Genomic DNA, 57,671 nt, shown 5'->3' with positions numbered 1-57,671 from the left:
AATATATTATAGCAAAAAAGTATAATCTATGTTGCAAATTGTTGAATTATGTGAAAATTCATAAATAGTTTAGCAAAAGGATCTATACTATATTAGGAAATGTTATTTATTTTCATACTCTTAACCTAGATTATTACTGTTGTTTATGAAAGAATATGAATGGAACATGAACAGAAATGAATGAAATTGATTGAAAATAAAAGAATTATAATTTATAATAGTATTATAAAGTGATTAATTAATGTAAATACTTAGATAGAAATTATTATAGTTAAAAATAAGGATGGTGGAAGAAATGATATATACATTAACATTAAATCCTTCAATCGATTACATAGTGAATGTTGAAAAATTTACTATTGGTTCTGTAAATAGAACTAATTTTGAAGAAAAATACCCTGGTGGAAAGGGAATAAATGTTTCAAGAGTATTATTCAATCAAGGAATTGCAAACAGAGCTTTAGGTTTTGTTGGTGGGTTTACTGGAGATTTTATTGAAAGTAGTTTGAAAAAGATAGGTTTAGAAACTGATTTTATTCATGTAAACGGTGACTCAAGAATAAATATAAAGTTAAAATCAGATGATGAAAGTGAAATTAATGGTCTTGGACCAGAGATATCACAAGAAAATATTAAAGCTTTTTATAGTAAGTTAGATGAATTAAATGATGGAGATATTTTGGTTTTGGCAGGAAGTATACCAAGTACTCTTGATAAAGAAATATATTCTCAAATTTTTGAATATTTAAAAGGTAAGGGTGTTAAGATTGTAGTAGATACTACAGGTAAGGCATTCATTGATACTTTAAAGTATGGTCCGTTTTTGGTTAAGCCGAACAATCACGAATTAGAAGAAATGTTTAATGTAAAGATAAATTCTCAAGAAGAATTGATTCAGTATGGAAAGAAAGTTCTAGATATGGGAGCGCAAAATGTAATAATATCATTAGCAGGTGAAGGCGCATTAATGATTAATAAAGATGGAGTATATAGAGCTACAGCTCCAAAGGGAACAGTTAAGAATTCAGTAGGAGCAGGAGATTCACTTATTGGTGGTTTCTTAGCAGAGTATTCAAGAAGTGGAGATTTGCAACAAGCATTTAAATCAGGAATTGCTTCTGGAAGTGCTACAGCATTTTCTTTAGACATTGCAACTAAAGAAGAATCAGAAAACTTATATCCACAAATTACAATAACAGAAGTTAAATAGATTAAAACTAAGTGTATATTGGATACCTAAAAATAAAAAATATTTTTAGGTATCTTTTCATTTGTATTATCAAGTGAAACTTGATTCAGGTGGGGTTTGATCCCCATCTGAATCTTAGTTGAACTTATCCAGGAGCGTGCAGCCGTTATCTCCAACTTAAGGAGAGAACCTAAATCTATGATTTAGTGTGAATCGGTTAAGCAGACATCTCAAATCTATGATTTGATGATGGTCGCTTACTCTGTGAGCACTCATCTGACTTTAGGAAGAGGAGTTTCATATAAGATTGGAGTGTTACGGATGCTAGCTATCGGATAAAAAATAGATATTCTTTGACAATACTAAGGAATACTGATAAAATTCAGAAATGGTACAATACTAATATAAACTAAATTTATTATTGAAAATAATGAGGTAAATTTTATGATAGAAGATTTTAAAAAATTAGGACTTAATGAAGAATTATTAGAAGCTGTTGAAAGTTTGAAAATTGCAGAACCTACTGAAATTCAGGAAAAGGCTATTCCTGTAGCTTTAGATGGAAAGAGTATAATTGGGCAATCTGAAACAGGCACAGGTAAAACATTAGCATACTTATTGCCAATACTTCAAAGAATAGATTCATCAAAACAAGAAATGCAATGTATAATCTTAGCACCTACTCATGAATTAGTAGCGCAGATTAATAATACGGTAAAAGAATTAATAGTAAGTAGTGGTTTAAGTATTAAATCAACTTCACTAATTGGCAGTGCTAATATAAAGAGACAAATGGATAAGTTAAAGGAAAAGCCACAAATATTAGTTGGTTCGTCTGGAAGAGTTTTAGAGCTTATAGGAAAGAAGAAGATTACTACACATACTATAAAAGTGTTAGTTATGGATGAAGGAGATAAGTTATTAGATAAAAATAATATAGATAATGTAAAGAAAATAGTAAAATTAACGCCTAATAATAAGCAAACTATGTTGTTTTCAGCTACATTAGCTAATGACACTTTATCTAAATGTAAGGAGCTTGTTGGGGAAGCAGAAGTAATTAGGGTTAAAGCAAGTAACAAAGTAAATGAAAACATATCACATGTTTATTTTTTAGTGGAGCATAGAGATAAGATAGAAGCACTTAGAAAATTAATAAATGCTGCAAAGCCGGAAAAAGCTTTAGTGTTTATAAATAGTAGTTATGATGTAAATATGACTTTATCAAAGCTTCAATTTAATAAAATTAAGGCAGAAGCTCTGCATGGTGTGAATTTTAAAGAAAATAGACAAAAAGCCTTGGAGGATTTTAGAAAAGGGAATATACAGGTTTTAGTTGCATCTGATATAGCTGCAAGAGGACTTGATATTAAAGGGATAACTCATGTTATAAACTTAGATATACCTGAAGATCCTAAAGATTATCTTCATAGAGTAGGTAGAGTAGGAAGAGCTGGAGAAAAGGGTGTAGCGTACTCTATTGTAACAGAAAGAGAAGAATCATTTATAAAACAATTTGAAAAGAACTTTAACATTATTATTGAGAAGAAACAAATTTATATGGCAGAAATAGTTGATCAGGCACCAAAATATAAGGCAAAGAAAGATAAGTATGCTAATAAGAGTAAGATTTCATCAACTAAAAAAGCAGTTTTAAATAAGAAGACTCCTGTTGAAGAGGAAGTTAAAGAAAAGGATTTTAGAAGAGATAGGGTTAAAGATAAGGATTTTTCTAAAGATAGCTATAAAACAGAAAAATTGAACAAAAAGCCTAAAAAGGGTGCAAATGAATACGGAAAGTCTAATTTCTTTAGTTCAAGAAAGAGTTCAAAATAGTTAACTTAATATAATAAATATTTTATATAAATAAAACATATAAAAATAAATAGCAAATGAAAATATCAATCACATATTGGCTTGTTTATTTTTTGAATATGTCTAATATTGAAGAGCTAGATTTAATAAATGAGTATTAAATCTAGCTTTTTTTAATTAGATAAATATGGTAAGATTATATTATTACATTTATAGATATAATAATATAAAGATACATAATTAAAAATAAACAGATAGTTTAATTTTATATAGTAACTTCTATTTTGTTATGTAGTTATATTATGAAAAATGAGGGAGTGAATAAATTGGATTTAAAAGTAGGAAATTCTTATAATGGCTTTACTCTAAAAGAAGAAAGGACAGTTAAAGAAGTTGCAGCTGTAGCTTATATCTTTGAACATGATAAGACAAAAGCAAAGTTAATAAAACTTAGTTCAAAAGATGACAATAAGGTGTTTGCTATAGGATTTAGAACACCTCCAAATAATAGTACAGGAGTTGCTCATATTTTGGAGCATTCAGTTTTATGTGGTTCTAGAAAGTTTAATACTAAAGAGCCTTTCGTGGAATTGATTAAGGGTTCATTGAACACATTCTTAAATGCATTAACTTATCCAGATAAAACTATATACCCTATAGCTTCTAGGAATGAAAAAGATTTCTTTAATTTGATGGATGTTTATTTGGATGCAGTACTATATCCAAACATATATAAACAAGAAGAAATTTTTATGCAAGAAGGATGGAATTATAAGTTAGAAACTAAGGAAGATGAGTTAAAGTACAATGGTGTGGTATACAGTGAAATGAAGGGAGCGTATTCTTCTCCTGATGGTTCTATTTATAGATATATACCAAATGTTACTTTGCCAGATACACAATATGCAAATGATTCAGGCGGAGATCCTGAATGTATTCCAGATTTAACTTATGATGAATTCTTGGATTTCCATAAAAAATATTATCATCCATCAAATAGCTATATATACTTATATGGTAATGGGGACTTAGAAAAAGAGTTAAAGTTTATCAATGATAATTATTTGAAGGATTTTGATTATAGAAAAGTTGATTCTCAAATTTTAGAACAAAAAAGTTTTACAGAGCTTCATGAAGCTGAATTTACTTATGGTATAGCAAAAGATGAAGATGAAAAAGAAAAAACTTATTTAAATTTAAATTTTCTTGTGGATAAGGCAACTAATACAGAATTAAGTTATGCAATGGAGATTTTAACACATATGCTACTTAAAACTTCAGGAGCACCTCTTAAGAAAGCTTTATTAGATAAGGGTATTGCCAAGGCAGTTTCAGGTGAATTTGATAGTTCAATTCAGCAAACTATGCTTTCTATAATTGCTAAGAATTCAGATCCAGATAAAAAGGATGAATTCAAGAGCACAATCTATGAGGTACTTAATGAATTAGCAACTAAAGGTATAGATAAGGAAGCTATAGAGGCTTCAGTTAATAAGGTTGAATTCACATTAAGAGAAGCAGATTATTATGGATTTCCAAAAGGTCTTGTATATTATACTAATATACTTGAAAGTTATTTATATGGTGGAGATCCACTAGCTCATTTACAATATGATGCAGTGTTAGATAAGATAAAATCAGAGATGTTTAATGGGTATTTTGAAAATATAATAAAAGAACATCTTTTGAATAATGATCATGTAAGCCTTATAACTATGAAACCTAATAAGGGTTTAGTAGAAGAGAAGGAAGCAGTCTTAAAGGAAAAATTAAATAAGATAAAGCAAAGTTTTAAGGATGAGGAATTAAATAATATTATAGAAAAAGGGAAGAGGCTATTAGAAAGACAAAATACTCCTGATAGCAAAGAGCAGTTAGCAAGTATTCCTAAATTATCTTTGGAGGATATTAATCCTAAGGGAGAAACTATACCAACTGAGGTTAGGAATATAGAAGACACTAAGGTTATATATCATGAATTTAATACAAATAAAATAGTTTATTCTAACTTGTATTTTAATTCAAAGGTTATAGCAAAGGAAAAAGTAAGCTATTTAAGACTATTAGGCGATGTTTTAGGAAAAATAGATACAGAAAGATATGACTATGTAAAGTTATCTAATATAGTTAATATTAATATTGGAGAAGTGAGTTATCTACCAGTAGCATATAATGATTACGCAAAAGGTGAGGAGTTTAAAGCATTTTTTGCAGTGAAGTTCAAATCATTACTTAGCAATACTGACAAGGCATTAGAAATTATAAGTGAGATATTAAACCATACTAAATTCAGTGATGTAAAGAGACTAAAGCAAGTTGTAGATGAAGTTAAATCAAGAACAGAAACTATGATAATGCAGAGTGGTCATATGGTTGCTTACAGAAGATTGCTTTCATATATGTCAGCTAGGGGTTTATATGATGAAAAACTATACGGTTTATCTTATTATAAATTCATTTGCGAATTGAGCAATAAGTTAAGTGAAAATCCAGAAGCTGTGGTCAAGGAATTGGAAGAGATAGTTTCAAAACTTTTCTTAAGTGATAATTTATTGATTAGCTTTGCTGGAGAATCAGAGGATTATGAAACTTTCAAAAATGATATAAATAAATTCAAACTTACATTGAAAAAAGGTAAGGGAGAAGAAAATAAATATGATTTTGAAGTAACCCCATTAAATGAAGGATTGTTAACTCAAGCTGAAGTAAACTATGTAGGTAAAGGCGGAATGTTTAGCAGGGATAAATATAATGGAAGCTTAAATGTATTAGATACAATTTTAAGTTATGATTACCTATGGAACAACGTAAGAGTAAAAGGTGGTGCTTACGGGGTATTTAGCTTATTTAGAAGAGATGGATCAGGAGCATTTTTATCCTACAGAGATCCTAATGTTGAAAAGACCTTAGGAGTTTATGATAATATACCAGCTTATTTAGATGAATTTAAGGCTGAGAGAGAAGATATCATTAGATATATCATAGGAACCATAAGAAAGGTAGATCATCCATATAGCAATGATGATAAACTTAATGTAGGAGATGCCAATTATTTATCAGGTATTACAGATGAAATGATACAAAAAGAAAGAGAAGAAATAATTGCTACTGATGAAAATGCAATAAAACAATTAAAAGTATTAATGCAAGATATTCTAGATGAAAATTATATTTGTGCTATAGGAAACGAAAATAAAATTAAATCAGAAGGAAACTTCAAGCAATTAGTTAGAGTAAAAGAATAGAAAGATTTAGAGGGGATTTTCTTAGGAAAGTTCCCTTTAATTCTTTACAAGATATTTATATGTGATATAATTTCTGTAAATATTTTTATATTAGGAGTGAAGCTAGTGCAAGAAAGTTGGCAAAGGCTTTGGAAATTAATAACTCAATTATTTGCGAGATTTAAGAATAAAACTGAGAAATATTATTTAGAAAAAATAAAGCCTAAATTAAATTTTAAAACTGTGACTATAGGATTAATTATTACATTTTTTATTTTAGGAGGGATAGGTTTTTTTATAGGAAAGACTGTTTCTTCAAAAAGTTATGTTTTGGCTCAAATCGAAAAAGGATTTAAGGAAAATAACTGTAAATTGATATTGAAGAATTCTAAGATTCAAGGAATGAGACTAAATAAAGATAATATTAAGCCACTAATGAAATATTACAGCAATAATAGTTCTGTAGATAGTTTAATAAAAGATTTAAAGGGCAAATCTAAAAGTAATGAAGTACTACTTTTCAGAGAAGAAAAAGGAATTCTTTTTAACAAATACTATTTAGATATATCTCCAGTATATTTAAAAGTAAGAATAAATTATGGTGGCAGCAAAATATTTTTAGATGACAAAGATTATGGAACCATAATGTCAGATAATGAAGAAAAGACTTTTGGCCCCTTGGTACCAGGAATATATAATGTACAAGCCGAAAATAAAAATAAATTTGATGCACTTACATATAGACAGGATCTTCCAATAATGACTAAGCAGCAGGAAAAAGAAATTGAGTTAAATGGAATAAAAATAAGCATTGATAGTGAATATAAGGAAGCAAAAGTATTTGTTAATGGAAAAGATACTAATCTTGATGTAAGTCAATTTGATAAAATAGGTCCATTTAAAAATGATGGAAGTTCTTCTTTACATATTGAAGAACAATTGCCTTGGGGACTTATAAAGAGTGAAGAAATGCCCATTGAAAGAAGTAATAATATACATGTGAATTTAAGTTTGAAAAATGAAAAATTAAATCAGGATATTGATTCTAAGGTTAAGGATTTTTTTACTTCTGTATTCAATGCGTTAAATAATGAAAATGAAAATATTATTAGCAGTAATAATAAAAAGAAAATATATGATGAATTTAAAACTGAAAAGTTTTTGTTGAAAAATGATTATAAGCTATTGAACTATAACTTAGAAATTGAAAAAAGTGATATAAAAAGGGAGAATAGTAGGTTTGCAGGTAATGTATTTTTGACTTTAAATTATACTGTAAGTAAATCTTTATTTGGAATAGACTTTTCAGAAGATCAGGTTAAAACTAAATTCTTTTTAAAGATGATTTATGATTCTGACCAATGGAATGTAGATGACATGCAAATATTAAAATAAGATCTCTTAACCTATGTACCTTCGGATGTATAAAGTATATGAAAAAAAGAGAAGTCATAAAGTATGAAAATACCTTATGGCTTCTTCAATTTGAAAAATAGTTTTTAATGATCCTATAACGATCTAAAAACTTAAAACAATATAAAAGTTTCTTACAAATTAATTATAATTGTTAATTAAGTTAATGTGTTATAGCTAACTTAAGATTAAGTAAAGATTTTGTTAACTCTTAAAGAATCCAGTAAAAAAAAATAAAAAATTTTTCTATAGTTCTTTGATTATTAAACTATGTGTTATATAATAAAATTGAAGATAATTAAATATTTCATTTAAAGTGGGGAATGATAATGAGAAAAAGAAGAACAATATCGATTATTTTAGTAGCAAGTGTCTTTTTTTCAGGGGTTGCGCATAGTACAGTAGTACAAGCTACTTCTAGTCAGGATTTTCAAAATAAAATTAATAATAATAATGCGCAAAAGCAGCAACTAGAAAAGGAAAAAGATAGTATACAAGATCAAAAAGATGCAGAAAAAAGCAAATTAGATAAAATTCAAGATGAATTAGAAGAAAAATCTAAGCTATTAGACGCTTCAAAAGCTAAAGTGGATTCATCTCAAAATGATATAGATGCTTTAAAGCAAAAACTTATTGATATTCAGAATGATATAGACAAGTTAGATGTAGATATTAAAAAAAGTAATGACGAGATAGAAAAGAAAGAGAAAGAAGTTAAACAACAAGAAGATTTGTTAGGTATCAGAATAAGAAGCATGTATAAAAATAATTATATGGACAAGTTCTTAGCAATGATTTTGAGTTCTGAAAATCTTTCTGATTTTATCTCTAGGGTAGAAAATTTTGCTACAATAGTTCAAAATGACAAGCAATTAATAAAAGAAGTTAATGAAGATAAAGAAGAATTACAAAGAAGTAAAAAAGAATTAGATTCTAAAAAATCTAAGCTTGCTTCACAAAAAAATGACATAAATAATAAAAAAGTAGAATTAGAAAGCGTTCAACAAAAACTAATAGATGAAAAAAATCAATATGCAAATCAATATAATGATATTCAACAAACAGAAAATCAAAAGGCAGCTTTGATTGAAGGTCTTTCACAAAAAGAAAAAGCTCTTCAAGATGAAATCGGAGATTTAGCATCATACAATCAACAGCTTCAAGATCAGCTTGATCAAATTTTTGCTCAAAGTCAAGCTAACAGCAATAGTAATAGCAACAATAGTAATAGCAACAATAGTAATGGAAATAGTAACAATAGTAACAACATTCCACCGTCATCTGATGGATTTATGAGACCAGTAGATGGTGGTTACATAAGCTGCCCATATGGACCTAGAATTCATCCTGTTACAGGTAAACCTGGGTTTCATACAGGAGTTGATATAGCAGTACCAAGTGGTACCCCAATTTATGCTGCTCAAAATGGAGTTGTAGGCGTGGCACAATGGAATTCAGTTTATGGCAATATGGTAATTTTAAATCATGCTGATGGAATACAAACCTTATATGGACATACTGAAAAATACATTGTATCTGTAGGACAACAAGTAAAAAAAGGACAAGTTATTGCTTATGTTGGAACAACAGGATTGAGCACAGGACCACATTTACATTATGAAGTTAGAAAAAATGGCTCACATATTAATCCAAGTGGATATATGTAAACAAATAATCTAATAGTTAGGCATATAAAAACAAATAGGATTAAATGCTAGTCCATTTGTACATGCTATTTATTTTTAGATAATTTAGTATAAATAAAGAAATGACACCTTTAAAAATTTAAAGGTGTCATTTTTGTGCGATTAAGGTTATTTAGCTTAGTTTTAATGCTGTTTCAAGAGCAATTTCCATCATATCAGTAAATGTAGTTTGTCTCTCAGCTGCTGTAGTTTCTTCTCCAGTAACCATTGAGTCACTGATTGTTAAAAGTGTTAAAGCGTTTACTTTATATTTAGCAGCAATAGTATATAATGCACTAGTTTCCATTTCTATAGCTATGCAACCAAACTTAGCATATTGCTTCCAAACTTCAGGATCTTCATTGTAAAAGCTATCAGCAGTAAATACATTACCAACCTTAGGGGTAATACCTTTTCCAACTGCTGTATCATAAGCTGCTTTTAATAGCTCAAAAGAAGCAGTTGGTGCATAATCTTTTCCGTTAAATATGTTTTTGTTAATAGATGAATCTGTAGAAGAACTCATAGCTAGAACGATATCTCTAACATTTACTTCTTTTTGCATAGAACCAGCAGTTCCAACTCTCATTAGAGTTTTAACTCCATATTCTCTAATTAACTCATTTGTATATATTGATATAGAAGGAACTCCCATACCTGTTCCCTGTACTGAAATTCTTTTTCCTTTATATGTTCCAGTGAAGCCGTACATGCCTCTAACTTCGTTGTAGCAAACCACATCTTGTAAGAAAGTTTCAGCGATAAACTTAGCTCTTAATGGGTCTCCTGGCAATAAAACAATTTCTGCAATTTGGCCTTTTTCGGCATTTATATGTGTACTCATATAAAAATCTCCTTTCAAAAAAATAAATTTAAAATTGAACAACAAATATATATTATATCATTTTACTTAAATTTCATAGTTAAAAAGTAAAAAATAAGTATAATATATTTATAAGAAGAATTAAGGAGGGATTTAATAGTGAAGTTTTATGATGTATTAAGTGAATACTATGATGATATATTTAAACTAAATCAAAATACAGTAGATATGATTCTTGAAAATATAAAAGGTAAAAAGGTGTTAGATTTAGCCTGTGGTACAGGAAATTATTCTATAGCTTTAGATGCTGCTGGTAAGAAGGTAACTGGTATTGATTTGGATTCTATTATGATAGAAAAAGCAAAGAAGAAGAATCATAATATTTTGTTTAAGCAAGGAAATATGTTGAGTTTAGCAGAAAGTATAGGTGAAGAAAAATTTGATGGTGTTTTCTGCATAGGAAATTCAATTGTTCATCTGAATAATTTATATGAAATTGGTAAAGTATTTCAAGATGTATATAATCATCTTAATGTTGGAGGAAAGTTCATAGTACAGATTATAAATTATGATAGAATCTTGGGGGAAAACATAAAAGGATTACCATCAATAAAGACAGATGATGTTATATTTAATAGGCATTATATACTAAAAGAAAATAAAATAATTTTTAGAGGTGAAATTGAAACAAAAGAAGAAAAATTTATAAATGAGGTAGAACTATTTCCGCTGCTAAGAAAGGATACGGAAATAATCTTGGAGAAGGTTGGGTTTAAAGATTTTGAATTATATGGGGCTTTTAATGGAGAAGAATATAACAAAGGTTCATTTAATTTAATTGTTTGTGCAACAAAGTAGAGAAAGGTGTGACTGAATCATGATAAAAATAGCGAAAAAAACATTACTTAAGGAGTCAGTAGATTATGATGAACCTACAAAAAATGTAGTTAATCTTACTGAAGAACAAATGAATGAGTTTGGAATGAAAAGTTGTCAATATACAGGAAAATGTAATTGCAAGTGCAAGAATAAAAATAAGTAAAAAGTATGAAAGTAGAAATGAAAATTCACTTTGATTCTAGATGAACAAATAAGGATATCTAGGCAATTTATAGATTAGATCATATATATGTTAGGAACTATGAATTAAACATATAATTATTTAATTCATAGTTCCAGTATGTAGAAAAGTATGAAATTATTCATCTAAGTCTATGATTTCTAAATCATTTGGAACTATAACATTGCATACACAAAAATAATTAGCTTCAGCAGTATAATATTCTTTTCTATGTTTTATATTTTTATCTTCTGTGTGAATCAGTATTAAATTTTTAGAGTTTAGTGCTACAGAATGTTCACAAGCTTCTTTTACTGTAGAGTGATGCTTTTCGTAAGGATTGAACAGATTTCTTTCTTCATATAAGCAGAATGCTTCATGCATAAGGAAGTCAACACCTTTAGCATAATCCTTAAGAGAATCTTTGTATGGTTCATCGCCAAGAAAGCATAAACTTGTGCCAGATTGTGTAACAACCTTAAAGCCAAATTGTTTCAATTTAGTACTGTTGATATCAAAAAAAGTAAAACTATTATTTAATATATTAATAGAACTATTATTAGAAACAGGTATAAACTTAATTCTATCATCAAAATATTTTGTGAATTTTTTACCCAGAGTTAGGTTACATATAGTTCTACAAGCATCTAAAACAGAATCTTCTCCATATATAGAAAAAGAATCTACATAGGTACCTTTATTCATTTGTAAGGCAATAATTCTTACAATCCAACTGATACCAGTTATGTGGTCGTTATGAGTGTGAGAAATAAAAAGTGCTTTTATTTTGGATGTGGATATATTCAATTTTTCTAATTGAGATAAGATGGTATTTCCACCGCCTGTATCAATTAAAATATGATCTCCATTTTCATTTGTTATGGTAAAACAAGTATTAAAACATTTTGTTACCATTGCATTGCCCGTTCCAAGTATATAAAGCTTACTCATAAGAGCCTCCTTAATTTAAATAAAATTCATAAATATTATATAACATTGCAAATTAGATGTCATCAAATTAAAAAAAATGTCAAAAAATATTTTTGGATTGTTTGTTAATTTAGTAAAAAAGTAATTTGTTTATGATGCAAATAATGTATAATATAGATTGTAATAATGTTACCTAGAAGTAGGAGGAGATAAAATTGGCTAAAACAAGTATTTTTAGTAAGGAATATGAAAAACGAAGAAGAAGAAAACGAAGAAGAATTGTGTTAGCAGTTGTTTTGATTGTGTTAATTATGGGATGTGGAGTTTTGTATTCTCAGGGTAACATATCTCTGGATAAAATAAAGAATATTTTTGTTAATAAAAATGAACCTAAAAACAAAATCAATGAACAATCCCCAAATAATACTGTAGATAATTCTAAGAAAAATTCACAGGAAAATAAAAATGAGCAGAAATCAGAAGAAAAGAAGTTTATTGAAATAAAATTAGCTTCAGGAAGTTCTGCTAAAGCTCTTTATGATGAGGATAGTACTGGAAAGAAGTTTGTTTTAGTTGAACCATTACAGGATGGCAGTACTTTTGATATAAGTAAATCTGCAAAGAATATTTTAATTAATGATGCAACAACTCAAGAAATTAAAATTTATGATACTAATGGGACTGAAAAAAATGTAACAAAACCTAATTATACTACTCAATCTGGTCAAGTATTTACTAAAGATAATATATTAAAACAATATCAAGGGTATGCGTGGAGCAAAAATGCTAAATTTATTGATGATGATCATATAGTATATTTAAGCCAATTACCTTGGTTTAAAACTGGTGATGCAGAGACATTTATGTGGCTTATTGATGTAAAAACTGGGGAGCATAAAACTCTTTGGAATGTAAAAGGAAAGCAAATACAAATTGGAACATTAAATGACAGAGGAATAACTGTGGTTATTGATGGTAATAATAAGACTGTAACAGCAGATGGAAATCTTATTTAAGTATTGTAAACATGATGGTAATTGAATAGAAGTTATTTATTTCTAGGAAAATTAATAAATAATTGAAATAAACTTTTATTATGTGGTATAATAAGTTGGTTATTACACGAATTTCATTACCATTTTAGGAGGAAGAATACAATGGACGTAAAAGTACAAAAAATAGAAACTAATGTTGTAGAATTTGAAATTAAGGTTGAAGCTAAGAAATTTGGCGAGGCTTTAAATAAGTCTTATAAGAAGAACCTTTCAAAATTCAATGTGCCAGGATTCAGAAAAGGAAAGGTTCCTATGCATATAGTTAAAAAATATTATGGTATAGGTGTTCTTTTAGAGGATGCTATAAACTTTGCAATAGATGAAAGTTACCCAGTAGCATTAAAAGAAAATAACATAAAACCAGTTGATTACCCAAAGATAGACATTAAAGAAGTAGAAGAGGGTAAAGATTTAGTTTATACAGCAAAGGTTGTTACTTATCCAGAAGTCGAACTTGGTGAATACAAAGGATTAGAAGTTAAAAAACCTGTATATGATGTAAGCGAAGAAGATTTAGAAAAACAATTAACTGAAATGCAAGAAAAGAATTCAAGAGTTGAAACAAAAGAATCTGGAGTAGTTGAAAATGGCAATATAGCTGTTATTGACTTTAAAGGTTATGTAGATGGAGTTGCTTTTGAAGGTGGAGAAGGAAAGGATTTCTCATTAGAAATTGGTTCAAAGACATTTATAGATACATTTGAAGAACAACTGATTGGTGCTAAAGTTGGAGAAAATAAAGAAGTTAATGTTAATTTCCCAGAAAACTATGGAAAAGAAGAATTAAATGGTAAACCAGCTTTATTTGAAGTATCAGTTAAAGAAGTAAAGGTGAAAGAATTACCAGCTTTAGATGATGAATTTGCTAAGGAAGTTTCAGAATTCGATACAATTGCTGAAGTTAAAGAAGATTTAAAGAAGAAAATGACAGAAAGCAATGAATTAAAAGCTGAAAGAGAATTTGAAGAAGAAGTTGTAAACTTAGCTGTAGAAAATGCAAAAGTTGAAATTCCAGAAGTTATGGTAGATCAAGAAATCGATGCTATGATGAATGATTTTGAACAAAGATTAAAATATCAAGGTTTAAGTTTAGAACAATATTATCAATTCACTGGAAGTTCAGCAGATAAGATGAAAGAATATATGAAAGAAAATGCTGAAAAGAAAGTTAAGACAGATTTAGTTCTTGAAAAAATTACAGAAACAGAAAATGTTGAAGTAACTGATGAAGAAGTAAAAGAAAAGGCAAAAGAAATTGCTAAAATGTATTCAGCTAAGGAAGATGACAAGATGATTGATTTAATTGTTAAATCACAAGGTGAATTAATAAGAAATCAAGTAAAGGTTGAGAAAACTGTAAAATTATTAGTAGAATCTGTAAAGTAGTTTCATTGAAAAAATAATATATTAGTGTTAAAATAATTGTCAGAAGAAATTCTGGCAATTATTTTAATAAATAGATTAACAAAAGAAAAAAAGTTATATATAATTTAAGTATATTTAATTTAAAGGTGATAAGATATAATAATATAAATAAGCAATAATAGAAGGAGGAATTTGAGAAATGAGTTTAGTTCCAATGGTAGTTGAGCAAACTAATAGAGGAGAAAGATCCTATGATATATTTTCAAGATTATTAAAGGATAGAATTATAATGCTAAGTGGAGAAGTTAATGATGATTCTGCAAACTTAATTGTTGCACAATTATTATTCTTAGAAAGTGAGGATCCAGATAAGGATATTTATTTATATATAAACAGTCCAGGAGGATCTATAACTGCAGGTATGGCTATCTATGATACTATGCAATATATAAAACCAGATGTTTGTACAATATGTACTGGTCTTGCTGCATCAATGGGAGCATTTTTACTATGTTCAGGTGCAAAAGGAAAAAGATTTGGTCTTCCAAATAGCGAGATTATGATTCATCAACCTCTAGGAGGGTTCCAAGGTCAAGCCACAGATATAGATATACATGCCAAGAGAATTTTAAAGATAAAATCTACATTAAATAAAATATTAAGTGAAAATACAGGAAAGCCACTAGAAAAAATTCAAGTGGATGTTGAAAGAGACTATTTTATGGATGCTGAAGAAGCAAAAGAATATGGTTTAATTGATAGAGTTATGGTTAAAAATGAATTAAGCAAAAAATAACTATTTCATATTGAACCCATTGTGAGGTGAATTTAATGGCAAAAAGTGATGATAAAAAACAATTAAAATGTTCATTCTGCGGAAAAAGTCAGGAACAAGTAAAGAGACTTATTGCAGGGCCAGGGGTATATATATGTGATGAATGTATTGATTTATGTTCAGAGATAATAGCAGATGAATTTGAACAGACAGTTCAATTTGAATCAACTAGTTTACCAAAACCTGAAGAAATAAAAGAATATCTTGACCAATATGTTATAGGGCAAGATAAAGCTAAAAGATCTTTAGCAGTGGCAGTTTATAATCATTATAAGAGAATAAACTTAAATGTAGAAGATGATGATATTGAATTACAGAAAAGTAATATAATGCTTTTAGGACCAACAGGATCAGGTAAAACATTATTGGCTCAAACATTAGCAAAACTTTTAAATGTACCTTTTGCAATTGCAGATGCCACTACACTTACTGAAGCGGGTTATGTAGGAGAAGATGTGGAAAATATCCTTTTAAAGCTTATCCAAAATGCTGATTATGATGTTGAAAGAGCTGAAAAAGGAATTATATATATCGATGAAGTGGATAAGATTGCAAGAAAATCTGAAAATCCATCAATAACAAGAGATGTATCAGGAGAAGGTGTTCAACAAGCACTTCTAAAGATTTTAGAAGGAACTGTAGCTTCTGTACCACCCCAAGGTGGCAGAAAGCATCCTCATCAAGAATTTATACAAATAAATACTTCAAATATTCTATTTATTTGTGGTGGAGCTTTTGATGGCATTGATAGCATAATTGAAAAAAGAACGAGAAAGAGTTCTATTGGATTTGGTGCTGATATTGAATCCAAAGAAAAGAAGGATATTGGAAGTTTATTGAAACAAATAATGCCAGGAGATCTTTTGAAGTTTGGATTAATTCCTGAGTTTGTAGGAAGATTACCAATAGTAGTGACTTTAGAATCACTTGATAAAAATGCATTAGTAAATATACTTCAAAAGCCAAAGAATGCTCTTGTTAAACAATATAAAAAGTTATTTGAATTAGATAACGTAACTTTAGAATTTGATGAAGATGCATTAATTGCAGTGGCTGAAGAAGCAATAAAGAGAAGTACTGGAGCTAGAGGATTAAGAGCTATTTTAGAAGAAGTTATGACTGAAATAATGTTCGATATCCCATCTAACGAAAGTATAGTTAAAGTGAATATAACAAGGGATGTTATTGTAGATAAAAAACAACCTGTAATAGAATATTTACCTGAAGGTGAACAAAGACCTGTTTTGAGAAAAGCAAAGGTAAAGAATAAGAAAGGTATAGAAACTGCATAACAATTATAGAAAAGCTTGCTTTTTAGCAAGCTTTTTTTAGTATATTAATTTCCACTACAGGTAATAATATGAGTAGTTACTAGTGGAGGTGGGTATATGAATAGTGAAGTTATAAATATAATCAATCTATTACAATTAATAATGACTGGAATTATAGTGTTTCTATTATTAAGTAGTTCAAAAAATACAGTCAATAATAAAAAGGTTATTGAGAAAGAAAGTACTAAGCAATTAGAAAAACTTAACAGGATGAAGAGTATAAGTCTTACAAAACCTCTTACAGAGAAAAGTAGACCTGAGAATTTTGAGGAAGTAATAGGTCAATCTCAAGGAATTTTAGCTTTAAAGGCTGCATTATGCGGACCCAATCCCCAACACGTAATAATATATGGCCCACCAGGGGTAGGAAAAACTGCGGCAGCTAGGCTGGTGTTGAGTGAAGCAAAAAAGAAATCGATGTCACCTTTTAAGTATGATGCTAAGTTTATAGAAATAGATGCAACTACCTTGAGGTACGATGATAGAGGTATAGCTGATCCTTTGATAGGAAGTGTTCATGACCCGATTTATCAAGGCGCAGGAGCGCTAGGTGTTGCTGGTATCCCCCAACCAAAAGCAGGAGCTGTGACTAAAGCACATGGAGGAATATTGTTTATAGATGAGATAGGAGAGTTACAGCCAATACAAATGAATAAACTTTTGAAAGTTTTAGAGGATAGAAAGGTATTTTTAGATAGTGCTTATTATAGCTCTGAAGATCCCGAAATACCGATATATATTAAGGATATCTTTGAGAATGGTTTTCCGGCAGATTTTAGACTTATAGGGGCAACTACAAGGAGTCCAGAAGAAATACCTCCAGCAATAAGGTCACGATGCGTAGAAATATTTTTTAAGGCTTTAGAAGAAGATGAAATAAAGCAAATTGCTGAAAATGCAATTAAGAAGGTAGGATATAAAATTAGTGAAGACGGATTAAGCACAATAGCAAAATTTTGTAGCAACGGAAGAGAAGTTGTTAATCTAGTACAACTTTGTGCAGGTCTTGCAATTAATGATCATCGGGATACAATAAAGGAAAAAGATATAGAATGGATAATAGAGAATGGTCAATATACAATGAGACCAGAAAAGAGAATAAATAAAGAACCTTTAGTAGGAATTGTAAATGCATTAGGTGTTTATGGGGCTAATATGGGAATGTTAATGGAGATAGAAGCATCTGCAAGAAAGATAGGTAATAGAAAAGGTGTAATAAAAATTACTGGTTTAGTGGAAGAAGAAGAAATTTCAAATTATAATAAGAAAATAAGAAGAAAATCTACTGCTTTTTGTTCAGTAGAGAATGTATTGACAGTATTAGATAATTTATTTGAATTGGATTGTAAAGATTACAATATTCATGTAAACTTTTCAGGGGGAATACCTATGGATGGCCCTTCTGCAGGAATAAGCATAGCTACTGCAATATATAGTGCTATTATGGATATAAAAGTAAGTAATAAGGTAGCAATGACTGGTGAGATATCATTAAGAGGAGAAGTGAAACCTATAGGTGGAGTGAATGCAAAGATTTCGGCTGCTATTAAAGCTGGGTGCAATACAGTTATAATTCCTAAAGATAATTGGGTTGAAAGTTATAAAGAAATTAAAGGGATTAGGGTGTTAGCTGTTACAAATATTAAACAGGTTTTAGACTTGGCTTTAGTTAATTTCTATGATAAAATAGGTAATATCAACAAAGAAAGTGTTGATATTTTATCAGCTAAATCCATGAATTAATATAAAGGTTGCTGTTGACAGCAACCTTTGTTTTACTATTAAGTGTTTATATAAGGAGGAAGGCAACATGGGGAAAAAATTAGAAAATCTTCCTTTGATACCATTGCGAGGAATAACTGTTTTTCCTAATATGGTGTTACATTTTGATGTTGGAAGAGAGAAATCAATAGCAGCTGTAGAAAAAGCCATGTTAGATAATCAAAGAATTTTTCTTTTGACGCAAAAACAGGCCAAGGTAGAACTACCTGAAAGAGATGATTTATTTGAAGTGGGTACTATATGTACCATAAAACAGATGGTGAAAATGCCTAAAAATAATATTAGAGTATTAGTAGAAGGTATAGATAGAGCTACTTTGGTATCAATTAAAGAAAATGAAGATTATACTGAAGTTGAAGTTGAAAAGTTTATAGAGGAACAAGAGGCTGATACAGAAACTGAAGCTCTTATTAGAATGTTACAAGATGAATTTGAAAAATATGCTGAGCTTACAGGGGTAGAAACAGAAGAATTTTTTACAGAAACAGAGGACTCTAAGTCAGGAAGTTTAGTTGATTCAATAGCTTCATATATAATTTTGAAGCAAGAGGATAGACAAAGAGTATTGGAGATTTTTGATGTAAAGAAAAGAATAGAAGAAGTGATTATATTCATCAAAAATGAAATTGAATTGGTTAAGCTAGAAAAGAAGATAGGCTATAATGTAAAGAAGAAGTTAGATAAAAATCAAAAAGAATATTATCTAAGAGAGCAGCTAAAAATTATTCAAGAAGAACTTGGTGAGGAAAATCAAGAAAAGAAAGAAATTGAGGAATATGAAGTCAAGATTAAAAAGGCTAAATTGCCTAAGAAAGTTAAGGATGTAGCTGATTATGAACTAAAAAGATTAAAATCTAGTGAAATGCATTCTTCAGAATCTTCTGTTATAAAAACATATCTTGATTGGGTGCTTTCCATTCCATGGAATAAGTCTACTAAAGACAACTTAGATATGAAAGTTGTAAGTGATGTTTTGGATAAGGAACATTATGCATTAGAGGATGTAAAGGATAGAATAATAGAATATTTAGCAGTTAAGAAAAAGGTAAATAGCTTAAAAGGACCTATCTTATGTTTAGTGGGACCTCCTGGAGTAGGAAAAACTTCTATAGCTAAATCAGTAGCGAAGGCCCTAAATAGAAACTTTGTGAGAATTTCCTTAGGTGGACTTAGAGATGAAGCTGAGATAAGAGGGCATAGAAGGACTTATGTGGGAGCAATTCCAGGTAGATTAGCCTATGGACTTAAGGAAGCTAAATCTAATAATCCTGTATTTTTGTTAGATGAAATAGATAAAATGTCTCAAGACTTTAAAGGAAATCCGGCAGATGCTCTTTTAGAAATATTGGATAGCGAGCAAAATAAAGATTTCAGAGATAACTATATGGAATTAAACTTGGATTTGTCCAATATATTGTTTATCACTACTGCGAATACATTAGATACAATACCTGAACCATTAAGAGACAGAATGGAAATAATAGAAGTGTCAGGTTATACTTATGAAGAAAAGTTTCATATAGCTAAAAAATATTTAATACCAAGACAACTACAAGAAAATGGTGCTACTTCAGATGAAGTAGTAATTAATGATTCTGCATTAAAGGTTATAATAGAAAACTATACAAGAGAATCAGGTGTAAGAAGTCTTGAAAGAACTATTGGAAGACTTATAAGAAAATGCATAAAAGATATGATGATAAATAATAAAAGTAAAATTAGCATAAATGCTAGTTCACTTGAAAAATATTTAGGTCAAAAGAAGGTTACTTACGATAAGATTAACCAACAAAATAGGATTGGTGTGGTTAGAGGATTAGCATGGACTGCATATGGTGGAGATACTTTAGATGTTGAAGCTATTATAATGCAGGGCACAGGAAAACTTGAGCTGACTGGTAAATTAGGAGATGTAATGAAGGAGTCAGCTAAAGCAGCATATACTTATGTAAGAGCTAATGCTAAAGAATATGGAATAGATGAAAACTTCTATAAGGATAAGGATATTCACATACATGTACCAGAAGGTGCAGTTCCTAAAGATGGCCCTTCTGCAGGTGTAACCATGGTAACAGCGTTAGTATCTGCATTGTCAAATAAGCCAGTTAAGTTTAATGTGGCAATGACAGGCGAAGTAACATTAACAGGAAGAGTATTACCTATAGGTGGTTTAAAAGAAAAATCATTAGCAGCTTTTAGAGCTGGAGTAGATACAATAATTGTTCCAAAGGAAAATGAGAGGGATGCTAAAAAACTTCCTCAAAGTATTAAAAATAAGCTAAAGATAATATTTGCAGAGAAGATCGATGATGTTCTAAAAAATGCATTATGTGGAGTGGATAACAATGAAAATTAATACATCTGAATTTATAATTTCAGCAGTAAAAAGAGAACAATATCCTGTAGACAATAGAGTGGAATTAGCGTTTGTTGGGAGATCTAATGTTGGAAAATCTTCAATTATAAATGCGATAACTAATAGAAGAAAATTAGTAAAGGTGTCTCAAACTCCAGGAAAAACAAGATTAATTAATTTTTTCTTAATTAACAATGATTTTTATATGGTGGACTTACCTGGTTATGGATATGCTAAAGTTTCTAAAAAAGAAAAAGCAAGTTGGGGAAATACAGTTGAAACTTATTTAACAGGTAGAGAACAACTAAAGAGAGTTGTTTTATTGGTTGACTGTAGACATAAGCCTACTGGAGATGACATTTTAATGTATAACTGGATTAAACATTTTGGTTATGATGTTATTGTAATAGGTACAAAGAGTGATAAACTTTCAAGAATGAACCTAATGAAAAGCCAGAAAGTAATTAAAGATACTCTTAAATTAACATCAGAAGATAAGTTGTACTTTTTCTCTTCATTGAACAAAGAAGGTAGAGATGAATTAATTGATTTAATTTTTGATGATGTTGTAGAAAGTAAAGTAGAAGAAAATAAGTAATTAGAATATAAAATATATAAGCAGATGGAAAAGATAGTTCCATCTGCTTTTTTACGCATAAAATGTAGTAATGCAAATTGAAAAAAATATTTATTTTTTTTATAAAAGATGCAGTGTCAAAAGTATAGGCATGGAATAGTATATACTATAAAACAAATCAAAATTAAATATTTAGGAGGAATTTTATCATGGAAATTAATGAAATCCTTAATGGTCTTGGAGATGGAACTTGCAGAACTCAAGGAATAAACCCAGCATTTATTCCACAACAACGTGGATGCAATGGTATCTGGTGGGTAATCATATTATTATTCTTCTTCTGTGGTGGTGGATTTGGAAATAATAATATGAACAATAATAACTGCTGCTGCTGCTGCAAACACAATAAAAATGCTAATGCTAATATGAATAACAACTGTTGTGGACAAGAATTCTTATGGTTTATAGTAATTATTATATTAATTTGCGGCTGTGGAAATAACGGATTTGGAAATGGCTGCGGAACTGGCTTCGGCTTCTAAGATTATACCTTTTTGTTATCCTAGTTGGAAATAAATGAAGAGATTAGGGTAGTTGTTGGAGGGCTATATGCCCTCCATAAAAACAAAATATTTTATATAGTTTAATTACATATTGATATTTAAGTATACATAAGTAATATTTAGGAGGCTAATATGGGAAAACATACTCATAGTAATACGGGAAATAATATGTTTAATAATATGGATTTCCAACAGTTGGCATCTATGATGTCAGGATTATCAGGATCAACCCTTAATAATCCTGCAGGAGAAGGTGGAACTATACCTAATAATAATAATAATAATAATAATCCAATGAATGCTGGAGGATTTGACTTTAACAGTTTAGCATCTATGTTTGGCATGTCAGGTAATGGTATGTCTATGCCCAATGGTGGTATGGCCATGAATCCTCAAATGAATCCAATGTTTACATTGCTTAATATGCTCATGAGAAGTAGAAATGCTAATAATTTTAATAGAGGAAATATTAATCCTGCATATTATAACAAACCACAAAATGCATTTGCAAGTACAGATAATATTGGAATGCTTAAATCTTTAAGAGAAGTGGTAGATCCAAGTAAGGCAGCTTTTTTAGATAAAATAATAAAAATGTATGAAGATGGAGAAATAAAAGATTAATATTAGTGTATAAAAAAAATAATATAGACCATAATAAGAATGTAACGGAGAGTAATCTCCTAAGCTTATGAAGAGATAATCTTCATAAAAATTTAAACCCCCCATCCCCCTTTTGGGTCGCAAATGCGGCCCTTTTGATTTTTAATCTAAAGATATTCCGCTTATCTTATATTGATCATCCTGTAGTCTTATATAAACAGTCATTTCTATTTGTTTAATATCATTCTTATCATTTTTATTCTCTTTTAGAAATCTCAAATTCCAGTTGTATTCAGTTGGAATTCCTTTTGAGTTGGATTTTGTATCAGTGAAGAAACTATCCTTAAATTTGTAGGAATAATTATTTTTAGCTAATCTCCAAAGTATAGATTTACTATAATAATCTACATCATTGTGAAATATATCGGGTATTTCATCAGGTTCATAAGGATTTTCAACTATATCAATTATAGACTTTATTGCATTTAATCCAAGTATGGTTGATTTTTCATAAGAGATATCTTTATAAGCGTTTCCTATATACATATATTCTTTTATTGAATCAATGCTTTGATACATATCAAAAGAAACGAATCTAGGAGTTTTATTATTGGAAAAATCAATTACTCCTAAGGTGTTGTTGGTTGAAGAATACACATCCTTAAAATCATCTGTACACCAGCTGAATATGTGTTGTAAGCATGAGTTATCTTCAGAGGATTGTATAAGTATTTCAGGTATATTGTCACGATTTAGATCTAGTAGTTTTAAATGTATAGGATCTATCTTAGAACTATTACCTAAACTATTTAGTGGTCTTGTTGGATTAAGTATATAATTAGAGTGTCCGCATTGAATAGAAGCAACATATTTATTTTTATTAACACTTAATGTAAGGATATCATTATTTCCATCACCATTAAGGTCACAGTTTATTACGTTAGAATCTTTTAATTGTGAAAAAACTGGTTTAGCATCAGGAACGAAATTATCCTTCTCTGCTTTATATAATATTGTCATTAAAGTTAAAGAAGCTATTATGCAAAAAAAGAATAATAGATATAACACTATCTTCACTTTAGGTGATACATCTGATTTCATATAAACCTCCATATAAATTATTTATTAAATTATATGAAGAATGTATTAGAATAAGTATAAAGTTTAAATAATTTTATTAATTATTAAGAAAATATGATAATTCAAATTTGTGAACTTAGTATAAAAAAAGATTTATCTAAAATTAATTAGATAAATCTTTTTTTGTTTATTAATCCCTGTTGTTACAATCAGGGCAAACACCGTAGAAATAAACTTGGCTAGATAAAACTGTATATTTACTATTTTGTTCAGCATCTTTGTTTAAATTCTCAAGATTTAAATCAAAAATATCATCTACTTTGCCACATTTAATACATTGAATGTGGGGATGTGCATCAGTGTTGGCATCATATCTAAAATTATTCTCTCCAACATTGAGTTCTTGCACCAATCCAACTTCCACTAAAGTTTTTAGAGTTTTATATACAGTTGCTAAACTCATGGTTGGATATTCATCATGTATAGCATTGTATATAGCTTCAGCAGAAGGATGTGCCACAGTACTTTTTAAATATTTATATACAGCTATCCTTTGCGGAGTAAGTTTTAGCTTTTTGTCTTTAAATATTGAAATTAAATTATCCATAAAATAACCACCTATAAATTATTTATATTATCATAGTATAACAAAGGAGAATTATTGTCAATTAACATATAGTGGTACAAGATAATTATTTTAACCGCTTTAGTTTATTGATGAAATAACTAATAAAAATAGTTAATAGATAATCATATAGTCCAAAAAGTATTTCTGCTAGCACTAAAAGAAGTCCAATTGAAATTTTATAATTATCTATAGGGAGTAGTAGAAAATTAAATAAAACATAACTAACAAACAAAGTTAGGTTGAAATATGCATATTTAATTAGATACTCAAAAATTCTATTATGTGTCTTTTCAGCAAAATATTTTATAATCCCAAACAATCCGAAAATACATATATAAAGAATCATTATTCCCTTATTAGGTAATATAAAAGATAATGCAGAAGTTGCCACATATACAAGAAAAGCATATTTTACATTACAAGTAACAACCATTAGTGGAATCATGGCTGAAGCAAGAACTAAAAGAGCTATTTTATTTGTAGGTAAAATACAAGCTAAATATAATAGTACAATGCTTAAAGCTGTAAATAAACCACCTTTTGCTATATAATTACTTTTCATGAATAACCTCCTAGGTATTTTGCTATATACAAGGAATTAGGTCGCCACCACAGCATTCACACATAGAATCTAAACACCATAAATTTATGCATAGATTGCAGAAATCTGCATTATTTGAAGTTTGTCTATATGGACTTCCATAGGATCTATTTTGATTTCGTATGGAATTAAGTGTTTGGCGATATTCAAAGTTATTTGGATCTAATGAACAAGCTGTTTCTAGATAACTCACAGCACTATCATACCAACCTTTTTGTAACATTACTACACCGTATAAATAATTCCATTCTGCATCTCTAGAGCCTAAGGAATTTAATTGACTTTCTGCTTCAGCAAATCTTCTATTAGCTATATTCATTCTAATTTGTGCATATATATTTGAATTATCTCCATAATTATGAGCGGAAGAATAAGAATTGCTACTATAGGAACTGTTAGTCTTCTTATTTTTCATAAGATAATCATAAGCTTCGTTTACTTCTCTCATTTTCTCTTCTGCTAATTCCTTTAATGGATTTGTACCATATTGGTCAGGATGATATTTTTTTGCAAGCTCTCTATAAGCTTTTTTTATTTCAGCTTCAGTTGCATTTTCATTTATTCCTAATATTTCGTATGGGTTCCTCACTAATTAACACTCCTTCTTGAACAATTATTGTTGTCTGTTAAGTTATACTTATTTAATATAACATCATTTTTATTCATAATACCAAATAAAAGTATATTTTCAACAATTGCAGAGTCCTTAACAAAATTTAACTCCTTAAATGAATTATAACATTGAGAAGAACAAGACAAAAGTAAAAATTCAATTCTTTCTTTTTGAGTTTCAAATAATATTTTAAACTCATAGTTGTTGGGATTCATTGCAGCATTTATAGGATTATATTTATTATCCTTTAAATCTTTTTCTAGATCATCTACTGCATCTATTATATAAATCCATTTACCTAAATTATATCCTAAGGTATATAATTTTTCACGAAGTTCTAAGCTATCATTTAATAGACTTAAAGGATAGCTTTTTAAAAGAAAACCTGTAAGCTCAGCAAAAGGATGAGCTATTTCATCAATATTTTTACAATCTGAAGCTTCCATTTTGTTTAAATTATCAAGTTCAGTAACTATCTTATTATGTATATTTGAAAAGTGATGTTTGAATTTATTGCTTCCTTTATTAAGAAAGATTGATGCTAATTTGGCTTTTAAGCTTTTATCATCGTTAACATCATCTATAAGCTTATAGTAGAATAAGATTATATTTAAGTAAGAAGTATAATTCAGAGCATCTGAATTTATTATTTTGAGTTTCTTTTTTGTTGGATGCACCAAACAAAAAAATTGATCATAAGATATATTACCTTCTTGTAATGAATCTAGTAAAATAGCTAAAAATGTCATGTCATAGCTTAATGACAATCTTGGAATGTTTCCAAAGTTCTTTTTAATATAATGGCATAAACCACAATAATATGCTTTGAATTTTTCATAATCTTTTACTTTCAGTTCCATTTTTAATGGAGTGACATATCCAAACAAATAATCAGCTCCTTATGCAAATATGGATTAATTATACCATAAAATTAAAGAAAATATATATTTGTAGTGTAAGTTAACATTAAATTTAATAATAAAATTAATTTAATGCGCTACTTTACTTAGTTTATCAATAGTGTTACACTAAAAATAGTATACCAGTACTTAAGGAGGAAATTGATATGGCAAAATATAAAGTGGGCGATGAGCTAATAATAGTAAATGATCCAACAAAAGAAGCAAAGCAATTAAAGAATTTGTGTAAATTAAATGTAGATGGCGGAGATTTTGCACAATTATGCTGGGGTTTAAAAATAATTGATGTAGTTTATGATAAGCCAAATGTTACATTAACATATAAGAATGCATCTGGAGATGTAAATAAGGTGTTTGCAGTATGCGCAGACATTGAAAATTTTGATCAAGAAAAAGTTTTAGAAAAAGCTTTACTTAAAGCCTTTCAAAATGAAATCATTAATTTATCAGTGGTTAAGAATTTCATAACAAAGAAATAATGATTTGTAAAGATAGCCATTAAGTACAATAATGGCTATCTTTATAAATTAGATATGAGCTTGAACCGAGAAGAAATAAGTATCTTAGGATGTTTATTTCTTTTGCTTTAGAAATTTATTTTTTGTAACAAAAAATTATGAATAAGAATAAATTATGAATAATATACAAATTTTTAGGAAACATAATGTATTATATTGTATATTGCAGTAATATATACTATAATTATTTCTAAAGCATACTGGGTTTGGGGGGAGTTTTATGGAAATATGTCCATTTTGGTCAAGTGTAAATGAATCCTTTGAGTGCAGCTCTGAATGTCCATTTACAATAAGCAAGAATAAAGAATTGGAAGAATGCCCATTTAAGTTTGTTGAAGAGGTGAGCAGTACTAAAATTGTTGATTTTGAGGATGAAATTGATAATGAGGAGAATTTTAACTTATAAAAAGTAATTTTAAGTGAATAAATGTGTGGTTTGGGTATATAAATTAATATATAATATAAGCCGACAGTAAGTTTATAATTTACTGTTGGCTTTTTGTGTTTAACTTTAAATTAAAACATAAAAATTTGGATATAATTTTAGTAAATATAGTTTGGGAGGGCAAAATGGAGTTAGATAAGTATCAGAAGGAAGCAGTAAATAGTAATTCAGCAAATACATTAATTATAGCTCCTCCAGGATCAGGAAAGACAACAGTACTACTAAATAGAATAAAGTATTTAGTTGAAGAAAAGTATGTTAATCCTAATAATATAATAGTGTTGACTTTTACTAAATCAGCAGCGTTAAACATGAAAGAGAGATATCTTAGGTTAGCGAATAATAACGAAAGCCCTTTTTTTGGAACTTTTCATGGACTTTTTTTCAAAATATTAAAAAGATATAAAGGAGAAATAAATATTATAGATCCAAGGGAAGGATATAATATTATTCTTAATATATTAAATAAAAAATTATCTGAGGTTGGAGATGAAAAAATAAAAGAGGTATTTAATAATATTTCTAACTTAAAATGTTCTAATGTATCATTAAATGAATTTAATTCAACCTTGGATAAGGAAATATTCACTGAATGTTATTTAGCATATGAGGAAAACAAGAACTCGAAGAATCTTTTGGATTTTGACGATCTTCAAATAGAATTCTATAGACTTATCACCGAAGATGATAATATTCGACGAGGGTATCAAAGACTTTTTAAGCATATATTAGTTGATGAATTTCAAGATTGTGATGGAATGCAGATTGAAATTTTGCAAAATTTAAATTGCAACAATTCTATTTTTGCAGTAGGTGATGAAGATCAATGCATTTACTCATTTAGAGGTTCAAAGCCACAATGTATGATAGATTTTCATAAGTTTTTTGTTGAAGGAGAAAAAAAGTATCTATCATATAATTATAGAAGTAATAGGAACATAGTGGAATTCTCAAAAAGTTCAATAGTAAATAATAAAATGAGAAATGATAAAAAATTTGAAGCATCTAAAGATACTTTAGGTGAATTAGAATATTATACTCCTTTCAATGAAGAAGAGCAGGTTAATGAAATAATTTCAAAAATAAAAATACATTTATCTAATAATGATAAATTATCTGATAACGTAATAATATACAGAACTAATATAGAAGCTAGAAGCTTAATTGATGGTTTCATTAGGCAAAAAATAGATTTCTCTTTTTTAGATAAGGACTATAATTTCTTTGAGCATTTCATTTGTGAGGATATTTTAGCATATTTAAAGTTATCAATAGATCCATTTGATTTAGATGCGTTTACAAGAATTATTAACAAACCTTTTAGATATATAAGCAAGATAGCTATTGAAGAGGTGAAAAAAGGCCTATATAAAAATAATCTTTTTGATGAATTAAATTCTGTGGATGGTATAAAGCCATTTCAAAAGAAAAAAATTGAAGATTTAAAAAAAGATATAGCTAAACTGAATAAGATGTCATTAAAATCAGCTATTGACTACATATTAAATAACTTGGGATATAATGATTATTTAGTAGAGTATGGTATGAAATATAAAATCAATATTGATGAAATATTTCAGATAGTAGATGAATTTAAGAGTGCAGCATATCCATTTAATACAATAATGCTACTGTTAGCACATGTAAAGGAAACTAAAGAGAAACTTGAAGATATAAAAAAAGATAAAAATAGGGATGCGGTTTTATTTAGCACTATTCACGGAGTAAAAGGTCGTGAGTTTAAGAATGTATACTTTATTGATCTCTCAGAAGATTATATTCCACATAGAAGTAATGATAATGTAGAAGAGGAGAGGAGATTATTTTATAATGTGTTTATACTTATAGAAATTAATAATATTAGTAACCAAAAGTAGTATAAGATTAGGAAAAGTAATATGTTATAAATTTTATAATAATTAAAAAAAGTTATATAAAACAAAGAGTTAGAATTAAAGTTTTTAGGATGTATTTATATCTACAATATAGTTCTTGTCTTAAATATTTATATCGAAGACTTAATTATAGGAAACAGTATGATTTAACTACATTGGAATTTACATCTAAATTATTTAAAATTAGTTTTGTTTAATTATAACTATATTAATATTATTTTACACTTTGACAAATTAAGAGTTATAATATAATTAAAATAATAAAGAATATTATTTTAATTATATTATAACTTTATTTTATTATTTTAGAGTATGTTTTCAATCAAATTTGCAATTTTATATGTGGTATAAATAAGCCTAATTTAGATGTTTTCATTTAATGTTATTGTAAGCAAGTTTGAGGAAATCTTAAATTATAGTGTATTGGTTGATAGGCTTATGATATGTGGAGGGATGCATGTCTTTTGTAGAATATAAAGTTAAAGAAAAAGAAGTAACAGATATATGTTTTGGGAAAAAAATTAGAAATAGGAAAGCAGTTATAGTTGAAAAATATACAGATGATTTTGGAGTTGTAGTAGAAATACCTAGTTGTTTAAACAAACTTTTGGTGAGATTTAGAAACAAGTCCATAAATAATGCAAAGAATTTAGCAGAAGTTATATGTCCTTTTTTAAATTTTGTAAAGTTGCAGATTATTGAAGAGAATGATCCTAAATTTAACATTCTAATACAGAAAGGTATATATGGGTTGAATTTTTATCATGCATCAAAATATCTCAATTATTGTATAATGGTAAAAGAAATAAAGCGTATAACAGCCATTCAATATACACAACGTATTTTGGAGTTTTATGAGAACCTTATAGATTTAGGAGTACTAGATAAAAATGAAGTTGAAATAAAGTATAATTTCATAACAATTGAAAAAGTGGGGAGAAAAAAAATATATAGAGAGAATCCATTTATGAGAGAACCATATGTTGTATGTTATCCGTCAAAAAATCAGATAAAATTAAATAAAATAGTTAATATGGAAGAACATTTGTGGCAGTTATTTTTACAAACCTCTGAGATATTTGCGCCAGATATAACATTGGGAATTGCATTTCAGATGTTTGGAGGAGTAAGACGTGGGGAGATTGTTAATTTATCAATACAAGATATAATTCCAACAAGCATAATTGATAAAAATAAAATTAATATTAAAATACAAGATAGAAGTAAAGAATTCTTTGAATTAAGAGAGAAAGTAGAAATTTCTAAATGTGGAGTTAAAAAAACTAGATTACAACAGGTAATAAATTTTAATGGAAGATTGAATATATATTATGAAAATCATCTCAAATTAAGAGACAAAATATTAAAAAAAAGTGGACAAGTTACAACAGCACTGTTTATAGACGAAAATGGACTCCCTATGTCTGGAGTAAGATATGAGCAAAGATGGGCTAAAGTGAAGAAAGAATTTTTGAAAGCATTAAATTTAAATGCATATAGGTATTACACCGAATTGTCTGAAAATAATGCGATTTGGGGTACTCATATAGGCAGAGGGATATTTACTAATTTATGTTTAAAATATGGATTGGCTAAAAATGCTAGAGAGTTAGCGAATTTAAGAGGGGATACGTATGTATATTCATCGCAACCATATATAGATAAATTTAATTTAGTGGATGTAATAAATAATAGTTTAAATAATCTAGGGGAATGAAATGAGTGAAAATGATAATATTAAATTTGATGAAGCATGTAAGTTATTAAATGTAACTAGATATATGTTAATTAAAATTGCAAAAGAACATGATCTAGAAATGAAAATTATATATGAAAATAAGCATAAAAAATTTCTAGTAGATAAATCAAAGATTGAAGAATTGGTGTGTTTACAAAAGCAATTTTGGATGCAGCATTATACTTATACTTTTTGTGAAAATAAATTTCAAAGCCAACTTTACAGATTAAAAGCAATAAAAATACCTCGTTATGCAAAAAAATTGCAATTCTCAAGCATGAAAGCAAATGCAAAGGACTGTAATTATGCATTTGCTAAAAAGGAAGTAGATTATTTAATATCACAAGTATATAGGAAAACAGATATAAAGATTAATAATGATTACATTTTAGAACATGAATTTATGAAAATGTTAGGAATAAATAAAGAGTTATTCAATCTATTTATAAAAGAATATAAATTAGAGTGTATTGGGATAGAAAATAATAGGTATTTCTTAAAGCGAGATTTAGAATTTTATAAAGAACGACAAAAACAAATAGAAGATACATATATTACAGCATCAATGGCTCGAGAAAAATATGGAGAAAAAGTAAATGATACTTTATGGCATAAGTGTAAAGATAAATTTATAGTGCCTTGTTATTGTAGACAATTGAATGGTGGTATCAGTTTCCAGGAATATATATATCGTGAAGATGAGGTTGAATATTATGAAAATATAAAGAAATTTTATAATACAGTTGGGAATAATGATTTTGAGACAGTCAAGTTGAGATTAAATTTATGTATTGATAGGCTTAATATTTTCGAAAAAACAACATATACAAAGGAAAAATGGTATGATTTTATCTCGGAAAAATTAATTAAAGCAAAGAATAATAGCGCTCAAAGTAGAGATTTGATGATCTCAATTTTTGTAAGGGCAACTTTGGATTTAGAAGAACTAATGTTTAGGTCAAATGTAAATGAAGTATATTTAGTAAATACAAGCCATATAAAAATGTGGTTTAAGCAAGTAACTAATATGAGAAAACGGGAGTATTTATATCAATTTCTTGGAAGAGTTAGTGAAGATATTAAACTAAAATGTGAAGATATAAAAATATTATGTAAAGGGTTTAAGTTTGATAAGATAGAAAAAGGGAAAGTTGATAATAATAAAAAAGCCAAAAAGGATAATAGTGAAAGTATATATAGTTGTGATATATATTTTAAAGTTTTTATACATTTAACTGATATTAAATTGCATACAAGAAGAACGATTGATTGTATTAATGAAAATAAAGATGGTGTGGAATATTTATCAGTATGGTTATATACTTTACTTCATTTAAACAATGGTTGGAGACATGGTGATATTACAAAGTTTCCGAGAATTTATTTTAAAGATTTATTAGATGAATACAATATTGATAATATAAATTGGTTTTATTCTAATAGTATATCTTGTGATAAAAGTAGAAGAATTATTGCAAGAATAGTCCAATATGATTTTAGAATGTCTAAAACAGACATATATGGACATTTTTTTTGTTCAGATCGATTGGCACCTGCTATTGCTACGGCTATACTCATGTTAGAGTATATTTATAATTATATGTTAATAGGTATATTCCCTAAATTAGATGACCCTATTATGCAATTTAAAATGTCAAAATACAATGAACCAGGAGAAGTATTAATAGAAAAGTGTTTTAGAGGATGCCAGATTAATAATTTTAAGTTTTCATCTATGAAGATGAATAGAACTGTATTAACATTAATTTACAATACTGCTTGTGAGATTTCTCCATCTGGATATAATGCACTTATATTACCTAAATATTTAAGAGCACACATTGAAGATATGTCAACTATTCAGTATATACAGTTTACTCCAAGTCAATTAGAATTTTTATCAGAGGAATTATTTGAACGAGGCGAATTTGGTTTTATTACAGATGCATTATTGAATATAGTAAGTCATAAGCCGCAAAAATCTATAGATAGAACGAAAGAAATAAAAATAATTAATAATTTATTAGGGGACAAACAAAAGCAGGAGGCGATAGGAGCAATGCTTAATCATTTTAAAGATGAAAAGGAGGAGATAGTTCAATTGCTTAATGAGATGAGTTATGAAGAATGCTTAAAGGTGCTCTCTAAGATTTATATGAGCAATTTACCATCGAGGAAACTAGATATTCAATGTCTTTTTTCAGAGCAAGGGTGCCAATTCACTGAAGGTAATTGTGAAATTTGCAAATATAGCATACCAAGCATATATGTATTAAAAACGCTTTGTAATACATTAAAAGAAGAGATGAATCTATATATAAATACAGATAGTATTGGGAACAAGTTAAAATTATCAGGTAAAATACACAGAAAAATTGATATTATTATGGAAGCAATCGAAAAGTATGGTAGAGAATATGTGTATAATAGTATTGATATGACAAGAAATGAATTTAGAAGTTTATTTTCCAGAATTTGTGAAGTAGAGGATTTAATAAAATTAATGTAGAGGAGGAAAAAATTTGTCAAAGAAGACTACTCTAAATTTTATTAAGGTTGAAGAAGTTCAATATGAAGAATTCAATTTAAATCAATTAGTTCAAGGGATAAAAAATAGTATAGAAATGAACGATATTTTACTTAGCAGTAAAGAGGCTAAGGGCACTTATCACTATGAGCAAGAATATATTGGAGAATTCAATGAAAACTTATGGATAATGAGATGCCATCTATCTTGTGGAAATGCATATTTTGATTTTTCAAAACTTGAAAAATTAAGATTTAAAAATTTAATTACTGATGATATTATTTTAATAAAATGTTGGATTGCAGAAATGGTTATAGAGCAAAAAAATATGCATGAAGATAAAGTAAAGGTTATAGATACTCAGCGTATAAGAAAAAAGTATAGTGTAGTTGTTAATTTTATAAGAGAAAGTTTAAATTTTAATGCTGGATATTTAGATGAGGTTAAAGGATCTAAATTAGAATGCTATTTTGATAAATTTAAAAATGATAAACTTAAAGAATTTAAAATTAATACAATATTAGATTATATTGATTATATATTTGACAAGGTCCCTATAAAGCGTTCAACAATTCTAATTGATTATATAAAAAAACTCAGAAATAACTTACAAAAACTTAATATTGTAAATAATGTGAGGAAAATTCCTAGCAGTAAAGATATATTACTTTTTGCAAATTATGTAGATATTTTCTTTTCAGATGAGAATTTAGATGATAAATTAAAATTGTATTATATGCCTATTCTAATTTGGTGGAAAGTAACTTCAATTATTCCTATGAGACCAAGTGAATTTGCAATAAAATTGAAAAGAAATTCTTTACTTAAAGAAGATAAGGATTACTATTTGGAAATTGATAGAGTCAAAAAGCGCACAAAATTCATACACAAATCTTTGCCTGTGCTAAAAAGGGTAAAAATAACTAAAGAAATATATGATATGATAAATATATATATAGAACAAACTAATAAGTATGGATATTCAGAAACATTAATATCCTATAATGCCATTGCAGCATTGAGAAAAGAAGTTTTAAAAATTTATCCGTATTTTAGAAATTTGGGCAATCAGTACAATGATAATAAAAAAATAGATAGGGATGTATTTACCAATAGAGTGATGGGAGATATGCTAAAAAGTTTCTATTCTTTTGTAATACAACATATGTATGCGGATACTATTATACAGCAACAACTTAAGCCGGGAGATACAAGACATATAGCATTTACTTCTTTACTTTTACAGGGATACTCACCCATAGAAATTGCAATTTTAGGAGGACATACATCTTTAAAATCCTTAGATAATTATACTTGTTCCACAAATTTATATATCGATAGTGAGGTATTAAGTATTATCAAAAATAACATCAATATACTTACAAAAAGTAGTAGTAAACTTATTGATAAAGTTTTTAATATGCCTAAACAATGTCCAGTGTCAGTTGAGAAATGTTTTGAGGCAGAAATAGATGGAAAAAAGTTAGGATATTGTACTGCTGATTATATAATTAATCATAATCCTTGTGAATCAGATTATTGTGATAAATGTTCTAAATGGTGGTGTGAACCTACTGAATTTAATTTTCTATATTTAGAAAAAATAATTAAATATAGGCTACAGAATAAGGATAACAAATTAAAGCGAGATATTGAATTTTTATTATCTATAATGAAAGAATTAGGGATAGAAATCAATAATGGAGAAATGATTATTGATAACCAAATTGTAGAAGGTTTGAAAAGGTTCTCTGTAGAACTTAATTCTAGTGCGAGAGATATAATTAATCTCAAGTCTCAATTAATATATCCTAGTGAAAATAACAATAGATTGATATCTGATATTCAAGATTTGTTGCCAACAGAAGAGGTTACTAGAATTGTTAGTAATAAATCAGTAGAGTTGAAAAAGCAATTGGAGGATAGAATCATATGCCAAGACCAAAATCAGAAATAGATGAAAACGAAATTTATGAGATTATTCATTTGTATGTAATAGAAAAATTAAATGGAATTGTTAGTAAACTCAGTAATAATGGAGTATACAATTTTAATAAACAAATAGCACAGAATCCTAAGTTTGCACGCAAAAATGGAGAATTATTCAAGTTATATAAATATCAAGTTTGGGGTGGGCAGTATAAGGGGGAAGATGGTATTGGCAAAAAGAAGATTAGAGAGATAAAGGAAAATAATACAGTTAGGGTTATTGGGGAAAACTTTACCCCTTCAATTATAGATATAATTCAATTAGTAAATGATTTACATTCAAAGCCAGAAAAATTAATTAGCAGATTATGCAAGATCTTTGAAAGAAAAGAAAAATTAATTGGTGAATATGAAAGTAGAGAAATCAAATATATAAAACAGATTGCACAATTAAAACAAAAACTAGAAATGATGGATAAAGGAATTACTAATTTAATGTTTCAAAGTCAATCACCCGGAAATTCACTTAATGATATGTTTAATATGACACAAAAAGAAGATAGCATTTGCTTTTATGAACTTAAAAATATATTTAATAATGATAACGAGCGCATTATGGGCCTATTAGAATTAACTCATAGTAATGAGGATTCAAAAAACAAAATTTTAAAATTAAATTCTAAATTAAATAATGATAAATATAGTAGACTTTAATATTGTCTTTTTTAATTATATAGTAATATTAGGAATGTTGATAGCAAAGTATTAACTGTGCTTAGAAATAAACTGAATATTGAATCTGAGGTTTTTATGTGATTTTCACACCAAGGGTATTTGTAAGTTTTAGACTAAATAAAATTTATAGACAAAATCAAGAATTAGACATACTTGGACAAGTTACGTATAGTTAATATTAAATGTGTATAGATTATGAGATAACTAGATATGAATACAATTATCTAATTGCCAAGTAAATAAATGCAATACTTTTAAACGTACTTTGTAGGTTATTTATATTTCATAGAAAGGGTATTGGGGTAAAAATTAGGGGGAAGAATTTCTGGACAAAGGGAGTTATCATTTAACTCCAAAATATTTCTTATAAACATGAATAATAATTGTGGTAATTAATGAGATGCAACAGTTGTTATTATAAGAAAGTAGATTCGTTAATCTATTGAAAAAGAATGCGAATTTAAATTGTTTACTATAAAATATTCTATGTCAAGTAAAAGATAATATTGATATAGTTTTGTGTGAATAAATATATATAAGATTGAATATGAATGCAAAAAAATAAGTACTAATTAGTTTGATTATAGGAGTTAGAAAGGAAAGATTAATGAATATTACTTTACAAATAAATACAATAATTGAATTTATTTTCGGGAATCAAATGAAAATAGATAAGTCTGTCTATTTTACAGTGATAGTAGCGCAGTTAACAATCTATGGAATATTTCTAACATTTATACAGTTTATTGCTAATATAGATGATGAAGGGAAAAATAGGATTCCCCATTATTTAGGAATTGAGACAAAGAGTTTTTATATTAACAAAAAATTAAAGTTATCTAAAATAGTAAAAAGTGAAATTTTTTTAGTTATATTAATATTATCACTTTTTCTAAAGCCAATATTAGTTATATTCAATTTAATCATTGATAAAAGAATGCAATCAATAATTGTTTTTATATGGTATAGTTTTGCAATTATATATATGATACTTTTTGCTAGCATTTTTATTGGATGTGCCAAATTAACAATGCAAATTAAGCAAATAGGAGAAAATTCAAAATATAATTTATTACTAGATGAGATTGAAGAAAATTTTATTAAGGAAAGTAATAGATTGTTAAGAAAAGAACTTGAAGTTGATAAATTGAATCAAATATTGATATTGATGAGGAAACTATATAAAAGAGATAACAGAAGTGATCTATTAATGAGGTACAATAAATTAACTAAAAAATTACTTCAAAAATATTATGACAAGAAAGACTATGAGATGAGATTGCTTGTTAAGAAAAGTATTTGTGTAAGAAATCAAGAACCTTTCGAATACAATTTTCAACTTGAACTTGAAATATTGAATGAAATAATTAAAGATGCATTAAATAGAGAAGTACAAGATGAGGAATTCATTAAAAGCATATTTAGAATAAGAATGAAAATATTAAATAAAACTTTAGAAAGAAAAATAATAAATGAAGTTAAAAAAGGCAAAAGTAGCACAAATATAGATATAGAAGAACACGATAGAGAAAAAAAATTTTTTGGGTACGAATTAATATTAAGATCTAGAAAATATGTTGACTTAAATAAATATTTAATTAATATGTTATATACAGATATCCCATCTGTATCAGAAGAGTCTAAAATCATAATTCAATGTGAAAATAGAAAAGAGATTTCAAAATTACTAATACTATATTTGGAATTAGTTTGTGATGGAAAAATAAATGAAACTGATTTTCTAGAAATATTTAAAAAGATATTATATGAAGAAGAATTCAAGGAAGTTTTAACAAGTGAAGTAAGGCAAGTATATAGCAGGCAATATATTCCTCAAAAAATTGAAAATATACTAAAGATGTTAGATGATCATCAAAAGGTATATATATTGACTTATTTGATTATATATTATTCTATATATGATTTTAGAGAAGAATGGAAAAGTTTTGATCTTGTGAAATTAAGAATGTTATTACCACAAAAGGAGGCGTTTGTAACAATTTTAGATGAAAATAAAGAATATATTATAGATAGGTTTGAGAAATCAGAGATTAATCATAGATTTAGTAAGAAAATGATAGAATATTTAATCAAATACTTAAAACATAATATTTCTGAAACATTAATGACAAACGTTTTTAATAGTAAAGTAATAAATACGTTTTACTTATTTGTGTTTAAGATAGGAATTTTAAATGAAGAAGTATATCATTTGGAATATCATTTTAATAGTAACAAGTCATTAAGATTAGGGCTTTTAAGATTTTTATCAAAGCATCCTGAATTGTTCGTATATGATAAATTTATGATGTTTTTACATGTATTACGTAATAATTCTTTCAATAATGAAAAAGATTTAGGAGATATTGAAAATGATTTAACCTGTCTTATATTATCAAATGTCAAAATAACTAATGAACTTATTACTAAATGGAGAGAAGAAGGGAAATATTTATGGCCAAGTTTAATAAAGTATTTATTGGTTAAAATTACAGAATTTCAAAGATACAGTGATTCCAAAAATGAGAAATGGTTAATAAATAATATTAACCAAGATTTTGTGAGCAGTAATAAATCTGTTGAGATGTATGTTAAGTATATAATCAGTATATATGAAAAATATCATTTAGATTTATCATATGTTCAAAAAGAAAAAATGAATAAATTTATATCTAGGGGTTTATTAGAACTTATGTAATACCAATTATTAAATTTTATTAATTGTTTGATATTGATTATTAAGTATAAAGTTTGGAAATTTAGCAGGATGAAAAATCTAAAATATGTTTAAACATACCTAATAAATAATTGAAAAGTTATGTGATTTGTATTAGATAGTGTAGCATATGTAAATTTTGATATACTGAAAGTTTAAGTTATGCAATAAATTACTGTTAAAAGGTAATTATTTAAATGTGTTAGGAGAAGTTACAGTGTTTAAAATAAAAGAAATATTTAGCGTTTTTTCTAAGAGAAATAAAATTGAAAAAGAAATTGAGATTAATTCAGAGGTTAGAAATAGAATTTTTATGTTAATAATAGATTTATCTAATAATGATGATAATGGAGGATACTATAGATTTGGAAGTACTTTTAACATGGAAAAATTTTGTGTGGAGATATTAAAAGTATTAATGATGAGATTGGGGAAATTTGATGTAATTCATAAAAATAAAGGTATAGTTAATGGAGTTATAGAATTTTTGTTAAGTTGTAAGGGGGAGGTGTTTTTAGATTTTATTGAAGATTGCTTTAAAACTGATGAGTTTAAACTTGTGTGGATAGAAAAAAAGAATGAGTTTATAGATAATATTAATTATATATTCTCCATTGAAGACATTAAATTTGAATTAACAAAATATAAGGAATATTGGATAGAAAGTGGGAATATGAGCAAACTGGATTCAATAACTTATCCTCAAGTTATATGTAAAGAAAACATGTTTATTAATGCTAAAATAATAGAACCAGCACTTGAATTATTAATTGATGATGTATTTAAAAATGTAAATAATGAATTTTTAGAAGGATTATCACATTATAAACATAAAAGATATAAGGAATCAATTGTTAGTTGCTGTTGTGCTTTAGAGAGCGTTATGAAGATAATATGTTTGAAAAATAAATGGAAATATAATGATAATGCAACCGGACTGCCATTAATAAAAAATATTATAGAACAAAGTCAAACTCCAAATTGGTATGAAGGAATTATAATGCCAACATTGACACTAAGGAATAAATTGGGGCCACATGGAAAAGGTGCAGCGGAAGTTAACGTAACTAAAGTTCAGGCACAACTTCAAATAAATTTAGTTGCGTCTCAAATAATATTTCTTATTGGAGAGTATGATAGGTAAGCGTAGATATAACATTACTTAAAGAATGTATAATTAAATGAGGAAAAGAGTATAGTATGTTACAAGTTATATCAAAAAAGTTTTTTAAAAGTAATAACTATCATAAAATATAGGTGCAAACTATTATAGCAACATTGCAAACTCTTGAAGTCATAATGGGATATTTCATATATACTTAATTTTAAAGATGTTTTAGAATATCAAAGAAATCCAACGTTTCAATTAGTTTCAGTTTGACAAGGAGAAGTAATTGAAAATTTATTAGTCATGACATTATAAAGAAGGACCATATCAAGAAGAAACTGTACAAAGAATAAAATTAATTGCTAACATTAAATATTAAATATGTTTTAGGAAATCATGAAAAATATCTTTTAACTGGAATAAAGAAATCTTACTCTAATAGTATGGATTAAAACGAAGCCTTACATCATGAATGAGAGCATAGTTTATTAAGGATGATTTAAAGCAATATATTAAACAATTACCATATAGATTTTATTTAAACAGAGGAAAGTTGAAGATAGCATTTGTTCAATATTCAGTTAGTGAGGATATATATACATAAATTTTAAGCCTATCTTGATATTGCGGATTGTGAAAAAATGTTCTGAAATATTGATACAGATAGCATATTGTATGATATTGAACACAAGTGGAATTAACGGTAGACAATCAAAAACCTGCTTTCCAAAAATCTTTGATGAATATGATCTGGAAAGAGTTTTAGGAGAAATTGATTTAATTAAGTATCAGGTATATGGAGACATTAGGAAATGCCTTTATGGTGTTAAATAAGTATGTGACTAAAGTTTAATTTAAATATTTAATGCTAAAATGCAAGTTGTGAGTAATGATTTATATAAAACAATAAGTAATGGTTATGAAATATAAGAAATTATTCTTACAAAGTTCAATAGAATCATATCGTGGTGATTTTATCAAAAATATTACTATTGTAAAAGTAAGTAGAGTGATAATTAGATATAGTAGTTAAGCACTGTCTTTAGCACAAGCATATAAAAAGATTATATGTTTGCCTACTAGCAGTGTTTTTTGATTTTTACGAGGTGCAAATTCAAAAGGAACACTAAAATATTAGTGGCTAAGAATATAAATAAAGTGGCTCTGTTAAATAAGTTGGAGAAGTAGTGAGAAGTTAAGAGGTGAGTATAATTATTATTAAGGCTACTTTTCTTAAGAAAGTCATAGTGAATATATAAAATCAATTCCGATCTAATACAATCAATTCAAAGTTTTGACATTAATTATGTTCAAATCTATAATTATTTATATAGAATTAGATATGAGGTGAGTATATGAATTATATTATATTAGATACTAGTGTACTACTTGATTTGATTAGAAAAGATAAAGATGTAATAAATAAGTTTTTAAATGCAATAGAAGAAAAAGTTTTTATTCCTAATTTAGTTTATGAAGAATTCTATAATAAATTTCAAAAAGAGGATAAAGGGTATGAAAAATCAAAAAATATTTATAATTCTTTTGTTGAAATTAAGAATGTAAAAAGAAAGTTAGTTAATGGTTGTTTGCAGGAAGTATTTGGGGGTCTTAAAGATATAAGAGATAAATACTTACCTGAATTTCACAAATTAAATACGTTCATTAAGAAAAGAAATAAAAAACAAGATCAACTAATTGGCATAATTGAAGAAATGAAGAATAAGTTTTATTGGCAGCAACAAGAAGAAATTTACGATTACTTTGATGAATTCAATAAATTAATAAATGAAGTTGAAGAAAAATTAAAACCAATAGAAATATATGACGATATAAGGGAAATTAAAAATGTAATAAATGATTCAATTTTACTATGTGAATATTTGATGAATGCGATTCAAAGTAACAAGAACACAAATAAATTGTATAGCAATTATTCAAGTATAAGAGATTTTATTAATAAAAATATTAATGATAAATTTCGATTATCACAAGAAGAAAAAAATAATATTATAGAGTATTTGAAAAGCAATCCCAATATTAATTGGTGGGGGAAGAAAGATATTAAAAAGAAAGGTATAAAGACAGGATACAATGATCAGTTTATATGGAAGGAAGCCGTGAAATTTTCAAAGAAGAATAATACTGATTTAATATTTTTAACTGATGATAAGAAAGATTTTGAAGATTGTAATCTAAAAAATGAGATGGAAAAAGATTTTTATAATGAGACAGGAAAGAAAGTTGAAATAATACATTTGAATGAATATGTGTTAATGAAAGAAATTGAAAATAAAGAAATTAATAAACACAAATTAGAATTATTTATGGAGCAAGAATTTATAAAGTCTCATGAAGTAGATAATGTTCTAAATGAAGCAATTGAATTTATTGAAAATAATTGTGAGGAGTTTTCAAATGTTCTTAGAGAAAACAGTGAATTATTAGAGGAATTATTTGCCAATGAATATGAAGAAGGAGAAGAATATATATTAGCCAGTGATGCGTTATCACTTGAAATTGGAGAATATTGTAGTTATGAAGATGAGATAGATATAGGCTGTAAATTTATAAATAAGGTAGATAATACGAAAGCATTATTTAATATTAGTATTCATTTAGATATAGGCTCAACTTTGCAATGTGAGATAATATATAATGCGTATTTTAATGTTGATGGTGGAATTGAATTTAGTATTAAGGATGTTATATTCGATATAAGTGGAGAAGAATATTTAATTAATGATGGTGATGATATCAATAAAGTTTTGTTGGAAAAATATTGTTTTATAGATTATATTGAGCCAATAATGAAAAAAAAACTAAATACGAATTAAAGTGTATGATGCATATGTGAAAAAATGTTAAAGAATAACTTTGAAAATGATAACTTGAATTATTAAAAAAAAGCAAAGAGTTTGTCACAATTACCACTATTTACAATTATTAATGCAAGGCTTATAATATTATTAATATATCGAACTTACATTTGGAATTGCAACTGTATTCAGAGAAAGTGATATTAAAATTATAATAGTGTAAGTATGTCTATTATGAAAGGAGGTAAATTTAGAATAGTATGCATCGTTTGAAAAGTCATTAATTTACTATATAAATCAAATGTCGTGCTAATATAATTAATAGATGAAAAAAGTTTTATAAGAAATTATTGTGTAAAGAAATAATTTCTTGAGTAAGTTTGGACAAACTAATGGAAATATAAATCCTAAACGAGAATAGGGGGATAAAATGGCATCGGTTCAAAAACAATTTGAAAAATTTCATGAAGATATAAAATTAAAAAGGTTTGAAGAAAATGAAATATTAAGAGAGAAAAGAGATATAATTACAGGGAAAATCGAAAAAGGAATTAAAGATTTATATGAAGATAAGGGAGAAAAATCACCTAGTACTGAGTTCATTGACCAAGGTAGTTATTCAATTGGTACAGGAATTATTCCTGATAATGGAGATTATGATATTGATGAAGGCATTATATTTGATTTAAATAAGGAAGATTTTGAAGATGTGTTATATTTTAAAAAAATGATTAGAGATATCATGCTTGGACACACAAAAAAAGAACCTAAAATTAAAAATCCATGTGTGACAATAACTTATTCTAAAGGTGAAGAATCACCTTATCATGTTGATTTGCCTATTTATTTAAAGTCCAATAAGGATGATAATCTGTATTTGGCTTGGGGGAAGGAGTTCGCAGATAAAGCAAATATAAAATGGGAAAAATCTGACCCAAAAGGTTTAAAGGATTATATTAATGATGCTTTTTCAGGAGATGATAAGAAGCAGTTTAGAAGGGTTGTAAGATATTTAAAAAAGTGGAAGGATATTAAATTTTCCGATGAAACTGATGGGAAACCACCAAGTATAGGATTAACGGTTATAGCAGTAGATAAATTTTTACCAAAGAAAAATTTTAATTCAGTAACTGGAAAATACGAATATGATGACCTTGATGCTACATTGTCATTAACTAATGAAATCATTAATTGTTTTGTACAAATTTATGATTATAATGCAGGAAAATTATTATATACAATTGACTACAAACTTCCTAAAGAGCCTAAAAGCAATATGTTTTTCAAAATGACTAATTTAAAGATGAATTCTTTTTATGAGAAGGTTGTAAAATTAAGAGATGCATTAGAAGATGCAAAATCAAAAGATGATCCACATGATGCATGTACAATATTAGCAAAATACTTTGGTGATAAATTCCCGATACCAGAATCAACACAAAATAGGTATCAAAAAGTAGCATTAAGTAGTGCTCCAGCATCAAATTTTGCATAAGGAGGCATAAATTATGGATATTATCAGTCTTTTAAACTCAAAGAAATATCTAAAAAATAGTGTTTCTATTAATGAAAGTTCGTATACTACAGAATTTGAGTTAAGAAATGGAGATATAATACCATTACAATTATATTTTTCTGATGAATTTCCATATAAGTTACCTAATATTTGGATTGATATGAGCAAACAAGCGTATATTCCCGTTAAGCCTCATATAACGAGTAATGGATATATTTGTTATTTGGATAAAGAAGGGGTTGTCTGGAATGACACTCCTTCAATTACTATTGATTATGTCTTTGAAAGAGTTGAAAAAGTTCTATTTGATAAAATAAAAGAAAAAGAATTTCATAGAGAATTTATACATTATTTTGCATCATCAAAAGGATGTAAATATTCAATATCTCTGGTGGATAATGTATCTTGTGTTAAAGAAATAAAATTAATAGTAAATAAAAATGGGAGTCCAATGTTATTCTATGATACAAGTGTAAATAATTTAAGCCAAATAAAAAAGGAATCCAATATAGAAAGTAATCAGGTATGCAATGGGATTTATATTCCTTTAGAAAAAACATTGGACATATATGTACCTAATTCTCATAAGTTTTGGAGTAGTGAAGAAATTGCTGAACTTTTAAATAGAAGTTGTTCTACTGAAACAATAGATACGATAAATGGATTAACAAAGGTTCGGAACAACTATTATTACCTTTTGAATATACCTTTAATTACAGGAGAATCCGTATTAATTGGATTATGGTATTACAAACTTGTAGATAAGAATATTATTAAAGGAGTTCCAATATTAAATAATCAATCTATGTATGACATAAGACCTATTGTGCCAATTAGAATAGATGATGAAAGACTATTAAAAAGAGGGGGAGCGATTATCAATGGAAAAGAGTCAAATATATTACTGATTGGGTGTGGCTCAGTAGGAAGCGATTTATTATTTCTTTTGGCGAGAAGTGGATATAAAAAAATTACAATTGTAGATGCTGATAAATTAGATGTTGCAAACACATACAGACATTTTTTGGGATATAATAAATCAAGTACATTTTTACCAAAAGTTGATTTACTTAAAACAGAGTTAGAGGAACGATATCGAGGATTAAAAGTAAATAGCATAAATAAGGATATTTTTAATGCATTAAAAACTGGAGAGGTTGAGTTAGAAAAATTCAATCTTATAATATGTGCTATTGGCGATGTAAACCAAGAAAGACTTTTAAATAAGTATATAATAAAAACAAATACTCCGGCTATATTTACATGGGTTGAAGCGTATGGTATTGGTGGACATGCGTTACTAATAAACCATGATTCGAAAGGCTGTTATAACTGTTATATAAATGATGATTTAACAAACAAAATAAACTTTTCAGGTAAAAGTAATAGACCTTTTGTAAATAATTTTGATGGATGCCTAGGTACGTTTACTAAGTATGGAAGTATGGATTCTATGCAAACAGCCAACATTGCTGGTAGATTAGCAATGGAATTACTTCAAAACAAAGTAGAAGGTAATAAGTTAGTTTCATGGAAAGGATATTCTCAAGAGTTTATTGATAATGGATATACATTATCAAATTCATATTATGACTTCAATGCTGGAATTGGAGAAAGGCATATAGATATAAGTAATGGGTGTAAGGTGTGTAATGGATGATTTAGTTTTAACATATAAAGACATAAAGTTAATAATAAAAAAAGAGATACTTTTTGAATTATCTCAATATAGGCAAATAACTCTGCATAAGAATGAGAGTGGAGGTATGCTTATTGGAAGTAAATTATTGTATGATGACACTATAGAAATTAATGATATCACACAGCCACTTATTGAAGATAGTTTTTCGCCGACTACCTTTAAAAGATCAGACTTACACAATGGTATTTTGAAGGAAAAGTGGAAAAAGAGTAATCATACAAAAATGTATCTTGGTGAGTGGCATACACATCCACAAAATATACCATTTCCGTCAACAGTAGATAGAAGTAATTGGATAAAATTACTACAAGAATCAAAAACAGAATCAGAAATACTTATTTTTATTATTATTGGTATAAAAAATAATGCACTTTTTATAGGTGAAAAATATAGTAAAGATATTAATCTGATTGAATTGAGGGAAGTATATGAATGCGAAAATTTTAGATAAGTTGTTAGATTTGATTAGAGATGATAAATTAGGGGCTATAATATTGCTATTAATTTTACTTATTATATCAGTGATAAATATCTTTATTTATAGAAACAACAAGAGATTTCAAAAAATATATAATAGAGTTTCAAATTTTTTTCCGTGGGTAAAAAAAGAGAATGTAGTATTAGCAACTTTTAGTAAGCATATAGCGGTGTACGATAAAATACTAGAACCATATTTACTTAATGGTTGTTTAGTAATTAAAGAAGATTACAGGGAGAAATTTAATAGAGATGGGAGTATTGATATTAAAAATTTATGCGCAATAAAAGAAAAAAAAGAAGAATCGCTAAAAAAAGCAAGAAAGAGAATGAAAAATGAAAATTCGTTAATTTATTTAGGTTTTCCTCATGTACCTTTTGCATTTAGAGATGGGTATTTGTTTACAGATGTTGATGATGTAACATTATATGAATATCAAGGAAAAGATAGTGAATATTTAAGAAAAGGTTTCTTTGAGTTGAGAAAAGAATATAATAGTGATTTAAAAATACATTCGGATTATTTGGATAAATCAATTAGTAGTAATGAAATTGCATTAAAAATAGAACAGTCTTTTCCAATATCAAATAGAGAGATAGAAGACACAATAGGTGCTAAAGACATAATAACAATAGCAGTAGATAATGTTGAAAGATGGGGCATTACAAGTTATGCTCAAATTGATTTATATCAAAAGAAATTGAGGGAAGTTTTAAAATGGGCAAAAGAAAAGCAAATTGAGAAAATACATATTTTTGCTACTACACCTGTAACGTTATCATTTAGTTTGGGAAGGATAATTCAACATTATGATTGTGATATAATAGTATACAATTATAATTCGGGAAAATTTGATTGGAAGATAAATTTAAAAGTAGGCAAGATAGGCTTTGTAAATAATAATGTTATTTAGCAATGGAAGTTAATAAACTTTGACAAAAAAGAAAAGTTGACATTTAATTAAGTTGTTATACAAAATGGTATGATTATGAAGTTTTTCATTACTATGTTGCAGTAAATTGAAGTTGTGTTAAAACCTTAATGAAGACTATACAAAGAATATAGAAAATATGCTATTTTCTTTGTATAGTTTTTTATGTTAGTGAAAAATGAGGCTTTGTTTTGAATTAATGTTGAGATTTAATATAAATTCTTGAATATACTTATTCAAGGAAAGTAGAGTAAAATTATGGCAAACTAAATTATTCAGTATATTTACATATAGATAGAAAAGTAAGAGCCAGTTATTGATAAAGTCTCTATATAATATATAGTAGAATGGGTAAAAGAAAAATCACGATTTCAACTTAACCACTAATTAATATTTATAAATGATGATCACATTATAGTATGCTTTTTGCTCACAATAGCAAAAAGAGAAATAAATAACTAATTTTATATGGAGGGGTTTTGATGTATTCTACTACTGTAAATGGTAAGGAGTTTACTATTATATTTAGGGATAAAATTACTTTATTTGATAAGTTAAAAGTTTTGGTAAGCAAAAGTAAGTTATTAATAATAGAGGTGAAAGATAGAAAAAAAGAATTTAAGATTAAGGATAAAAACGAACTAAGATTAATAGTTGACAAATACGTTGGCTTTTACAATAAAAGTATGATAATAACATTTGATGATTTACTAAAATTTAATGAAGAAATGGATATTGAAAAAAATATCAATACAAGTAAATTTGACATAAAAGATTTTATTGAAACATATGACAAATCTCAATTTATTGCTTTTATGATACCTATAATTGCAATTGTGATCTCATACTTTTTCTTTCAATTAGGATATTGTTTTTGGTATGGATTTTATTTGGGTGGTGATCTTAATGATTATATTTCATTAATAGATATATTTATGAATCCAGTTCCATTTAACTTTAAAAGTATTACTATAATTGGAGTAATATATTTAGTTTCATTAATTGCATATTTTACACCACTAATTGCATCAATTAATGAAACTAAAATTATTAATAAATTAAAATATATTGGAATATGCTTATTTATAATTAGTATGCTATTTATACTTTGTGATGTATTATTTTGGGGGCTTCCTGATGACGCCCTAAATAAGGGAGGGAATTTAATAATCTTATTTTTAATGGTAACTACTACTATTTTAATAGCAGCATTAATAATCAAAGCATGTTTTCACAACATTCTTATGTTTTTTAGTGGAATATCATATACATTTATTTTTATATGTCTAATCGCAGGGATAGTGAAAATAGACTCAAAGTCTTATTGGTATATAATACTTACAATAATTGGTTTGATTATGATTCATTTTGGCATTAGTTTTAAGAATCCTGTAGTGAAGAAATTTAACAAGTTTTTTAAATCTCAAACAATATCATTCTTAATGGAAATATTATTGTATCTTCCATTTATATTTCTATTGTGCATTGGTAGTATTAAGTTTTTTGAGTTGAAAATAAATAGAATTGTTTTGGCACTTGTAACAGTAGGGCTTTCATTAATATTTATTATCTTAAAACATGAAATTAAACAAAGAAATTTGAGAAGAAAGAAAAACAAACAAAAAGTTAATTCCCCAAATAATGACGCGAGTACTAGCAAGAAAAAAGAAATAGTAGTTACTTCAGGAATGTTAATACTTTCTCTGATTTGTATATGCGTTCTTATGATATGGATGACAATGTATATTGGTAAAACAATTCGTAATTTCGCTAATATAGAATCTAAAGATAAGATAATTTATAATGTTGTTAATGATAAGTTGCAACCTAAAGTAATATTTGGTAATGTTGTTGCTCAGACAGACAATGTTTATTTTATCTCTAAATATCCAGAAAGAAAATTAGTTACAATTAAGGCTGATAATTTAGCAATATATCCTCGAGATAAATTTAACATAATCTGTAATCCACGAAAATTTTATTCCTTAAAAAATAGCATTTTAAAGAAGTATGAAAATGATCTAAAACATTCCAAAATATCAGTGGAAGCAAGTAAGGATACACTTGGAAATCCGTTTGAATATATATTAGATATTAAATCAAATAATGAAATTAAATTTTCATTAAACTACTCTTTAGACAATGATGGGAATGTAGTGAAATTTAAGTTAGGTGTAACAGAAATACATAATAAAAGTGGTATAGTAAATGATGATTGCGTAGATAAATTAATTGATGAACTTATGACAATGACTACTAATACCTATAATATACCTGCGCTAGCAGTTGAGTCGAAGTTCTATTTTTTAAATGGGTATTTAGAGTATGTTGGTAATAAACAAGAATCGGATGGCTTTTATGGATATGAATTCCATAAAGAATAGTATTAAACTGATGGTATATATATTCTGAAAAAGTTTTTATTTTAAGTTATTAGAGTTAAATTTGAAGACTTTATGAAATAGAGGTGAATTATATGGATATATGTGAATTTGATGCAATAATTTTTGGAAATGGAATGACACTAAATTTATTTGAACAGTTAAGGAAATATGTTTCGGATGAAAAGTTATACTTATTTAATATTGATGAGTTTATAAAAAAATTCATATCTAATAAGTTGACGTTTAAAGAAGAACAATATATAGAGAAGATATTTTATAAGAAAAAATCAATTGAAAATACTAAATACTTTAATGAAATGAAGGATATATTTAGACAATATTACTTGCAAAATAATTCTAATATAGAAAAAATATTGGGGAAAGATTGCTTTAAGAGTATAAATGAAGTTAGTTATGATATAAAGGTCATTAAAGATATATTTCCTGTACTATATAATATATGGTTTAATGAAGTATATAGATATATTATAGATAATAATTTAGAAGGATATATAGAAACTTTCTATAATTCTGTAAAGTCAGTATTAAATACTAATAATAATATTTATACAACAAATTTTGATTATTTGTCGGACAAGTATGTAGAGACCAAACACATTCATGGAAAATTTTTAGAATCAATAATAAACTATGAAGATGTTGTATTATATATGAAGAATATAGGTGAATATTATTATAAATTTGTATGGGGACCTAACGGTGCAAGTAAAGGAATTATGTTAAAAGAGTTCTATGATAGAAAAATATATGATAAATATTTTGATTTTAGTTTTTTGTTTGGAGATATTAAAATAGATAATTTGCTGATTTATGGATTGAGTTTTCAAAGATCTGGTTATATTGAAGAAGGATTTCTAAAAGCATATTCCAAATATAAAAATGATAAATTTGAAGGAACTATTATAGATGAGCATTTACTATGGAGAATAGTGGCATTGCAAAATTTAAATAAATTAAAAACAGTTACTGTGAGTTACTTCTCTGAAAAAGAAAAAGATTACTTTATAAGAATATTTGAGTATTATAAAATTACAAATATTAATTTTATGCATACTTCAAAGTTTGATTTCAAAATAGAGTAGATTAGTAAAAATATAAAAGATTAAATGTAATAAGACAAAAAGAGTACACTTTTGTCAACGGGTTTCGATAAGAGGTGCAAAACTGTAAAATAGTATATAAAATCACAGGTATAATCACATAAGTGAAATCTGTGATTTTCACTTATATAATTATACAGAAAACAGCAGTTAAATTGATTACGTTTTTTTGTTCTTCTAATTTGATGGCAGAAACAAATATTATCAATAGCAAAAATGAAGGAATGCAATAAAGTAAACTTTCATTCATTATACATGCTCGAACATCTCTTTTTATTATATTGTAATGAATTAAAGATATAATAAAAGAGTACCTTTTTCAGATACTCATATATATACTATTAACTGTTTTTAAGTCTGCAATTTAAAAACAGTTAAATAGTAACAGTAGTCAATTTACTAATATGCTTTTTTATTGATTCAAAGCATTCTTTTGTTTCAGTTCTAAATTCTGTTGAGCCAGCAATTTGGTCATGTACTCTATCAAGTTTTTTTTCAATTCTATCGACTTTAACATTAATCTCTTTTATCTCTTCCTTAATTGGGTTAAGTTCCGCCTTTAAATCTTCTTTAAACATTGATCTTAATGCATTTAAAATTTCATTATCCATGATACCACCTCGCTTATATTTAATTATATCATAGTCCGTTGTTTTTCAAAAGATTAAAAAATCACACTAAGTCAAGTGTGATTTTTTTGTTATTTTATATGCTGTTTTATAAGAGATTTTTCCACTTTGCACCTCAAAATAGAAGCCGTTGCACTTTTGTGGACTCTCTTTTATTTGATTCTAATGACTTAGTAAACTAAAAAGCATTTCTAGTTTGATTTAGATTACTGTGTCCTTATTTTTATTTGCTGAAGATGTATTTTCTATTTTCAATAAGTCTTTATTTTTTGAAATTATATATCCAATGCATATACCTATAAGGTTGAGTATAATATCATTAATATCAAAAATACCTAACTTAAAAATATATTGAATAGTTTCTATTAAAAATTCAATCGGTATCATAATTAATAACATATTTCTTGCACCTTTATGCCTAAATATATATCCAATTGGAATAAATGCAAGTATATTCAATAGATATATAAAAATTGAATCGAAATTATTCAATCCATTTAGAATATCTAATGGATTAAAATTAAATTTTCTAAATGCTGTTGGTCTCCCAAATAGTACAAATGCGAGGATAAAAAAATAGCATGTCCAAATAATGTAGTAAGAATACTTATCTATTTGTCTAGATATAAACATCTTAAATATAGAGAAAATTACAACTGCTTGAAGAATAATTAGTGTTATTGCTAATGGTTCCATAAGCGAGTCTCGTATATACACAATACGATTTATAATTTCCATTGTAAAATTGTAATTAATGATTAATGCTAATAGACAACTTGCTAACAGCATTAGTGTTGTTTTTATGATTTTTTTAGGAGAATTTTTCATATTAATCTCATTCCTTCCTTTTATTTAAGTTTTTTCAAAAAAATATAGACTTAAATAGTAATTTATGTTAACATTATATCATAAAATAAGGAAATGGGGGATAAAAAATGAAAATTTTAAAAAAAATATCACTAATTACATGTTCATTAATGATTTTGCTATCAGTTGTGGCATTTGCGGCTGGGCAAACTCTACTAACTTATTATGGGACTGGCATTAGAGGGAGAGAGTCTGTAAATTCTTGGAGTTTTACTGATGCAGGAAAGTCTATAAGGATAAATCATACTAATGAGGAATGGTATGAAGGTGGTTCTGGGCAACAAGATATGAAAGTTAGCGTGAAAAGGAAAGATATATTGGGTGCATATCATTATTATGGTAACTGTAATGTAATATTCAGTGGTGTAGGATCTTTTACTAAAGACTTTTGGATAAATGATAAAGGTACTTTCAAGTTGTATTTTGAAGCAACAGAAGGTGCTTCATGCGCAGATATTCATGGTTCTGTAACTTTGAACTAAATTCATAAAACTGATAAATAGCACTTTAAGGACTTGAAATAATTATATTGTTCTTAAAGTGCTATTTTTATTTAATATTGTTTTATATATAAATAATAATATTTGATTATTTAGTATGGCAAAGTACTAGTTGTGAGAGCAGTACTTATTTTTATAATGTATATTGGTACAATTAATATTGCTAAATTTTGCAAAACAGTATAATGTTTTAAATATAAAATAAACAAGAGAAAGTATCATTATGTATTGAAGGAGAAAATATGGAAAATGAATTAGATGAAATTCAAAAGAATATTAGAGAGTATTTTGCTAGCGAAGAATCATTTAATAATATAATTATAAAAAAAATTACAGATGAATATATAGAAATTGGAATGCAAGAATATAGAATTAGTGTGAGATTAATGTGGGTAAGTTTTAGTGATTATTTAGATTTTGAAAATGCCAATGATCTTATTGAAATAACAAGATACATTTCTGATGGGTATAGTGAAGAAATTTTTTATTACGCATCACAGAGGAATCTTTATTATGAGAACAATTTAAAAAAGATAGAAGTATGGAGGAGAAAATTAAATTCATTTAATAATAGATATATAGAAGGGGCATATATAAAAGAAGATAAATTCGGAGAATTTTTACTTGAAGAAAATAGAGACACTGATTTATGTATAAATGAACATCATACAGAAAAATTATATTTAAGATTTAATATTGGAAAAATTAAGATTGTCGTTTCTAATCCAACTCAAATATTTAAATTAATGTTTATGAATAGTAATATTTTTGGCATAGATTCATTTTGGGATAAGTTTTTAACTATAAAAATTATAGGGGCCAAAAGAGATGAATTAAATAACTATTTGCAACAAGCGATGTTTATATTAAATATATATAATAATAATAAATTGTTATTTGGAGTTGAAAATAAATTAAGGCATACAACTAACCAATATGAGTATGAACCTAATGAAAAATATCTATATTTTGAAGAAACTGCTCATGTAGCACCGTTAGCATATTATAATGAAGCAATAAATTTAACTAATGAGGCAAGTTTTTTATATTATTATAAAGTCTTAGAATATTTTTTTATTATATGTCAAAAAGAAAAACTAAAAAATGTAATTGAATGTTTTAATATAGAAGAAGAGAAGATTAGAACCAAAAGATATATTTCAAATCAAGAGAAATATTTGAATACTTGTAAAAACGATAACAAACTTATTAATGAAATAAGCAAAATATATACTGCTGAAGAAAGAATATGTTTGAGGAATGTGATAAAAAATATAAATGCTGATGGAACGGTATTAAAAATAGTAAAAGAATACTTTTTTGAAGAAATGCTTGAAGATGATGATGCTGGAAATATTGATATAAGTAATATGAAGATAGAATCTTTTATCGATAGATTGTATAAATATAGAAATAGTATTGTTCATGGAAAGAGTGACTTCAAATTTAATTCACGAGTACCAAATTATCTTGAAAAGTATCAAGACAGTGTAAAGATGGAAAGTTGGAATTATATAATACAAAAACTTGCCTTATTGTGTGTGAAAAAGTTTTGTTATAATAATAGTCACTTAATTAAGTTTAGTATATGATAAAGTCAATTTAATCATTTAATGAGAAAAAGAAAGTAAATTGAGGCTTAATATTATAAAAAGATAAATTAAATCTATTTTAGAAAAATATCTAGAATGATTATAAAGTAAAATGACACAAGGGGGGAAAATTAATGAACGATCAATTTAGTACTATTAAGGATATGATTTCTTATTTGTATGAAGGCAAAGATAAAGAAGATATAAAGTTAAAAACTAGAACAATTTTAAAACAGATAGATCAAGTATATAAGGAAAGTACAGAAGATTATAAAGAGGAGCAGATGTTTAACATTGTAATAATGTTGAAATACTACTTAACAATTATAGAAGATTATAAAATAGCGTATGAATTTTACAGAGATATCATAGATAACCATTATATAAATTACTTAAAAGAGAATAAAGAATTAAATGAATATTTTTTATTTCTAACAGAAATTGAACTTATATGCGCAATGAAAATAGGACAAGTTAGTAAAGAACTAAGATTAATGATTTTATTAATTGATATTGAAGAGTTGAGTTATTCAGAAGAACATAATATAAAGGATTATAGTTTTAAATTTCAAAAGGAACATATTGAGGCTTATGGCTATTTTTTAAAGTATATACTAGAAAATGAAGAGATTACAGAGAATAAAATTATAAGTAGGATATTATTATATCTTAATGTATGTATTGATACCTTAATACAATATTCTGATATAGTGTATTATTATAGAATAGAAGAAATTAAGAAAATCAGTGAAAAACTTGGTTTCTCAGAATTTAATTATAATCTATTAAATTTTTGTGGTGTTTTTATTGGATTTATATGTAAAAATAATTTGGAAGTTGACCTCTCTGTTAATAAACATTATGAAGAAGAGAGTATTCTACTAAGAGAGGAATATGAAACGCACAAAGAAGTTTACAATTTTTGTGATGAGCAGATGTTAAATAAAGTTTTTATAGATTTTTTAAATTCAATCACAGAATACGATTATAAATTATATTCAGATGATATACTCAATATCATTAATAATTGTTTTGAAAAAATGGAGGAGAATACAGAAGAAGATTTGTTTACAATGGTATCTAGATTAAAGGAATTTAATTTACCTGATTTTAAGAGACATTTATTGGATGAGTGTACTTGTAATTATTGTGATGATAATATAGAAATTTTCTTTGAACATGAACATTTTAAAACTATCACTAATCTATACAATTTAGTAAGTAATGATTATATAGGTAAAAAGAAATTATTTAAAAAATTTTATTTTGAATTAGCATATTCATTTAATAAAATAGAAGAAAGAGAAGTGGCTAAACAGTTATATGAAAATGCTATAGAGAATGGAATTAGAAGTCCAGAAGTTTACAATAATTTGGGAGTGATTTTTTATGGAGAAGGGGATAATGAGCGGGCTTTATACTACTATGAAAAGGCATTTGAATTGAATCCACAAAATGATATTGCTAAGAAAAACAAGGAAAGCACAGAACAAGTGATCAAAGATCAAAAGAAAAGAGAGCAACAACTAAAAAATGTATATTTTAAAAAAGTACAGAAGTATCATAGAAGCATATTATTTGCAATACATAGATATTCTGATGAAGTGACAAATGATATTCTCCATGATATTATAAACCAAGATAGGTATTCTCTAAAAAAGAATGTTAATTTTTTACTTGATAATGATATGTTACGTTTAACTGAAGATGGTAAATATATAATAAATCCGATAGTAGAAAAATTAATAGATGAATACGTAAATCCAACATTAGAAAGGCAAATTGTTAAAGTAGATAATTCTAAATTTTATAGACCAATTTTCTATCATGAGTCAGAAATTAATCTTTATAGAGTATTAATAGAATTATTTCCACAACATTTTGTATTTCCCAATATGAGTTTAAAAACTATTTTTGATATAGATAAATTAAGAGACTTACTTGATAAAGAGATGCTATCATATTTATTCATGGCACATGTAGATTTTGCTATAGTAAATACTGCAACATATTTTCCAGTATTAGCATTTGAAAAAGATAGTGAGTTTAATGATAAAGAACCTTCAAAAATTAATAATGAATATAAGAATCAAATATTTAAAATTGGAGGCATTCCTTTAATAAGGTTAAGATATAATAGTGGTATGGAATATGAACGATTAAAACAGGAAGTAAAAGATGCCACTAAAAGTCTTATATTAGAAATTGAGAGTGGAACTAATAATTCTGAATTTGATTTAATAAAAGAAATTGATAAGAGGAAATTTGGTATTACTAATTCAGCAGTTGATTTAAAAACTGTACAGAAGGAGTGGGATAATATAGTTGGTTCTGGTATAGCGGTAAAATCAAAGGTTATTGATTTAGAAGAGCGAATTTTAATTATAGAAATATCAAATGATTTGAAATCCATTATAGAATTAGGAAGAGAAAGCATACACAAGAAAATTTTAGATAAGTTTACATTCATAAGTGATATAAAATATAATTGGTATTAGCAATTATATTTTAAAAACATCATTTCTACATCAATTCTTTCAAGTGTTTTGCAGAGGCAATAAATTTATTAGGTCTAGTTTTTGCAGAATAAAACCAGTGCAAAAAACATTGTGATTTTAAAGTAACTTGTGATCAAATAACTGATATGATGCAAAAACAAAGAGTGCAAAAGCGTGTGTGAATTTGCACCCTTTGTTTTTGCATCTCTAAAATAAACCAATTAGGGGCGTTAACACTCTTTTTTCAATGGATTGTGTGATTTGGGAAGAGTAGAAATTAAATCTTTATCAAAAAATGATTTGATGTCTATTTCTAGAACTCTACAAATACAGTAAAGTTCGTAGTCATATAGTTCTCTGGTTCCCCCTTCTATTCGAGAAATTGCAGATTGATCTATATTTAGACCCAGTAGGTTTAATTTACCTGCTAAAGTCTCTTGTGATATACCATATTTAATTCTACAATTCTTGAGAAAATTTCCTGAGATATTCTTAGTATTTTCCATTAAATCACCACCAATATGTATGATGAATATATTTTACAAAAATGAATAACACTATATTATGTAGTAACC

At 26.9% G+C, this 57,671-nt stretch carries 44 protein-coding genes and 1 pseudogene; 35 read left to right on the top strand and 10 right to left on the bottom strand.

Annotation, left to right across the window (positions count from 1 at the left end; all coding sequences use genetic code 11):
* Positions 1 to 295: 295 nt before the first annotated feature.
* The 5 genes and pseudogenes from pfkB to OCU47_RS11020 all read left to right on the top strand — a co-directional run bounded on the left by pfkB (position 296) and on the right by OCU47_RS11020 (position 9,308).
* Positions 296 to 1,210, top strand: coding sequence for a 1-phosphofructokinase (gene pfkB, locus OCU47_RS11040; protein ID WP_261828655.1), 915 nt, complete (start codon positions 296 to 298; stop codon positions 1,208 to 1,210).
* A 423-nt stretch (positions 1,211 to 1,633) separates the two neighbouring features.
* Positions 1,634 to 2,836, top strand: a pseudogene (locus tag OCU47_RS11035) (DEAD/DEAH box helicase); the annotation flags it as partial.
* 494 nt (positions 2,837 to 3,330) lie between these two features.
* Positions 3,331 to 6,249, top strand: coding sequence for an insulinase family protein (locus OCU47_RS11030; RefSeq protein WP_261828654.1), 2,919 nt, complete (start codon positions 3,331 to 3,333; stop codon positions 6,247 to 6,249).
* Between the two features lie 105 nt (positions 6,250 to 6,354).
* Complete coding sequence (locus tag OCU47_RS11025; protein WP_261828653.1) at positions 6,355 to 7,623, top strand: TcaA 3rd/4th domain-containing protein; 1,269 nt, start codon at positions 6,355 to 6,357, stop codon at positions 7,621 to 7,623.
* Between the two features lie 347 nt (positions 7,624 to 7,970).
* Entirely contained in the window at positions 7,971 to 9,308 is a 1,338-nt protein-coding gene (locus tag OCU47_RS11020) for a murein hydrolase activator EnvC family protein (protein ID WP_261828652.1), read from the top strand.
* Between the two features lie 151 nt (positions 9,309 to 9,459).
* Here OCU47_RS11020 and deoD read toward each other — a convergent pair whose 3' ends face one another.
* A complete protein-coding gene (gene deoD / locus OCU47_RS11015) occupies positions 9,460 to 10,170 on the bottom strand; it encodes a purine-nucleoside phosphorylase (protein ID WP_261828651.1) in 711 nt (236 codons plus the stop codon).
* A 138-nt stretch (positions 10,171 to 10,308) separates the two neighbouring features.
* Here deoD and OCU47_RS11010 point away from each other — a divergent pair, with 138 nt between their 5' ends.
* Together OCU47_RS11010 and OCU47_RS11005 are read left to right on the top strand one after the other, a co-directional pair.
* Entirely contained in the window at positions 10,309 to 11,007 is a 699-nt protein-coding gene (locus tag OCU47_RS11010) for a class I SAM-dependent DNA methyltransferase (RefSeq protein ID WP_261828650.1), read from the top strand.
* Between the two features lie 19 nt (positions 11,008 to 11,026).
* Entirely contained in the window at positions 11,027 to 11,191 is a 165-nt protein-coding gene (locus tag OCU47_RS11005; RefSeq protein WP_261828649.1) for a hypothetical protein, read from the top strand.
* Between the two features lie 156 nt (positions 11,192 to 11,347).
* On the opposite strand, the gene OCU47_RS11000 is transcribed toward OCU47_RS11005, so the two are convergent.
* The gene (locus OCU47_RS11000; RefSeq protein ID WP_261828648.1) at positions 11,348 to 12,160 is read right to left on the bottom strand and encodes an MBL fold metallo-hydrolase; all 813 of its coding nucleotides are present in this window, start codon (positions 12,158 to 12,160) and stop codon (positions 11,348 to 11,350) included.
* A gap of 194 nt (positions 12,161 to 12,354) precedes the next feature.
* Between OCU47_RS11000 and OCU47_RS10995 the strand changes: the two genes are divergently transcribed.
* The 9 genes from OCU47_RS10995 to OCU47_RS10955 all read left to right on the top strand — a co-directional run bounded on the left by OCU47_RS10995 (position 12,355) and on the right by OCU47_RS10955 (position 22,627).
* Positions 12,355 to 13,155 carry a hypothetical protein gene (locus OCU47_RS10995; RefSeq protein ID WP_261828647.1) on the top strand — a complete coding sequence of 267 codons (801 nt, stop codon included), beginning with the start codon at positions 12,355 to 12,357 and terminating at the stop codon, positions 13,153 to 13,155.
* 141 nt (positions 13,156 to 13,296) lie between these two features.
* A complete protein-coding gene (gene tig / locus OCU47_RS10990; RefSeq protein ID WP_261828646.1) occupies positions 13,297 to 14,580 on the top strand; it encodes a trigger factor in 1,284 nt (427 codons plus the stop codon).
* Positions 14,581 to 14,758: 178 nt separating this feature from the next.
* Positions 14,759 to 15,355, top strand: a complete 597-nt coding sequence (gene clpP / locus OCU47_RS10985; protein WP_261828645.1) for an ATP-dependent Clp endopeptidase proteolytic subunit ClpP — start codon at positions 14,759 to 14,761, stop codon at positions 15,353 to 15,355.
* A 35-nt stretch (positions 15,356 to 15,390) separates the two neighbouring features.
* Positions 15,391 to 16,686 (top strand): ATP-dependent Clp protease ATP-binding subunit ClpX, encoded by a 1,296-nt coding sequence (gene clpX, locus OCU47_RS10980; protein WP_261828644.1) that lies wholly within the window; start codon positions 15,391 to 15,393, stop codon positions 16,684 to 16,686.
* A gap of 96 nt (positions 16,687 to 16,782) precedes the next feature.
* Positions 16,783 to 18,468, top strand: a complete 1,686-nt coding sequence (gene lonB / locus OCU47_RS10975) for an ATP-dependent protease LonB (RefSeq protein ID WP_261828643.1) — start codon at positions 16,783 to 16,785, stop codon at positions 18,466 to 18,468.
* Between the two features lie 67 nt (positions 18,469 to 18,535).
* Complete coding sequence (gene lon, locus OCU47_RS10970; RefSeq protein WP_261828642.1) at positions 18,536 to 20,863, top strand: endopeptidase La; 2,328 nt, start codon at positions 18,536 to 18,538, stop codon at positions 20,861 to 20,863.
* The gene (gene yihA, locus OCU47_RS10965; RefSeq protein WP_261828641.1) at positions 20,853 to 21,461 is read left to right on the top strand and encodes a ribosome biogenesis GTP-binding protein YihA/YsxC; all 609 of its coding nucleotides are present in this window, start codon (positions 20,853 to 20,855) and stop codon (positions 21,459 to 21,461) included. The genes lon and yihA overlap by 11 nt, the downstream gene beginning before the upstream one ends.
* Positions 21,462 to 21,649: 188 nt before the next feature.
* Positions 21,650 to 21,982 (top strand): hypothetical protein, encoded by a 333-nt coding sequence (locus OCU47_RS10960; protein ID WP_261828640.1) that lies wholly within the window; start codon positions 21,650 to 21,652, stop codon positions 21,980 to 21,982.
* Between the two features lie 153 nt (positions 21,983 to 22,135).
* Positions 22,136 to 22,627: a hypothetical protein gene (locus OCU47_RS10955; RefSeq protein ID WP_261828639.1), complete on the top strand. Its 492-nt coding sequence runs from the start codon at positions 22,136 to 22,138 to the stop codon at positions 22,625 to 22,627.
* 141 nt (positions 22,628 to 22,768) lie between these two features.
* On the opposite strand, the gene OCU47_RS10950 is transcribed toward OCU47_RS10955, so the two are convergent.
* The 5 genes from OCU47_RS10950 to OCU47_RS10930 form a co-directional block, all read right to left on the bottom strand.
* Positions 22,769 to 23,707, bottom strand: coding sequence for a hypothetical protein (locus OCU47_RS10950; RefSeq protein ID WP_261828638.1), 939 nt, complete (start codon positions 23,705 to 23,707; stop codon positions 22,769 to 22,771).
* A 169-nt stretch (positions 23,708 to 23,876) separates the two neighbouring features.
* Positions 23,877 to 24,293, bottom strand: coding sequence for a transcriptional regulator PerR (perR, locus tag OCU47_RS10945; protein WP_261828637.1), 417 nt, complete (start codon positions 24,291 to 24,293; stop codon positions 23,877 to 23,879).
* An 85-nt stretch (positions 24,294 to 24,378) separates the two neighbouring features.
* Positions 24,379 to 24,876: a hypothetical protein gene (locus OCU47_RS10940; protein WP_261828636.1), complete on the bottom strand. Its 498-nt coding sequence runs from the start codon at positions 24,874 to 24,876 to the stop codon at positions 24,379 to 24,381.
* A 22-nt stretch (positions 24,877 to 24,898) separates the two neighbouring features.
* Positions 24,899 to 25,504: a J domain-containing protein gene (locus tag OCU47_RS10935; RefSeq protein WP_261828635.1), complete on the bottom strand. Its 606-nt coding sequence runs from the start codon at positions 25,502 to 25,504 to the stop codon at positions 24,899 to 24,901.
* The gene (locus tag OCU47_RS10930; RefSeq protein ID WP_261828634.1) at positions 25,504 to 26,415 is read right to left on the bottom strand and encodes a DUF5685 family protein; all 912 of its coding nucleotides are present in this window, start codon (positions 26,413 to 26,415) and stop codon (positions 25,504 to 25,506) included. Before OCU47_RS10930 ends, OCU47_RS10935 begins: the two co-directional genes overlap by 1 nt.
* Before the next feature lie 179 nt (positions 26,416 to 26,594).
* On the opposite strand from OCU47_RS10930, the gene OCU47_RS10925 reads away from it, so the two are divergent.
* From OCU47_RS10925 to OCU47_RS10850, 16 genes are all read left to right on the top strand, one after another.
* On the top strand, positions 26,595 to 26,927 hold the full coding sequence (locus tag OCU47_RS10925) for a hypothetical protein (protein WP_261828633.1): 333 nt from the start codon (positions 26,595 to 26,597) through the stop codon (positions 26,925 to 26,927).
* A gap of 259 nt (positions 26,928 to 27,186) precedes the next feature.
* The gene (locus tag OCU47_RS10920) at positions 27,187 to 27,372 is read left to right on the top strand and encodes a hypothetical protein (protein WP_261828632.1); all 186 of its coding nucleotides are present in this window, start codon (positions 27,187 to 27,189) and stop codon (positions 27,370 to 27,372) included.
* Positions 27,373 to 27,536: 164 nt separating this feature from the next.
* Entirely contained in the window at positions 27,537 to 29,288 is a 1,752-nt protein-coding gene (locus OCU47_RS10915; RefSeq protein ID WP_261828631.1) for an ATP-dependent helicase, read from the top strand.
* A gap of 475 nt (positions 29,289 to 29,763) precedes the next feature.
* A complete protein-coding gene (locus tag OCU47_RS10910; RefSeq protein ID WP_261828630.1) occupies positions 29,764 to 31,023 on the top strand; it encodes a hypothetical protein in 1,260 nt (419 codons plus the stop codon).
* A 1-nt stretch (position 31,024) separates the two neighbouring features.
* Complete coding sequence (locus OCU47_RS10905) at positions 31,025 to 33,553, top strand: hypothetical protein (protein WP_261828629.1); 2,529 nt, start codon at positions 31,025 to 31,027, stop codon at positions 33,551 to 33,553.
* A gap of 13 nt (positions 33,554 to 33,566) precedes the next feature.
* Positions 33,567 to 35,528, top strand: coding sequence for a hypothetical protein (locus tag OCU47_RS10900; protein ID WP_261828628.1), 1,962 nt, complete (start codon positions 33,567 to 33,569; stop codon positions 35,526 to 35,528).
* Complete coding sequence (locus tag OCU47_RS10895) at positions 35,504 to 36,214, top strand: hypothetical protein (RefSeq protein WP_261828627.1); 711 nt, start codon at positions 35,504 to 35,506, stop codon at positions 36,212 to 36,214. The genes OCU47_RS10900 and OCU47_RS10895 overlap by 25 nt, the downstream gene beginning before the upstream one ends.
* A gap of 628 nt (positions 36,215 to 36,842) precedes the next feature.
* Positions 36,843 to 38,933, top strand: a complete 2,091-nt coding sequence (locus tag OCU47_RS10890) for a hypothetical protein (RefSeq protein WP_261828626.1) — start codon at positions 36,843 to 36,845, stop codon at positions 38,931 to 38,933.
* 235 nt (positions 38,934 to 39,168) lie between these two features.
* Positions 39,169 to 40,095 (top strand): DUF7014 domain-containing protein, encoded by a 927-nt coding sequence (locus tag OCU47_RS10885; protein WP_261828625.1) that lies wholly within the window; start codon positions 39,169 to 39,171, stop codon positions 40,093 to 40,095.
* A gap of 1,319 nt (positions 40,096 to 41,414) precedes the next feature.
* Positions 41,415 to 42,896: a PIN domain-containing protein gene (locus tag OCU47_RS10880; RefSeq protein WP_261828624.1), complete on the top strand. Its 1,482-nt coding sequence runs from the start codon at positions 41,415 to 41,417 to the stop codon at positions 42,894 to 42,896.
* A 412-nt stretch (positions 42,897 to 43,308) separates the two neighbouring features.
* Complete coding sequence (locus tag OCU47_RS10875; protein WP_261828623.1) at positions 43,309 to 44,373, top strand: cyclic GMP-AMP synthase DncV-like nucleotidyltransferase; 1,065 nt, start codon at positions 43,309 to 43,311, stop codon at positions 44,371 to 44,373.
* Positions 44,374 to 44,386: 13 nt separating this feature from the next.
* On the top strand, positions 44,387 to 46,054 hold the full coding sequence (locus OCU47_RS10870; protein WP_261828622.1) for a ThiF family adenylyltransferase: 1,668 nt from the start codon (positions 44,387 to 44,389) through the stop codon (positions 46,052 to 46,054).
* Positions 46,047 to 46,547 (top strand): Mov34/MPN/PAD-1 family protein, encoded by a 501-nt coding sequence (locus tag OCU47_RS10865; protein ID WP_261828621.1) that lies wholly within the window; start codon positions 46,047 to 46,049, stop codon positions 46,545 to 46,547. Before OCU47_RS10870 ends, OCU47_RS10865 begins: the two co-directional genes overlap by 8 nt.
* Positions 46,525 to 47,487 carry an SAVED domain-containing protein gene (locus OCU47_RS10860; protein ID WP_261828620.1) on the top strand — a complete coding sequence of 321 codons (963 nt, stop codon included), beginning with the start codon at positions 46,525 to 46,527 and terminating at the stop codon, positions 47,485 to 47,487. The genes OCU47_RS10865 and OCU47_RS10860 overlap by 23 nt, the downstream gene beginning before the upstream one ends.
* 500 nt (positions 47,488 to 47,987) lie before the next feature.
* The gene (locus OCU47_RS10855) at positions 47,988 to 49,889 is read left to right on the top strand and encodes a hypothetical protein (RefSeq protein WP_261828619.1); all 1,902 of its coding nucleotides are present in this window, start codon (positions 47,988 to 47,990) and stop codon (positions 49,887 to 49,889) included.
* A 92-nt stretch (positions 49,890 to 49,981) separates the two neighbouring features.
* A complete protein-coding gene (locus OCU47_RS10850; protein ID WP_261828618.1) occupies positions 49,982 to 50,992 on the top strand; it encodes a hypothetical protein in 1,011 nt (336 codons plus the stop codon).
* A gap of 392 nt (positions 50,993 to 51,384) precedes the next feature.
* Here the strand turns inward: OCU47_RS10850 and OCU47_RS10845 are convergent, their stop codons facing one another.
* Positions 51,385 to 51,621: a hypothetical protein gene (locus OCU47_RS10845; RefSeq protein ID WP_261828617.1), complete on the bottom strand. Its 237-nt coding sequence runs from the start codon at positions 51,619 to 51,621 to the stop codon at positions 51,385 to 51,387.
* A 219-nt stretch (positions 51,622 to 51,840) separates the two neighbouring features.
* On the bottom strand, positions 51,841 to 52,335 hold the full coding sequence (locus OCU47_RS10840) for a VanZ family protein (RefSeq protein WP_261828616.1): 495 nt from the start codon (positions 52,333 to 52,335) through the stop codon (positions 51,841 to 51,843).
* 239 nt (positions 52,336 to 52,574) lie between these two features.
* On the opposite strand from OCU47_RS10840, the gene OCU47_RS10835 reads away from it, so the two are divergent.
* The 3 genes from OCU47_RS10835 (at position 52,575) to OCU47_RS10825 (ending at position 57,096) form a co-directional block, all read left to right on the top strand.
* Positions 52,575 to 52,988, top strand: coding sequence for a hypothetical protein (locus tag OCU47_RS10835; protein ID WP_261828615.1), 414 nt, complete (start codon positions 52,575 to 52,577; stop codon positions 52,986 to 52,988).
* 260 nt (positions 52,989 to 53,248) lie between these two features.
* On the top strand, positions 53,249 to 54,598 hold the full coding sequence (locus OCU47_RS10830) for a hypothetical protein (RefSeq protein ID WP_261828614.1): 1,350 nt from the start codon (positions 53,249 to 53,251) through the stop codon (positions 54,596 to 54,598).
* 134 nt (positions 54,599 to 54,732) lie between these two features.
* On the top strand, positions 54,733 to 57,096 hold the full coding sequence (locus OCU47_RS10825) for a DUF2726 domain-containing protein (protein ID WP_261828613.1): 2,364 nt from the start codon (positions 54,733 to 54,735) through the stop codon (positions 57,094 to 57,096).
* Between the two features lie 230 nt (positions 57,097 to 57,326).
* On the opposite strand, the gene OCU47_RS10820 is transcribed toward OCU47_RS10825, so the two are convergent.
* Positions 57,327 to 57,602 carry a helix-turn-helix domain-containing protein gene (locus OCU47_RS10820; RefSeq protein ID WP_261828612.1) on the bottom strand — a complete coding sequence of 92 codons (276 nt, stop codon included), beginning with the start codon at positions 57,600 to 57,602 and terminating at the stop codon, positions 57,327 to 57,329.
* Positions 57,603 to 57,671 lie beyond the last annotated feature (69 nt).

Source organism: Clostridium sp. TW13, assembly GCF_024345225.1.
In the GTDB taxonomy this organism is placed as follows: domain Bacteria; phylum Bacillota; class Clostridia; order Clostridiales; family Clostridiaceae; genus Inconstantimicrobium; species Inconstantimicrobium mannanitabidum.
This window is presented reverse-complemented; position numbering and strand designations above follow the sequence as displayed.

Excerpts from the sequence above, each read along its gene's own strand:
- pfkB (WP_261828655.1), top strand. The coding sequence starts at position 296 with ATGATATATACATTAACATTAAATCCTTCAATCGATTACATAGTGAAT.
- OCU47_RS11020 (WP_261828652.1), top strand. The coding sequence starts at position 7,971 with ATGAGAAAAAGAAGAACAATATCGATTATTTTAGTAGCAAGTGTCTTT.
- deoD (WP_261828651.1), bottom strand. The coding sequence starts at position 10,170 with ATGAGTACACATATAAATGCCGAAAAAGGCCAAATTGCAGAAATTGTT.
- OCU47_RS11005 (WP_261828649.1), top strand. The coding sequence starts at position 11,027 with ATGATAAAAATAGCGAAAAAAACATTACTTAAGGAGTCAGTAGATTAT.
- OCU47_RS11000 (WP_261828648.1), bottom strand. The coding sequence starts at position 12,160 with ATGAGTAAGCTTTATATACTTGGAACGGGCAATGCAATGGTAACAAAA.
- tig (WP_261828646.1), top strand. The coding sequence starts at position 13,297 with ATGGACGTAAAAGTACAAAAAATAGAAACTAATGTTGTAGAATTTGAA.
- clpP (WP_261828645.1), top strand. The coding sequence starts at position 14,759 with ATGAGTTTAGTTCCAATGGTAGTTGAGCAAACTAATAGAGGAGAAAGA.
- clpX (WP_261828644.1), top strand. The coding sequence starts at position 15,391 with ATGGCAAAAAGTGATGATAAAAAACAATTAAAATGTTCATTCTGCGGA.
- lonB (WP_261828643.1), top strand. The coding sequence starts at position 16,783 with ATGAATAGTGAAGTTATAAATATAATCAATCTATTACAATTAATAATG.
- lon (WP_261828642.1), top strand. The coding sequence starts at position 18,536 with ATGGGGAAAAAATTAGAAAATCTTCCTTTGATACCATTGCGAGGAATA.
- yihA (WP_261828641.1), top strand. The coding sequence starts at position 20,853 with ATGAAAATTAATACATCTGAATTTATAATTTCAGCAGTAAAAAGAGAA.
- OCU47_RS10960 (WP_261828640.1), top strand. The coding sequence starts at position 21,650 with ATGGAAATTAATGAAATCCTTAATGGTCTTGGAGATGGAACTTGCAGA.
- OCU47_RS10955 (WP_261828639.1), top strand. The coding sequence starts at position 22,136 with ATGGGAAAACATACTCATAGTAATACGGGAAATAATATGTTTAATAAT.
- OCU47_RS10950 (WP_261828638.1), bottom strand. The coding sequence starts at position 23,707 with ATGAAATCAGATGTATCACCTAAAGTGAAGATAGTGTTATATCTATTA.
- perR (WP_261828637.1), bottom strand. The coding sequence starts at position 24,293 with ATGGATAATTTAATTTCAATATTTAAAGACAAAAAGCTAAAACTTACT.
- OCU47_RS10940 (WP_261828636.1), bottom strand. The coding sequence starts at position 24,876 with ATGAAAAGTAATTATATAGCAAAAGGTGGTTTATTTACAGCTTTAAGC.
- OCU47_RS10925 (WP_261828633.1), top strand. The coding sequence starts at position 26,595 with ATGGCAAAATATAAAGTGGGCGATGAGCTAATAATAGTAAATGATCCA.
- OCU47_RS10920 (WP_261828632.1), top strand. The coding sequence starts at position 27,187 with ATGGAAATATGTCCATTTTGGTCAAGTGTAAATGAATCCTTTGAGTGC.
- OCU47_RS10915 (WP_261828631.1), top strand. The coding sequence starts at position 27,537 with ATGGAGTTAGATAAGTATCAGAAGGAAGCAGTAAATAGTAATTCAGCA.
- OCU47_RS10910 (WP_261828630.1), top strand. The coding sequence starts at position 29,764 with ATGTCTTTTGTAGAATATAAAGTTAAAGAAAAAGAAGTAACAGATATA.
- OCU47_RS10905 (WP_261828629.1), top strand. The coding sequence starts at position 31,025 with ATGAGTGAAAATGATAATATTAAATTTGATGAAGCATGTAAGTTATTA.
- OCU47_RS10895 (WP_261828627.1), top strand. The coding sequence starts at position 35,504 with ATGCCAAGACCAAAATCAGAAATAGATGAAAACGAAATTTATGAGATT.
- OCU47_RS10890 (WP_261828626.1), top strand. The coding sequence starts at position 36,843 with ATGAATATTACTTTACAAATAAATACAATAATTGAATTTATTTTCGGG.
- OCU47_RS10880 (WP_261828624.1), top strand. The coding sequence starts at position 41,415 with ATGAATTATATTATATTAGATACTAGTGTACTACTTGATTTGATTAGA.
- OCU47_RS10875 (WP_261828623.1), top strand. The coding sequence starts at position 43,309 with ATGGCATCGGTTCAAAAACAATTTGAAAAATTTCATGAAGATATAAAA.
- OCU47_RS10870 (WP_261828622.1), top strand. The coding sequence starts at position 44,387 with ATGGATATTATCAGTCTTTTAAACTCAAAGAAATATCTAAAAAATAGT.
- OCU47_RS10865 (WP_261828621.1), top strand. The coding sequence starts at position 46,047 with ATGGATGATTTAGTTTTAACATATAAAGACATAAAGTTAATAATAAAA.
- OCU47_RS10860 (WP_261828620.1), top strand. The coding sequence starts at position 46,525 with ATGAATGCGAAAATTTTAGATAAGTTGTTAGATTTGATTAGAGATGAT.
- OCU47_RS10855 (WP_261828619.1), top strand. The coding sequence starts at position 47,988 with ATGTATTCTACTACTGTAAATGGTAAGGAGTTTACTATTATATTTAGG.
- OCU47_RS10850 (WP_261828618.1), top strand. The coding sequence starts at position 49,982 with ATGGATATATGTGAATTTGATGCAATAATTTTTGGAAATGGAATGACA.
- OCU47_RS10845 (WP_261828617.1), bottom strand. The coding sequence starts at position 51,621 with ATGGATAATGAAATTTTAAATGCATTAAGATCAATGTTTAAAGAAGAT.
- OCU47_RS10840 (WP_261828616.1), bottom strand. The coding sequence starts at position 52,335 with ATGGAACCATTAGCAATAACACTAATTATTCTTCAAGCAGTTGTAATT.
- OCU47_RS10835 (WP_261828615.1), top strand. The coding sequence starts at position 52,575 with ATGAAAATTTTAAAAAAAATATCACTAATTACATGTTCATTAATGATT.
- OCU47_RS10830 (WP_261828614.1), top strand. The coding sequence starts at position 53,249 with ATGGAAAATGAATTAGATGAAATTCAAAAGAATATTAGAGAGTATTTT.
- OCU47_RS10825 (WP_261828613.1), top strand. The coding sequence starts at position 54,733 with ATGAACGATCAATTTAGTACTATTAAGGATATGATTTCTTATTTGTAT.
- OCU47_RS10820 (WP_261828612.1), bottom strand. The coding sequence starts at position 57,602 with ATGGAAAATACTAAGAATATCTCAGGAAATTTTCTCAAGAATTGTAGA.